At 69.3% G+C, this 54,452-nt stretch carries 55 protein-coding genes, 5 tRNA genes and 2 pseudogenes (1 of these 62 running past the window's edge); 20 read left to right on the forward strand and 42 right to left on the reverse strand.

Annotation, left to right across the window (positions count from 1 at the left end):
* Positions 1-202 precede the first annotated feature (202 nt).
* From ACYVD1_RS10030 to ACYVD1_RS10090, 13 genes and pseudogenes are all read right to left on the reverse strand, one after another.
* Positions 203-1,927: a serine/threonine-protein kinase gene (locus ACYVD1_RS10030; protein ID WP_460770571.1), complete on the reverse strand. Its 1,725-nt coding sequence runs from the start codon at positions 1,925-1,927 to the stop codon at positions 203-205.
* A 268-nt stretch (positions 1,928-2,195) separates the two neighbouring features.
* Positions 2,196-3,296 carry a cytochrome P450 family protein gene (locus ACYVD1_RS10035; protein ID WP_460770574.1) on the reverse strand — a complete coding sequence of 367 codons (1,101 nt, stop codon included), beginning with the start codon at positions 3,294-3,296 and terminating at the stop codon, positions 2,196-2,198.
* Entirely contained in the window at positions 3,293-4,579 is a 1,287-nt protein-coding gene (locus tag ACYVD1_RS10040) for a cytochrome P450 family protein (protein WP_460770778.1), read from the reverse strand. Before ACYVD1_RS10040 ends, ACYVD1_RS10035 begins: the two co-directional genes overlap by 4 nt.
* Positions 4,580-4,852: 273 nt before the next feature.
* Positions 4,853-7,177, reverse strand: a complete 2,325-nt coding sequence (locus ACYVD1_RS10045) for a heavy metal translocating P-type ATPase (RefSeq protein WP_460770577.1) — start codon at positions 7,175-7,177, stop codon at positions 4,853-4,855.
* Between the two features lie 18 nt (positions 7,178-7,195).
* Complete coding sequence (locus ACYVD1_RS10050) at positions 7,196-7,381, reverse strand: hypothetical protein (RefSeq protein WP_460770579.1); 186 nt, start codon at positions 7,379-7,381, stop codon at positions 7,196-7,198.
* Position 7,382: 1 nt separating this feature from the next.
* The gene (locus ACYVD1_RS10055) at positions 7,383-7,592 is read right to left on the reverse strand and encodes a heavy-metal-associated domain-containing protein (protein ID WP_460770581.1); all 210 of its coding nucleotides are present in this window, start codon (positions 7,590-7,592) and stop codon (positions 7,383-7,385) included.
* Between the two features lie 354 nt (positions 7,593-7,946).
* Entirely contained in the window at positions 7,947-8,546 is a 600-nt protein-coding gene (locus tag ACYVD1_RS10060; RefSeq protein WP_460770583.1) for a GNAT family N-acetyltransferase, read from the reverse strand.
* A 254-nt stretch (positions 8,547-8,800) separates the two neighbouring features.
* Positions 8,801-10,297 (reverse strand): alanine/glycine:cation symporter family protein, encoded by a 1,497-nt coding sequence (locus ACYVD1_RS10065; RefSeq protein WP_460770585.1) that lies wholly within the window; start codon positions 10,295-10,297, stop codon positions 8,801-8,803.
* A 148-nt stretch (positions 10,298-10,445) separates the two neighbouring features.
* On the reverse strand, positions 10,446-10,733 hold the full coding sequence (locus tag ACYVD1_RS10070; protein WP_460770587.1) for a GNAT family N-acetyltransferase: 288 nt from the start codon (positions 10,731-10,733) through the stop codon (positions 10,446-10,448).
* Positions 10,734-10,859: 126 nt separating this feature from the next.
* On the reverse strand, positions 10,860-11,798 hold the full coding sequence (locus ACYVD1_RS10075) for a DUF5996 family protein (protein ID WP_460770589.1): 939 nt from the start codon (positions 11,796-11,798) through the stop codon (positions 10,860-10,862).
* Positions 11,799-11,921: 123 nt separating this feature from the next.
* Positions 11,922-12,692 (reverse strand): annotated as a pseudogene (gene narI, locus ACYVD1_RS10080) (respiratory nitrate reductase subunit gamma).
* Positions 12,693-12,706: 14 nt separating this feature from the next.
* Positions 12,707-13,429: a nitrate reductase molybdenum cofactor assembly chaperone gene (gene narJ / locus ACYVD1_RS10085; RefSeq protein ID WP_460770591.1), complete on the reverse strand. Its 723-nt coding sequence runs from the start codon at positions 13,427-13,429 to the stop codon at positions 12,707-12,709.
* Positions 13,430-13,451: 22 nt separating this feature from the next.
* Complete coding sequence (locus ACYVD1_RS10090; protein WP_460770593.1) at positions 13,452-14,723, reverse strand: molybdopterin-dependent oxidoreductase; 1,272 nt, start codon at positions 14,721-14,723, stop codon at positions 13,452-13,454.
* A gap of 163 nt (positions 14,724-14,886) precedes the next feature.
* Between ACYVD1_RS10090 and ACYVD1_RS10095 the strand changes: the two are divergent.
* A pseudogene (locus tag ACYVD1_RS10095) lies at positions 14,887-15,120 on the forward strand (MFS transporter); the annotation flags it as partial.
* Positions 15,121-15,182: 62 nt separating this feature from the next.
* Here ACYVD1_RS10095 and ACYVD1_RS10100 read toward each other — a convergent pair.
* The 3 genes from ACYVD1_RS10100 to ACYVD1_RS10110 all read right to left on the reverse strand — a co-directional run bounded on the left by ACYVD1_RS10100 (position 15,183) and on the right by ACYVD1_RS10110 (position 17,004).
* Positions 15,183-16,043: a CPBP family intramembrane glutamic endopeptidase gene (locus tag ACYVD1_RS10100; RefSeq protein ID WP_460770595.1), complete on the reverse strand. Its 861-nt coding sequence runs from the start codon at positions 16,041-16,043 to the stop codon at positions 15,183-15,185.
* An 89-nt stretch (positions 16,044-16,132) separates the two neighbouring features.
* On the reverse strand, positions 16,133-16,861 hold the full coding sequence (locus ACYVD1_RS10105; protein ID WP_460770597.1) for an rRNA methyltransferase: 729 nt from the start codon (positions 16,859-16,861) through the stop codon (positions 16,133-16,135).
* 68 nt (positions 16,862-16,929) lie between these two features.
* Positions 16,930-17,004, reverse strand: a tRNA-Asp gene (locus ACYVD1_RS10110).
* 98 nt (positions 17,005-17,102) lie between these two features.
* Here ACYVD1_RS10110 and ACYVD1_RS10115 point away from each other — a divergent pair.
* The 3 genes from ACYVD1_RS10115 (at position 17,103) to ACYVD1_RS10125 (ending at position 18,839) form a co-directional block, all read left to right on the forward strand.
* Positions 17,103-17,510 (forward strand): RNA-binding S4 domain-containing protein, encoded by a 408-nt coding sequence (locus tag ACYVD1_RS10115; RefSeq protein ID WP_460770599.1) that lies wholly within the window; start codon positions 17,103-17,105, stop codon positions 17,508-17,510.
* 9 nt (positions 17,511-17,519) lie between these two features.
* Positions 17,520-18,176 carry a phosphotransferase gene (locus ACYVD1_RS10120; protein ID WP_460770601.1) on the forward strand — a complete coding sequence of 219 codons (657 nt, stop codon included), beginning with the start codon at positions 17,520-17,522 and terminating at the stop codon, positions 18,174-18,176.
* A 168-nt stretch (positions 18,177-18,344) separates the two neighbouring features.
* Positions 18,345-18,839 carry a hypothetical protein gene (locus tag ACYVD1_RS10125; RefSeq protein ID WP_460770603.1) on the forward strand — a complete coding sequence of 165 codons (495 nt, stop codon included), beginning with the start codon at positions 18,345-18,347 and terminating at the stop codon, positions 18,837-18,839.
* Here the strand turns inward: ACYVD1_RS10125 and ACYVD1_RS10130 are convergent.
* Positions 18,836-19,621 carry an alpha/beta fold hydrolase gene (locus ACYVD1_RS10130; protein ID WP_460770606.1) on the reverse strand — a complete coding sequence of 262 codons (786 nt, stop codon included), beginning with the start codon at positions 19,619-19,621 and terminating at the stop codon, positions 18,836-18,838. The genes ACYVD1_RS10125 and ACYVD1_RS10130 overlap by 4 nt on opposite strands.
* Before the next feature lie 158 nt (positions 19,622-19,779).
* On the opposite strand from ACYVD1_RS10130, the gene ACYVD1_RS10135 reads away from it, so the two are divergent.
* The gene (locus ACYVD1_RS10135) at positions 19,780-20,709 is read left to right on the forward strand and encodes a PP2C family protein-serine/threonine phosphatase (RefSeq protein WP_460770608.1); all 930 of its coding nucleotides are present in this window, start codon (positions 19,780-19,782) and stop codon (positions 20,707-20,709) included.
* Between the two features lie 135 nt (positions 20,710-20,844).
* On the opposite strand, the gene ACYVD1_RS10140 is transcribed toward ACYVD1_RS10135, so the two are convergent.
* The 4 genes from ACYVD1_RS10140 to ACYVD1_RS10155 form a co-directional block, all read right to left on the reverse strand.
* A tRNA-Phe gene (locus ACYVD1_RS10140) sits at positions 20,845-20,918 on the reverse strand.
* A 28-nt stretch (positions 20,919-20,946) separates the two neighbouring features.
* Positions 20,947-21,021, reverse strand: a tRNA-Asp gene (locus ACYVD1_RS10145).
* Positions 21,022-21,111: 90 nt separating this feature from the next.
* A tRNA-Glu gene (locus tag ACYVD1_RS10150) sits at positions 21,112-21,184 on the reverse strand.
* A gap of 96 nt (positions 21,185-21,280) precedes the next feature.
* Entirely contained in the window at positions 21,281-22,813 is a 1,533-nt protein-coding gene (locus ACYVD1_RS10155) for a metallophosphoesterase family protein (RefSeq protein WP_460770780.1), read from the reverse strand.
* Between the two features lie 96 nt (positions 22,814-22,909).
* Between ACYVD1_RS10155 and ACYVD1_RS10160 the strand changes: the two genes are divergently transcribed.
* Complete coding sequence (locus ACYVD1_RS10160) at positions 22,910-23,260, forward strand: metallopeptidase family protein (RefSeq protein ID WP_460770610.1); 351 nt, start codon at positions 22,910-22,912, stop codon at positions 23,258-23,260.
* A 355-nt stretch (positions 23,261-23,615) separates the two neighbouring features.
* On the forward strand, positions 23,616-24,932 hold the full coding sequence (locus ACYVD1_RS10165) for an MFS transporter (protein WP_460770613.1): 1,317 nt from the start codon (positions 23,616-23,618) through the stop codon (positions 24,930-24,932).
* 143 nt (positions 24,933-25,075) lie between these two features.
* Here the strand turns inward: ACYVD1_RS10165 and ACYVD1_RS10170 are convergent, their stop codons facing one another.
* From ACYVD1_RS10170 to ACYVD1_RS10180, 3 genes are all read right to left on the reverse strand, one after another.
* Complete coding sequence (locus ACYVD1_RS10170) at positions 25,076-25,336, reverse strand: PspC domain-containing protein (protein ID WP_460770616.1); 261 nt, start codon at positions 25,334-25,336, stop codon at positions 25,076-25,078.
* 300 nt (positions 25,337-25,636) lie between these two features.
* Positions 25,637-26,248, reverse strand: coding sequence for a TetR/AcrR family transcriptional regulator (locus tag ACYVD1_RS10175; RefSeq protein ID WP_460770619.1), 612 nt, complete (start codon positions 26,246-26,248; stop codon positions 25,637-25,639).
* 133 nt (positions 26,249-26,381) lie between these two features.
* The gene (locus ACYVD1_RS10180; RefSeq protein ID WP_460770621.1) at positions 26,382-26,765 is read right to left on the reverse strand and encodes a PPOX class F420-dependent oxidoreductase; all 384 of its coding nucleotides are present in this window, start codon (positions 26,763-26,765) and stop codon (positions 26,382-26,384) included.
* Between the two features lie 250 nt (positions 26,766-27,015).
* On the opposite strand from ACYVD1_RS10180, the gene ACYVD1_RS10185 reads away from it, so the two are divergent.
* Positions 27,016-27,088 (forward strand) — tRNA-Lys (locus ACYVD1_RS10185).
* Between the two features lie 327 nt (positions 27,089-27,415).
* On the opposite strand, the gene ACYVD1_RS10190 is transcribed toward ACYVD1_RS10185, so the two are convergent.
* Positions 27,416-27,565, reverse strand: coding sequence for a hypothetical protein (locus ACYVD1_RS10190; protein WP_460747845.1), 150 nt, complete (start codon positions 27,563-27,565; stop codon positions 27,416-27,418).
* A gap of 219 nt (positions 27,566-27,784) precedes the next feature.
* On the opposite strand from ACYVD1_RS10190, the gene ACYVD1_RS10195 reads away from it, so the two are divergent.
* A complete protein-coding gene (locus ACYVD1_RS10195) occupies positions 27,785-29,188 on the forward strand; it encodes a peptidoglycan recognition protein family protein (protein ID WP_460747846.1) in 1,404 nt (467 codons plus the stop codon).
* A gap of 369 nt (positions 29,189-29,557) precedes the next feature.
* Here ACYVD1_RS10195 and ACYVD1_RS10200 read toward each other — a convergent pair whose 3' ends face one another.
* Both ACYVD1_RS10200 and ACYVD1_RS10205 read right to left on the reverse strand, forming a co-directional pair.
* Positions 29,558-29,746, reverse strand: coding sequence for a DUF397 domain-containing protein (locus ACYVD1_RS10200; RefSeq protein WP_460747847.1), 189 nt, complete (start codon positions 29,744-29,746; stop codon positions 29,558-29,560).
* A gap of 11 nt (positions 29,747-29,757) precedes the next feature.
* On the reverse strand, positions 29,758-30,600 hold the full coding sequence (locus tag ACYVD1_RS10205; protein WP_460747848.1) for a helix-turn-helix domain-containing protein: 843 nt from the start codon (positions 30,598-30,600) through the stop codon (positions 29,758-29,760).
* A 168-nt stretch (positions 30,601-30,768) separates the two neighbouring features.
* Between ACYVD1_RS10205 and ACYVD1_RS10210 the strand changes: the two genes are divergently transcribed.
* The 4 genes from ACYVD1_RS10210 (at position 30,769) to ACYVD1_RS10225 (ending at position 32,635) form a co-directional block, all read left to right on the forward strand.
* The gene (locus tag ACYVD1_RS10210) at positions 30,769-31,026 is read left to right on the forward strand and encodes a hypothetical protein (RefSeq protein WP_460747849.1); all 258 of its coding nucleotides are present in this window, start codon (positions 30,769-30,771) and stop codon (positions 31,024-31,026) included.
* On the forward strand, positions 31,026-31,544 hold the full coding sequence (locus ACYVD1_RS10215; RefSeq protein WP_460770624.1) for a hypothetical protein: 519 nt from the start codon (positions 31,026-31,028) through the stop codon (positions 31,542-31,544). The genes ACYVD1_RS10210 and ACYVD1_RS10215 overlap by 1 nt, the downstream gene beginning before the upstream one ends.
* A gap of 129 nt (positions 31,545-31,673) precedes the next feature.
* Positions 31,674-32,195, forward strand: a complete 522-nt coding sequence (locus ACYVD1_RS10220; RefSeq protein WP_460770628.1) for an ATP-binding protein — start codon at positions 31,674-31,676, stop codon at positions 32,193-32,195.
* On the forward strand, positions 32,192-32,635 hold the full coding sequence (locus ACYVD1_RS10225; RefSeq protein WP_460770631.1) for a hypothetical protein: 444 nt from the start codon (positions 32,192-32,194) through the stop codon (positions 32,633-32,635). The genes ACYVD1_RS10220 and ACYVD1_RS10225 overlap by 4 nt, the downstream gene beginning before the upstream one ends.
* A gap of 133 nt (positions 32,636-32,768) precedes the next feature.
* Here ACYVD1_RS10225 and ACYVD1_RS10230 read toward each other — a convergent pair whose 3' ends face one another.
* From ACYVD1_RS10230 to ACYVD1_RS10245, 4 genes are all read right to left on the reverse strand, one after another.
* Positions 32,769-33,410 carry a response regulator gene (locus ACYVD1_RS10230; protein WP_460747853.1) on the reverse strand — a complete coding sequence of 214 codons (642 nt, stop codon included), beginning with the start codon at positions 33,408-33,410 and terminating at the stop codon, positions 32,769-32,771.
* Positions 33,403-34,782, reverse strand: a complete 1,380-nt coding sequence (locus ACYVD1_RS10235; protein WP_460770633.1) for a sensor histidine kinase — start codon at positions 34,780-34,782, stop codon at positions 33,403-33,405. The genes ACYVD1_RS10230 and ACYVD1_RS10235 overlap by 8 nt, the downstream gene beginning before the upstream one ends.
* A gap of 2 nt (positions 34,783-34,784) precedes the next feature.
* The gene (locus ACYVD1_RS10240; protein WP_460770635.1) at positions 34,785-35,486 is read right to left on the reverse strand and encodes an ABC transporter permease; all 702 of its coding nucleotides are present in this window, start codon (positions 35,484-35,486) and stop codon (positions 34,785-34,787) included.
* Between the two features lie 89 nt (positions 35,487-35,575).
* Positions 35,576-36,493: an ABC transporter ATP-binding protein gene (locus ACYVD1_RS10245; protein WP_460770637.1), complete on the reverse strand. Its 918-nt coding sequence runs from the start codon at positions 36,491-36,493 to the stop codon at positions 35,576-35,578.
* A gap of 204 nt (positions 36,494-36,697) precedes the next feature.
* On the opposite strand from ACYVD1_RS10245, the gene ACYVD1_RS10250 reads away from it, so the two are divergent.
* Positions 36,698-37,690, forward strand: a complete 993-nt coding sequence (locus ACYVD1_RS10250) for a D-2-hydroxyacid dehydrogenase family protein (protein ID WP_460770639.1) — start codon at positions 36,698-36,700, stop codon at positions 37,688-37,690.
* A gap of 53 nt (positions 37,691-37,743) precedes the next feature.
* Here the strand turns inward: ACYVD1_RS10250 and ACYVD1_RS10255 are convergent, their stop codons facing one another.
* Both ACYVD1_RS10255 and ACYVD1_RS10260 read right to left on the reverse strand, forming a co-directional pair.
* Positions 37,744-38,460, reverse strand: a complete 717-nt coding sequence (locus tag ACYVD1_RS10255; RefSeq protein WP_460770642.1) for an ABC transporter permease — start codon at positions 38,458-38,460, stop codon at positions 37,744-37,746.
* Between the two features lie 52 nt (positions 38,461-38,512).
* Complete coding sequence (locus ACYVD1_RS10260; RefSeq protein ID WP_460770646.1) at positions 38,513-39,397, reverse strand: ABC transporter ATP-binding protein; 885 nt, start codon at positions 39,395-39,397, stop codon at positions 38,513-38,515.
* A gap of 164 nt (positions 39,398-39,561) precedes the next feature.
* On the opposite strand from ACYVD1_RS10260, the gene ACYVD1_RS10265 reads away from it, so the two are divergent.
* Both ACYVD1_RS10265 and ACYVD1_RS10270 read left to right on the forward strand, forming a co-directional pair.
* Positions 39,562-40,719, forward strand: a complete 1,158-nt coding sequence (locus tag ACYVD1_RS10265; RefSeq protein WP_460770648.1) for a sensor histidine kinase — start codon at positions 39,562-39,564, stop codon at positions 40,717-40,719.
* Positions 40,716-41,318 (forward strand): response regulator transcription factor, encoded by a 603-nt coding sequence (locus ACYVD1_RS10270; protein WP_460770651.1) that lies wholly within the window; start codon positions 40,716-40,718, stop codon positions 41,316-41,318. The genes ACYVD1_RS10265 and ACYVD1_RS10270 overlap by 4 nt, the downstream gene beginning before the upstream one ends.
* Positions 41,319-41,358: 40 nt before the next feature.
* On the opposite strand, the gene ACYVD1_RS10275 is transcribed toward ACYVD1_RS10270, so the two are convergent.
* Positions 41,359-42,186 (reverse strand): class I SAM-dependent methyltransferase, encoded by an 828-nt coding sequence (locus ACYVD1_RS10275; RefSeq protein ID WP_460770654.1) that lies wholly within the window; start codon positions 42,184-42,186, stop codon positions 41,359-41,361.
* Between the two features lie 83 nt (positions 42,187-42,269).
* Entirely contained in the window at positions 42,270-43,463 is a 1,194-nt protein-coding gene (locus tag ACYVD1_RS10280) for an AlbA family DNA-binding domain-containing protein (RefSeq protein ID WP_460770656.1), read from the reverse strand.
* A gap of 110 nt (positions 43,464-43,573) precedes the next feature.
* Between ACYVD1_RS10280 and ACYVD1_RS10285 the strand changes: the two genes are divergently transcribed.
* A complete protein-coding gene (locus ACYVD1_RS10285) occupies positions 43,574-44,701 on the forward strand; it encodes a CdaR family transcriptional regulator (protein ID WP_460770658.1) in 1,128 nt (375 codons plus the stop codon).
* A 64-nt stretch (positions 44,702-44,765) separates the two neighbouring features.
* Positions 44,766-45,947 carry a glycerate kinase gene (locus ACYVD1_RS10290; protein WP_460770660.1) on the forward strand — a complete coding sequence of 394 codons (1,182 nt, stop codon included), beginning with the start codon at positions 44,766-44,768 and terminating at the stop codon, positions 45,945-45,947.
* A gap of 34 nt (positions 45,948-45,981) precedes the next feature.
* On the opposite strand, the gene ACYVD1_RS10295 is transcribed toward ACYVD1_RS10290, so the two are convergent.
* From ACYVD1_RS10295 to ACYVD1_RS10305, 3 genes are all read right to left on the reverse strand, one after another.
* On the reverse strand, positions 45,982-46,980 hold the full coding sequence (locus ACYVD1_RS10295) for a permease prefix domain 1-containing protein (RefSeq protein WP_460770663.1): 999 nt from the start codon (positions 46,978-46,980) through the stop codon (positions 45,982-45,984).
* Positions 46,973-47,317, reverse strand: coding sequence for a PadR family transcriptional regulator (locus ACYVD1_RS10300; protein ID WP_460747873.1), 345 nt, complete (start codon positions 47,315-47,317; stop codon positions 46,973-46,975). The genes ACYVD1_RS10295 and ACYVD1_RS10300 overlap by 8 nt, the downstream gene beginning before the upstream one ends.
* 117 nt (positions 47,318-47,434) lie before the next feature.
* Positions 47,435-48,430, reverse strand: coding sequence for a phosphotriesterase family protein (locus ACYVD1_RS10305; RefSeq protein WP_460770665.1), 996 nt, complete (start codon positions 48,428-48,430; stop codon positions 47,435-47,437).
* Positions 48,431-48,603: 173 nt separating this feature from the next.
* On the opposite strand from ACYVD1_RS10305, the gene ACYVD1_RS10310 reads away from it, so the two are divergent.
* Both ACYVD1_RS10310 and ACYVD1_RS10315 read left to right on the forward strand, forming a co-directional pair.
* Positions 48,604-49,827 (forward strand): DUF418 domain-containing protein, encoded by a 1,224-nt coding sequence (locus ACYVD1_RS10310; protein ID WP_460770667.1) that lies wholly within the window; start codon positions 48,604-48,606, stop codon positions 49,825-49,827.
* 71 nt (positions 49,828-49,898) lie between these two features.
* Positions 49,899-50,654, forward strand: coding sequence for a TetR/AcrR family transcriptional regulator (locus tag ACYVD1_RS10315; RefSeq protein WP_460770669.1), 756 nt, complete (start codon positions 49,899-49,901; stop codon positions 50,652-50,654).
* A gap of 748 nt (positions 50,655-51,402) precedes the next feature.
* Here ACYVD1_RS10315 and ACYVD1_RS10320 read toward each other — a convergent pair.
* The 4 genes from ACYVD1_RS10320 to ACYVD1_RS10335 form a co-directional block, all read right to left on the reverse strand.
* Complete coding sequence (locus ACYVD1_RS10320; protein WP_460770671.1) at positions 51,403-52,740, reverse strand: HNH endonuclease signature motif containing protein; 1,338 nt, start codon at positions 52,738-52,740, stop codon at positions 51,403-51,405.
* A 769-nt stretch (positions 52,741-53,509) separates the two neighbouring features.
* The gene (locus ACYVD1_RS10325) at positions 53,510-54,022 is read right to left on the reverse strand and encodes an SRPBCC family protein (RefSeq protein WP_460770673.1); all 513 of its coding nucleotides are present in this window, start codon (positions 54,020-54,022) and stop codon (positions 53,510-53,512) included.
* On the reverse strand, positions 54,019-54,315 hold the full coding sequence (locus ACYVD1_RS10330) for an ArsR/SmtB family transcription factor (RefSeq protein ID WP_460770675.1): 297 nt from the start codon (positions 54,313-54,315) through the stop codon (positions 54,019-54,021). The genes ACYVD1_RS10325 and ACYVD1_RS10330 overlap by 4 nt, the downstream gene beginning before the upstream one ends.
* A gap of 94 nt (positions 54,316-54,409) precedes the next feature.
* Positions 54,410-54,452 carry the 3' end of a TetR/AcrR family transcriptional regulator gene (locus ACYVD1_RS10335; protein WP_460770677.1) on the reverse strand. Its footprint extends 560 nt past the window's final position, so only the last 43 of its 603 coding nucleotides appear in the window; its start codon lies beyond the right edge, outside the window — the gene reads right to left on this strand; the stop codon is at positions 54,410-54,412.

Raw genomic sequence — 54,452 nt, forward strand, 5'->3', positions numbered from 1 at the left:
CTGGCACAAGGCCGAAGAAGGAGTTCCCCTGCTGTGCGCTGCCTCGCAAGCTCGGCAGCATCGCACAGCGGGGGCCCGCCCGGGTTCGGCTGTCGACTGAGAGATGCGCAGTGACAGTGCCGCTGGGCGACGCGCAGCAGAGTATGTGTCCGCCGAGCATGCCCTAGCCCCGCCCTGTCCTCGGCGAGCCCGGTCCGGCGCCTCAGTCCGCGGGCTCGAAGGACTCGGCGATCCGGTCCAGCAGGGCGTGGTTGACGCCCTGGGGCTCACCGCTCACCAGGAACAGCGCGTACCCGATGTCCTCGGTGTGGAAGCCGCGGTTGATCGCGTGCATCTCGCCGTCGTTGCCGTCGAAGGTGAACTCCCAGTCCGCCGCGCTGACGTAGTCGTCGGCCCAGCCGGAGTCCACGTCCTCGATCCCGATCAGCGAGTAGCCGCCGAAGTTCTGGCTGCCGACGGGCTCGAAGTCGCGCCAGTCGTCCCCGGCGTCCGCGTTCGGGTTGTCGGTCCGGTCGACCAGCAGGTAGCCGCCGTCGGGGTTGCGGAAGTAGACCATGTCACCCTCGGGGTCGACCTCCCACTCCTCGGGGACGTCCAAGGAGTAGCCGCTGTCGTCCTCGTAGAGGTCGAGGAAGTCCCACTCGTCGTCCTCTTCCTCCTCCGGCTCCTCGTCGGCTTCGTCCGCCGCGGCCTCGTCCTCGTCGGCGGTGTCGTCGGCCGTCTGTTCCTCGCTCGAACCGGCTAGGCCGGTGTCGGGGTCGTCGCCCGGGCGGTTCATGCTGACGAACAGGGTGGTGGCCGCGGCCCCCACCAGCAGGACCAGCGCCGCGGCGGCGACCACGAGCGTCCGCTTCCCGGCTCGGGACCCGCGGGTGTGCCGCGCCCCCTCCGAGGACGGCGGCGCGCCGGGGACGGCCCCGGCCGGCTCCGCGGGTGTGTCCTCGGCCGGGTCGGGCTCGGCACCGCTGACCGCCCGGGCCACCGTCCCCTCGGAACTGACGGCGTTCCAATCCGGTGCGTCTTCGGTCCCGGTCGGCTCCGGCGCGGGTTCCGTGGCTGGGAGCGCGGGCGACACCGCGGTGGTGCCCGCCGAACCAGCGGAGTCGCGGATCCCGATCAGGAGGCTGCGCACCTCTTCGGTCGTGGGCCGGTCCTCGGGGCGCTTCTCGGTCAGTGCCTCCAGGACGGGACGGAGCGGGCCCGCTTTGGGGGTCTCCGGCAGGTCCTGGGTGACGATGGCGGTCAGGGTGGCCATCGGTGTGGGCCGGTCGAAGGGAAGCGTGCCTTCTACTGCTTGATAGAGGGTGATACCGAGCGCCCACATGTCCGAGGCGGCCGTGGCCGAGCGGCCGTGGGCGACCTCCGGCGCGAGGTAGCTCGGCGAGCCGATGAGCAGCCCGGTGCTGGTCAGGTGCGTGGAACCGTCCAGGTGGGCGATGCCGAAGTCGGTGAGGACGGCCCGGTCGTTCCCGGCGATGAGCACGTTGCCCGGCTTGATGTCGCGGTGCACGATACCGTGCTTGTGCGCCTCGCCCAGCGCGGCGGCCATCTGCTCGCCGATGTGAGCGGCCCGCCGCACGGGGACCGCACCGTGGTCGCGCACGAGGTCGCCCAAGGAGGGCCCCTGCACGAGCTCCATCACGATCCACGGACGGCCGTCCTCCTCGGCCACGTCGAACACGGTGATGATGGCCGGGTGGCTGAGCTGGGCGGCGCTGCGGGCTTCGCGGAGCATGCGGGTGCGCAGTACCTCGACCTCGTGTGGCGGGAGGTTGGGCGGAGTGGTCAACTCCTTGACCGCGACCGGCCGGTCCAGCAGGGTGTCCGTTCCCTTCCAGACGCGACCCATACCGCCCGCACCGATGACCTCGTCCAGGCGGTACCGGTTGGCCAGGATGCGGCCGGGGTCGGCTTCCGAACTGTTCATGTGTGTGCGCAATCCTCTGAGGGGAGGGGCCTTCACGGTAGAAGGGCATGACGGGAGGCGGGGCAGGGCAGGGGGGATCGGGGGCCACCTTGAGTCTAGAAGCCGGGACGCCTCTTCGCTGCTTCCCCGGAGGTGTCAACTGTGTCCCCACCAGGCCACAGACCTGCCCAAAACACCCCTGAAATGCGAGGACCCCGTCAAGGAGCACCGACGTACCCCTTGACGGGACCGGAAAATCCGGGCGTGTCCCGGCTGCGGCCCTCCCGGCTCAGCCGTCGAGCCGTACCGGCAGGGCCTCGACGCCCGCGGCGATGATGGAGGGCGACTGGGTCAGCTCGGCCTCGGCCACCGCGACGTCGAGCTTGGGGAAGCGCTCGAACAGGCGCGGCAGCACCTCGTTGACCTCCATGCGGGCCAGACTCGCCCCCAGGCAGTAGTGCCGACCGTGCGAGAAGGCCAGGTGCGAGGTGTCCTCACGGGTGATGTCGAAGTCCCCAGCCGTCGATCCGTACTGTTCGGGGTCCCGACCGGCCGAAGCGTAGCCGAGCATCAGTGCCTCGCCCTTGGGGATGCGCACCCCGCCCAACTCCATCTCCTCGGTGGTGTAGCGCATCGGTACGTACTCCCCGGGCGGGGTGAGGCGCAGCACCTCCTCGATGGCCTTGGACCACTCGACCCGGCCCTCGACGATCAGGTCCAACTGGTCCCGGTGGGTGGTGAGGACCCGCACGGCGTTGCCGATGAGGTTCATCGTGGTCTCGTAGCCGGCGCTGATGAACAGCACCAGGTTCCAGATGAGCTCGTCCTCGGTGAGCTGGTCCTCCTCGTCACGGGCGGCGATGAGGGCGGTGGTCAGGTCGTCGCCCGGCTCTGCGCGCTTGGTCGCCACCAGCTCGGTGAGGACGACCCACATGTCGGAGAAGATCGTCATCGCCTCTTCGGGCGTGACGCTCTGGTCGAAGAAGACGCCGACGAGCCGGTGCAGCTTGGGCCGCATCTCCTCGTCCAGGCCGAACAGGTCGCTGATCACCGTGAGCGGCAGCGGCTGCGCGACCAGTTCCTTGAGGTCGACGACCCCGTCCTCGCTCTGCTCGGCCGCCCGCTCCATGTCGTCGAGCAGGGAGTCGACGACGCCCACGATCGCCGGCCGCAGCTTCTCTACCCTGCGCGGGGTGAACGCCTTCGAGACCAGCTTGCGCAACCGGGTGTGGTCCTCGCCGTCCTTGGACAGCATGTTCTCGTTGATGATCCAGGAGATCAGCGGCCAGTCCGAAGGAACCTCACCCTCGTTGAACGCCCTCCAGTACTGCTTGCTCTTCTGGACCCGGGGGTCGGCCAGCGCGTCGCTGACCGCCTTGTGCGAGGTCACGACCCACGCATCAACCTGACCAGGAAGTTCGACAGGGACGACAGGGGCGATGTCCCTGAGGTGGTCTGCTTGTGCGCTGATGTTTCCGGGGGCGAGTCGGACGCGGTCCAAGTTGTTCCTTCCACTGGCGTGGGGTTCGGCGGGGGTTGGGGGTCGAACTGCACGGGAAGTTCGACCGGGATCCAGGACAGCGCCGACAGGTGCCAGCGCAGGTTCTCCGGCGGCACTGCCAGGCGCAGTCCGGGAAGTCGGTCGAGGAGGGTGCGCAGCGCGATGATGGTGATCGTCGTGGCCTCCTCCCGCGCCGGGCAGCGGTGGACGCCGGCGCCCCAGGCCACGTGGGCCCGGTTGCTCGACTCCGCCATCTGCTCCGCGTTCTCCTCGACGAAGAAGCGGTTGGCGGCGGCGAAGCCCAGCAGGATCGGTTCGCCCGCCTCGATGGTGCGGCCGCCGCCGAGCGGCACGTCCACCCTCGGGTAGATGACGGGGTAGTTGGTGATCGGGGGGTCCCGCCACAGGACCCGGTCGACGGTGTCGGCCAGGGCGGTCTGGGAAGGTGTCCTGCCGCTCGCGATGTTGGGATCGGTGAGGACCGCCCGCACCCCCGCGTTGATGAGGTTGGCGGTGGGCTCGTTGGCGGCGGCCACCACCAGGAGGAGCTGCATGATCACCTCCTCGTCGCTGAACGCCGCGCGGTGCTGGATCAGCCGGGTGGTGACGTCGTCGCCGGGCTCGCGGTGCTTGGCGGTGACCACCTCGGACAGGGCGCGCTCAGCCTCGGCGTTCGACTTCTCCGCGTCGATACCGAGCCAGAGGTTGCGCATGGCCTCGACGAAGCGCACGCCCTGGTCCCGTTCGAAGCCGAACAGTTCGTTCATGACGAGCAGCGGCAGCATCCGGGCATACTCGTTCAGGGCGTCGGCCTGCCCCCTCGCGCAGAACTCGTCGACGAGTCCGTGCGCGTACCGCTCGGTGATCTCGACCAGCCGCTCCGCCCCGATCGCGCCAAGGCTGTCGGTGAGCGCCCGGCGGTAGCGCTGGTGCTCGGCGCCGTCGACGAAGAGGGCGCTCGAGCGGGGGGCCATCATCGGCAGCACGGCAGCGTCAGCGTCGATCCTGCCCTCGCGGAAGTCCTTCCACAGGCGGGCGTCGTGCCCGAACGTGGTGGTGTCCCGGCTCCAGGAGATCAGGGTGGTGTAGTCGGTGACCAGCCACCCGTGCACACCGGGTTCCAACTCGACCGGGACCACCGGGCCGTGTTCGGCACGCATCTGGGCGTACACGGCGTAGGGGTCGGGGTGCGGCTCTTCTTGGTAAAGCTTGGCGCGGGGACATCCAGTCGTCACGGGGACCTCGGCTGTGCGGGGGTTGGGGCTGTGGCGCTGCGGGACCGCCATTTCAGGCTGATGCGGACAGAAGGAAAACCGATCGGGTCTGCGCGGAAACCCCACACGGGTGAGGTACCGCGCAAACCCTAGCGGCTTCGTCGGCCGGAGACGAGGTCCGAGTCCCCTCCGAGAGCGGACATTCAGTCCGTTATCTGGCGTTTTATTGTTTTATTTCCTTGACCGCACGCTGTCGGCCGTGTGCGGGACGTCCCGAGCGGCAGGAGCCCCGGTCAGCGGGCGGAAACGGCGCAGCCGCTGGCTGTTGCTCACCACGAACACGCTGGACAGGGCCATCGCGGCCCCCGCGAGCATCGGGTTGAGCAGCCCCGCCGCCGCCAGGGGCAGCGCGGCGGTGTTATAGGCGAAGGCCCAGAACAGGTTGCCCTTGATGGTGCCGAGAGTGCGCCTTGACAGTCGCACGGCATCGGCGGCCGCCCGCAGGTCGCCCCGGACCAAGGTCAGGTCGCTGGCCTCGATGGCCACGTCGGTGCCGGTACCCATGGACAGCCCGAGGTCGGCCTGGGCCAGCGCTGCGGCGTCGTTGACCCCGTCGCCGACCATCGCCACCGCGCGGCCCTCGTCCTGGAGCCGGGTGATCACGTCGACCTTCTCCTTGGGCAGGACTTCGGCGATGACCTCCTCGATCCCCACCTCGTCGGCGACAGCCCTGGCCACCGCCCGGTTGTCTCCGGTCAGCAGGATCGGAGTGAGGCCCAGGCCCCTGAACTGGCGGACCGCCTCGGCACTGGTGGGCTTGACCGCGTCGGCCACGTCCAGCACCCCTCTGGCCCGGCCGTCCCAGCCCACCGCGACCGCGGTGCGCCCTTCGGATTCGGCCGCCTCCAGTGCCAGGAGCAGGTCCTCGGGCAGCTCCTGGGACCACTCCGCCAGGAGCGCGGCACGGCCCGCCAGGACGGCGCGGCCCTCCACGATTCCCTGGACACCCCGTCCCTCGATGTTGGCGAAGTCCTCCGGGGTGGGCAGGTCGCCGCCCCGGACCATCGCTCCCGTGGCGATCGCCCGCGCGACGGGGTGTTCGGAAGCGCTCTCCAGTGCGCCCGCCAAGCGGAGTACCTCGTCCTCACTCTCCCCCTCGGCGGCGGTCACACCGGTCAGGGTCATCTTCCCGGTGGTCACCGTGCCGGTCTTGTCCAGCACGACGGTGTCCACGCGGCGGGTGCTCTCCAACACCTCGGGGCCCTTGATGAGGATGCCGAGCTGCGCGCCGCGACCGGTGCCCATCATGAGCGCCATCGGGGTGGCCAGACCCAAGGCGCAGGGGCAGGCGATGATCAGCACCGCCACGGCGGCGGTGAAGGCCGCACCCACCGGGTCTCCGGTCCCGAGCCAGAAGCCGAGCGATCCGGCGGCGAGCAGGATGGCGCCCGGGACGAACACCCCGGAGACCCGGTCGGCGAGCCGCTGAACGGCTGCCTTGCCGTTCTGCGCTTCCTCCACCAAACGCGCCATCTGCGCGAGCTGGGTGTCGGAGCCGACCCGGGAGGCCCGCACAACCAAGCGGCCGCCCGCGTTGACGGTCGCGCCGGCCACGGCCGAACCCGGCGCGACCTCGACCGGGACGGACTCGCCGGTGAGCATACTCATGTCGACGGCAGAGGTGCCCTCCTCGACGGTGCCGTCCGTGGCGATCTTCTCGCCGGGCCGGACCACGAAGCGGTCCCCGACCTCCAGCCGGTCCACGGGGACGAGCTCCTCACGGGCCGAGGCGCCCTCGCCCCGCAGGACGGTGACCTCTTTGGCCCCCATCTCCAGCAGGGCCCGAAGGGCGGATCCTGCGTTGCGCTTGGAGCGTGCCTCGAAGTACTTGCCCAGGAGAATGAAGGAGGTCACGCCGGCCGCGACCTCCAAGTAGATATTGGCCGCGCCGTCGGTGCGGGCGATGGTGAACTCGAAGGGGTGCGTCATGCCCGGGATCCCGGCGGTACCGAGGAACAGGGCGTAGAGGGACCACAGGAACGCCGCCGACACACCCAAGGAGACGAGGGTGTCCATGGTGGCGGTACCGAGCCTGAGGTTCTTCAGCGCGGCGATGTGGAAGGGCAGCGCGCCCCACACCACGACCGGCGCGGCCAGGGCGAGGGAGGCCCACTGCCAGTAGGTGAACTGCAGGACCGGGGCCATCGCCATCGCGATGACGGGGACGGAGAGCACCATCGACACGAGAGCGCGGTTCCACAGGGCCCGCGTCGGGTCGTCCGGGTCGGCACCTGCTTCCTCGGCGGCCGGTTCGGATTCGGGGACGGTGGCGCTGTAGCCCGCCTTCTCGACCTGGGCGACCAGGTCCTCGACCGGGAGCGTCCGCCCTTCGAAGGAGACCCGGGCCTTCTCGGTAGCGAAGTTGACCGAGGCGCTGACGCCCTCCATCTTGTTGAGGCGCTTCTCCACCCGGTTCGCACAGGCCGCGCAGGTCATCCCGCCGATAGCGAGTTCGACCTGCCCCGCTTCGGCGGGCGCCGTCTTGCTGCTACTCATCTGTCGCTCCTGGCCGCGCTAGTGTTCTGCGCCGTTGTCGCCGTCGTGGTCCTGTTCGCTGTCCACGGGTTGCTCCACGCTCTCCGAGTGCCCTTCCGGGGGCTCCGACAGGACGGGGCCGACCATGGAGCCGACCCCGAACGCCGCGGCGAACACGACCACGAGACCGGCCGCGTAGAGCCCGAGTTTCGTGGCCACTCCCATGTCAGCCAGCCACCTCGTACCCGGCCTCGTCGATCGCTGCGCGCACGGCCGAGTCGTCGACCTGGCCCTCGCCGATCACCGTGACCTGCTTTCCTTCGAGGTCGACTTTGACGTCAGTGACACCGGCGACCCCGCCGACCTCCTCGGTGACCGAGTTGACGCAGTGCCCGCAGCTCATGCCCTCGACGGTGTAGACGATGGTGCTAGCCATTGCTGCCTCCTGATGCGATCTGCCGCGCTGCTTCGCGCGCTGACGTTCCAACACGGGCCAATATACCCCCCAGGGGTATCTACTTGTCAAACGCCCACGACGCACCGTCGGGCGCGCGTTCGCCAGACTACCCCAGGGGGGTACCAAGCACAGGTAAAGCCCCTGTCACCACAGGACAGGGACTGGAGGGCGGGGCCAGGGGAAGGGACTGGGGAAAGGGCAAGGGCCGAAGGAACGGACCGGGGGGGGCCGGGGAGCTGACAGGGAGGCGGGGAACGGACTGAAGGCGGACCAGGGGGCGAATCAGCACCGAAGAGGGTTAGCGGATATACCCTCCCCCCGTTTACGGGAGCCCTACTCTTCCTTCAGTTCGAGCCGGGCCACCACGCGCTCGCTCAGGTGGTGCCCCGCGAGGGTGAACCCGGCGCGGCGGAACATCTCCACCGTCCCCGTGTACACCTCGGCACTGGGGGCGCGCCCCCCGACCGTGTCGACCGGATAGGCCTCCAAAACCCGCGCCCCGCCGGCCCGCGCGAAATCGATCGCTCCGTCCAGCAGGCGACTGCCCAGCCCTCGACGGCGCCTCCGCGGCGGCAGCCAGAAGCACACCAGCGACCACACACCGGGCTCGTGGGGGTCGACCGGGCGCAGGGTCCGCGAACGGGACAGGCGGATGAAGTCCTCGCGCGGCGCCACCGACACCCAACCGCAAGGGCCGTCCTCGTCATAGGCGAGCAGGCCGGGCACCCGGCCGTCCAGCGTCAGTCGGCGCAGTTCTTGCTTGTTGTCCTGACCACGGGTGGCGCGATCGCACGAGACGCTCGCCGTGTGGTCCTTTGCCCTTCGGCGGAAGAACGTGCACCAGCAGTGCCCGTACGCTCCGGTCGGTCCGAACAGGTTCTCCAGGTCATCCCACCGCTCGGCGGTGGCGGGCTCGATTGAGACGATGGACATCGGACTCCCTCGCGAGACACAACACTGACCGCCACAACTGTGACCCAGCACACTAGCGATGATCCGCTGTGACCGAAAGAACACAGATGCCGGAAAACGCCTACTGTTAGGGATTTGTGTGCCTTTTCGCGGAAACCGAGTTGCTCCGCGAGGCCCCGGGCCCTCTGAGGGACCCCAGTGCCACGGAGACGGGGGAAACAGCGCGGGGCGTGCCCGGCCCCACCCGGACACGCCCCGTTTCACGCTCTCCTCTGTCAGGGGGAAGCCTGCCCCTTGCCGGACTCGGCCTTCTCCTCAGGGTCCCAGCACTCCACACCGCGCAGGTCGGGCAACCGGTCACGGCTGAACACCGGGTCCAGACCCTGCCTGCGCTGATCCGTGTAGTCCTTGAGCAGACGACAGGCGATCACCGTCAACGGGGCGATCGCGATCAGGTTGATCAGCGCCATCATGCCCATCGTGGTGTCGGCCAGGGTCCAGATCAGGTCGATCGTCCCCAGCGAACCCAGGAAGGTGGCGGTCAGGAAGACCACCTTGTATCCGAACAGCACGTTGCGGTTCTCGGTCAGGTACTCGAGGTTGGACTCGCCGTAGTAGTAGTTGCCGAGCACCGAAGTGAACGCCACCAAGGCGATGATGAAGGTCATCAGGTGCAGGGCCCAGGGGCCGAGCATGGCCATGAGGGCCATCTGGGTCAGGTCGCCCTCGATCTGGCCGTCCATGGCGCCCTGGTAGCCGAGCAGGATGATGAACGCGGTGACCGAGCAGACGATCAGAGTGTCGACGTAGACGCCCAGGGTCTGTACAAGGCCCTGCTTGACCGGGTGCGTGACCGAGGCGCTGCCCGCGGCGACCGGAGCGGAACCCAGGCCCGCCTCGTTGGAGAACATACCCCGGCGCACGCCCTGGATGATCACGACACCCAGCGTCGCGGCGGCGAACTCACCGAGACCGAAGGCGTTCTCCAGGATCAGCACGAACATGCCCGGGACGAGCTCCCAGTTCAGCGCCATGAGGACCAGGCCGATGACGATGTACAGGCCCGCGAAGAACGGGATGAGCGCCTGCGCCGTCTGCGCGATCCGGCGGACCCCGCCGAAGATCACCAGCGCGGTGAGGACCACCAGCAGGCCGCCGATGGCCGCGGAGAACATCATGGTCTGCTCAGTGCCCAGCTCGCTGGCGGAGTTCCCGACCGCGTTGGTGATGGTGTTGCTCTGCACCGCGTTGAACACCATCGGGAAGGTCAGGATCAGGATGACCGCGAACAGCACCGCCGCCCAGCGCTGCCCCAGACCGCGTTCGATGTAGTAGGCGGGACCGCCGCGGAAGCCCGCGGGATGGCGGACCTTGTACAGCTGCGCGAGCGTGGACTCCACGAAGCTGGCCCCGCAGACGACGAGAGCCATCAACCACATCCAGAAGACGGCGCCGGGACCGCCCAGGGAGATGGCGATGGACACACCGACGATGTTGCCGGTACCGATCCGGGCGGCCGCCGAGATCATGAAGGCCTGGATGGAACTGACGGCCTTCTTGCCGTCAGGGGCGATCTCGGGCTTGCTTTTCAAGACCCGGAACATCTCCGGAAACATGCGGAACTGCACGAGCCCCGTCCTGATGGTGATGTAGAGGCTCACCCCCACCAGGAGGGGGATCAGGACCCAGGCCCAGAAGATGTCGTCGTTGAAGGCGCCGATTGCGTCGGTGACGCTGGCGTCGAGTGTGGCTGCTTCCTCAGCAAGTATCACGAGGGCTGGGCTCCTTTGCTCCAATGAAGACAACCGCCATCCCATGCCCACATAGTGGGACGAAACACCCCAACGGCACCCTCTGCGGCCGGATGGTGATGCTTCCGTGACTGAACCCTCACTCACCCTGGCGGGGCAGTTGCCTGCGTCAACCCTCGTGGACGAGGTCCGCGTAGTCCGGGTTGCGCTCGAGGAAGGCCCGGGCGAACGGGCAGATCGGCATGATTCTCAGTCCTTGCTCCCGAACCTGGTCCAGCGACTCCCGCATCAGCGCGCTGGCCACACCCTTGCCTTCGAACTCCGGCTCCACCTCCACGTGCGGGAGGGCGAGTACCCCCTCGGCGACCAAGTGGTAGGCCGAGAATCCGACCACCCTGCCGTCCGCGCTTACCTCGTACCTAGACCGCTCCGGCACGTCAACGACGGACAGATCCATGCCACTACTCCCGCTTCGTGCGTCTTCCGCGCACGAGGTGCGCGCGTGGTGGGCCCCACAGGATGTCACGTTCCCACATGGGCCCACCCCGCACACATCGGGACGAGTGCACAGAACCGGGCGGGCTCAGTGCCCCGCCAGATAGGGGTCGGTCACCCCGCCGGGGCAGGCCAGACCGTCGATGTCCCAGCCGAGCCTGCCCGCGCCCGCCCGGTAGGCGCTCTCCAGGAACTCGAGGACCACCGCGTGCGGGTCCGGGTGCTTGCGGACCTCCGCGTAGCGCAGCAGTGCCAGGTGGCCGTGGCCGCTGGACACCCACTCCGCCGCGGCGGGGGTGAGCGGCTGGCCGGTCAGTCCGTCGGGCTCGGGGGCGGCGTAGGCGTAGAAGCAGGGCTCGGGAACGTTGTCGTCGCCGAACCAGAACCCGAAGCTGACCACCTCGCGCGAATAGGCCTCGCGTACCAGGCCGCCCGCTTCCCGGGGCTGGTCGACCGGGTGCGGTGAGAACCGGGTGACGGCGATGTCGAACGTGTGCCAGAAGTGGTGCACCGGGCTGGTCTTGCCGGAGAACCCCGCCGCGAACTCCTCCAGCACCAGGTTCACCTGGCTCAGGACCTGCCAGTACCTGGTGGCGTGTTCCGGCACATAGGTGGCGTGTTCGTGGTCCTCCACAAAGGGCCGGGTGGCGTCCGGCAGGTCGAAGGGGTGCGCGATCGCGATGCTGCCGTCCACCCCCAGGCTGTCCAGGGCCGACTGGAACTGGAGGTAGAACGAGGAGACGCTGTGCCCCTGGAGCGGGAAGGAGGCGGTGTGTCCCTCCAGGTTCGAGGCGACCAGCTCGTGGCGGACGAAGTCGAAGTCCACCGTGAAGACCGGGTTGCCGTCCGCGAGCCCCATCGGGCGGGACGTGATCCCGCTGCCGGTCAGGTGGAAGGGCACGTTCCACCAGTGGTTGCGGCGGGGGCTGTGCTCCAGCCGGACCTTGCCGACGATCTGCTCGAAACGGTGGATGGTCTGCTTGGTGTCGTACCACTCATCGAGCGGGAACGCTGGGAACAGCTCCATGGTTGACGGGTCTCCTCATGAGTATCTCGAAGCGGCGGTCAGCGGCGGCGGGACCGGGCCGACCGGGCCCGGATGCGGGTCCGGGTCCGGCTTCGGAACCGGATCCGGGTCCGGGTTCGGCGGTCACCAGCCCCGGCGCGTGGCCCGCTCGGACTGCCCCGCGGCGGCCGGGTGCGGATCACGCGTGCGGTAGACGATGCAGGGGCGGAACAGGTATCCGATCGGCGCGCTGAAGGCGTGCACGAGCCGGGTGAACGGCAACAGCGCGAACAGGGCAAGCCCCATGAGCGCGTGCAGTTTGTAAGGAGCGGAGGCGGCGGTCATCGCCGCGATGTCCGGCTGGAGTATCCAGATCGACCGGAACCACGGCGAAACCGTCTCCCGGTAGTCCTGAGTGTCCCCGCCCGCGACCTCCACACCCGCGAAGTAGACGGTCATTCCCAGGCCGTTCAGGTGGCCAGCACCAGAACCAGGTACATCGCCTTGTCGTTGCGGGTGGTGGCGCTGAAGACCGGACCGACCGTGCGTCGGCGCCAGACGAGCAGGGTGATCCCGGCGAGCGTGCACACCCCGGCCACCAGGCCCATCGACAGCGCGACCACGTGGTAAACCGTGTCGGAGATTCCCAGTGCCCGTGTCCACGTATCGGGAACGAGCAGCCCCACCACGTGGCCGACGATCACCACCAGCAGGCCGAAGTGGAACAGCGGGCTGCCGATCCGCAGTATTCGGGACTCGTAGAGCTCTGAGGAACGGGTGGTCCAGCCGAACCGGTCGTAGCGGTACCGCCACACCAACCCGCCCACCACGAGCACCAGCACCGCGTAAGGCAGCACGCCCCCAGAGCAACAGGTCGGCGAGGCCGTAGCCGCCCGTGACCGCTTCCCTTCCCAACGCCGCCTCCCCGCTCAACGCTGCCTCTCCGTGATGTCGGTCAGCGGCAGCGGGGCCCGGGGGCGCACACCGTAGGGCTCCATGCCCACGTCCTCGGCGGGCGGCCCCTCAGCGGCCAGGCGGCGCATCCGCTCCTCGTCCGCGCGCCGTGGCGCCGGAAGGGTGTGCCGGACCGCGTCGACCACCCGCGCGTAGGGCGTGCCGTGTTCCCCCAAGGACTGGGAGAGCAGTTCGAGACCCGGTCGGAAGTTCACGAGCAGCTCCTGACCAGAGTCAGCGTCACCCCGCGCGGCGAACTCCAGCATGACGGCGAGGTGGTCGGGCAGCTCGCGGGCGGACACCCGCCACCCCGCTTCGGCGTAGACCCGTTTGACCTCGGACAGCGCGTGGCCGCGGCGCCGGGTGTCGCCGTCGGTGTAGTAGGTCATGTGCAGCGCCCTGCGGCGGCGCAGGTCGAACACCTCCACGTAGTGCTCGGCCAACTCCAGTTCTGGCGTGGTGGCGGCGTGCTCACAGAACTCGAGCAAGTCGACGCGGGGCTGGCCCTTGGGCAGTTCCGCCGCGGCTCGCGCCGCCAGCGGAAGCCGTTCGAAGAAATCGGTGTCCGGGTAACCGAGCAGGACCGATGCCGCCTGGTGGGTCACGGCCTTCGCGTGCGCCCTGCGCGCGGCCCGCCCGGCCCCCAGCCAGCCCGTTCCGCCGACCGAGCCCTTTTCCCTACCGTTGGTGGTGCTCATGTTGGACCTCCCTAGGGAGTGTTCAGTGGATGCTGCCCCTTGCTTCGCCGTTGTCGGTACCGCCGTCCGCCCGGGGCGGGAAGAGCCCCCGCGGACGTCCGTTGCCGTCCCAGTTCAGAAGGTTGACTCGGCCGTCCGTGGCCGCCGCGCCGCCGACGGTGCCGTCACCGGTCTGGCGCTCACGGAGGGCGTGGAAGGTCTCCGCGGAGGCCGCGACGGGCCGCCCGGAGGCCTCACCGAGCGGGACGTCGCCCATGCCGCCCGTGCCGGGACCGCCGTCGAAGTCCAGGCTGCAGCCGACCTCCTCGATCACACCCCGGTCGGACTCGTCCACCCCGAAGGCCGTGGGCACGACGTACCGCTCGTCGTACTTGGCCAGGGCGAGCAGCCGGTACATGTCTTCGATCTCGGTGCCGGTCATGCCGACCGCGGACGCGATGGACTCGTCCCGTTCCTGTCCGAGGTTGACCCGGCGCATGTAGGAGCGCATCGCGGCGAGCCTGCGCAGGACCAGCTCCACCGGTGCGGTGTCCCCCGAGCTGAACAGCTCGGCCAGGTACTCGATCGGGATCCGCAGGGTGTCGATGGCGCCGAAGAGGTTGTCCGCCGACTCACCGTCGTGTCCGGTCCGCGTCAGCGTGTCCACCACCGGGGACAGCGGGGGGACGTACCAGACCATCGACATCGCGGGGATCGGCGAGAACCCGGCGATCCGGTCGGGTCCGTACTTCTTGATCGTCAGCACGTGCGCGGCGGCCGCGATCTCCAACGCCTCATCCCACGTGCTCCGGACGAGCCCGCCCTTACCCCGCGCCCGCTGGTAGCGGCTGCGCTTCCCGGGATCCGTGGTGATCTCCTCCCAGGCCAGCACCGGATCGCCCAGGCGTTCCCGCGCCTCCCGGTACATATCCACGAGGACCCCGCGCGCGTGCGGATATCGCACCCGCGTCGGAGAATAGGTGTACCAAGAGAAAGCGGCGCCACGCGGGCAGCCCCGGGGTTCGTACTCGGGCCGGTCCGGGACGACCGAAGGATAATCGGTCGCCTGGGTTTCCCAAGCAATGATCCCGTCTTTGACATAGACATCCCAAGAACAGGAACCAGTGCAGTTCACGCCGTGCGTGGAACGGACCACCCGGTCGTGGCTCCAGCGGTCCCGGTAGAACACGCCACCCTGACGCCCACCGTGCCTCACCTGCGCACGGTCACCGCCCAAGGGCTCAGAACGGGTCAGGTAGTTCCCCAACCCGAGCAGGTATTCTCCGGCTCCCCCGCTTTTGCCCTGCGCCGCCATAAGGAAGACACCCCGTTTGCCCGAACATTGCCCGAGATGAAAGCAGGGCCGCCCACCAGCGGCCACATTCCGTTAATGAATATGCCTTGTCCGGCAGGGAAGTCATATCTCCCACACCGCATTGGGTGACAATCTCCGCAGATCGAGAGATGAAGGATCCGCAATGCGCACGGAGGCTGGGGAGCGGACGGCCCGCTCCGGAACCGCGGGCGGGAACCCCGCCCTCGCGACGGCGACGTTCGCGCCGACCTTCTGGGCCTGGAACCTGATCGGTCCGTTGTCGCGGACCTACCGCGAGAACCTGGACCCGACGCCGACGCAGACGTCGGTCCTGGTGGCCTTCCCCGTGTTGGCGGGTTCCCTCGGACGCATCCCCGTGGGCACCCTCACCGACCGCTCCAGTGCACATCGGGCTTCGTCCTGCTGGCCCTGGCCGTGCTGATCGTGGCTCTGTACACCTCACGCGCCTTCCTGGACGTGGGCTGAGCCGCGCGCGGAGCGCATACCCAGGAGGCCGCGGGTGGCCAGGACGGCGACCACCGCCACCAGGACCCACACCCCGGCCTTGACCGCGTCGAAGAACAGGAAGCCGGGCGGTTCGAAGGAGAACGCGTCTTGGTAGGGCCAGCCAAGGGTGTTCTCCATGGTGTGCAGCAGGGACACCAGCAGGATGCTCCCGCCGGTCCGGTTGAACAGCCACGTGTAGAAGAAGGTCGCGGCGGTCACGCTGACCAGGAACACGGCGTTGTCGGCGAGCCAGCCCGGTGATCCGATCGCCAGCGGCAGGTGCCAGGTGGACCACAGGAGCCCCACGAGCGCGCTCGCGACGAGCGGCCCCCAGCGCTCCTGGAGGCTGGGCAGGGCCAGGCCCCGCCAGCCGAACTCCTCCCCCAAACCCGCGAGCACGAAGACCGCCGCGATGTTGACCGCCGCATTGGTCCAGGCCCCGGTCGAGGGCGCGGCGGCCTGCCCCGGGAAGAGGGCCGCGGCGATCGCGTAGGCGGCGCCCATGAAGCACAGGGGAAGCCCCAGGAGTACCAGAGCGTAGACCCACCAAGGCGCTCGCCACAGCAGGAGCCGCCGCCCGAGGGCCCGCACCCCGGTACCGCCCCGCGCCGCGTAGGCGACGAGGAAAGCGCTCACGCTCGGCCCCACCAGGATCAGGGGCACCATCCTGGTCAGGGCGTCACCCGCTCCGGCGGTGAGGAACAGGTAGGGCCAGCTCAGCCCCAGAAGGAACAGGTAGAAGACGGCGACCTCGTGCCGCCGAACCCAGGCCGAGAAAGTCCCGAACGGTCCCGTGTACGCCGTTGCGTCCATCGCACCTCCCGAGCGACCACCTCCCCCGCCCGGAAGCTCCCCACCCGCGGAGGAACGGGATGGTTGTCCACAACCTGTGGAGGAAACGCTCAGACCGAGGTGAGGTCCCTGGCGCGGACCAGGGCGGCAGACCGGTTGCCGACCTTCACCCGCTCCAGCGCCCGCACGCCCTCCGGAAGTGCGACCCGGCGGGTCCGCGCGGTCACGACGGCCACGGCGTGCGGGGGCAGGACCCGGCCCATCGAGGCGAGCAGCCCTCGGACCGGGGCCTCGTCCGGGACGGCGCCTTCCCACTGGGTCATCTCGCCGTAGGGCACGTCCGTGATCACCAGATCCGCGTCGACCGGCTCGGTCAGCCCGAACACGTCGGCCACACCCGTGGCGTGGGGGAGGTCCCCGCCCATCGCGGCCAGACCGGCGGCCAGGTCGCGCGCCCCCTCGGCCCGCTCCACGAACGCCACCCTCCCGAAGTCCCGGGCCGAACGGCGCAGTTCCCGCTCCCGCTCGGCCATGCCCTCCGCGGTGAGTAGTTCCAGGTTGCGGGCCGCGATGGCCACGGCGTCGTCGTCCACGTCCGTGGCCCGCACGTGTGTCAGCCGGTCGCGGTGCAGGAGGCCCAGGACGGTCACCAGGTACCCGCTGCCGCAGCAGGGGTCCCAAAGGCGCACCCGGTCGCCTTCGGCGTGCACCATGGCGCGCTGGAGGAGTTCGCTCGCAAGTCTCACGGGGAACCCCGGATACCCGGGCGCGGAACGCAACACCTGACCACTCGCCAACGCCGAGTGGTCCGTACGCTCTGTGGCGTACCGGTAGCTCACAACCGTCCCTCTCGTTTCCCCGTCAACGCCGAAGGCCCGGTGTCTGGGACACCGGGCCTTCGATGATGCGGTCCTGACGGGATTTGAACCCGCGGCCTCCACCTTGACAGGGTGGCGAGCACTCCTAACTGCTCCACAGGACCTCGTTGCGTCTACAACTGTAGCGCGACTTTGGAGCGCTTCGTACCGCCGTCGGCCTAGAGTGGCTCAGAACGCACCCGAAAGCTCGAGAGGACCTCGCGTGAGCGACTCGTCCGCCCAACTTCCCGCCGGCCCGGACTCCACGCGGGTCGACCGCTGGCTGTGGGCGGTCCGCCTCGTCAAGACCCGCGCCGACTCCGCCCAGGCCTGCCGCGGCGGGCATGTCCGCGTCAACGACCGCCCGGCCAAACCGGCCACGACGGTCAAGGTCGGCGACGAGGTCCGGCTCCGCCTGCACGGCACCACCCGGATCGTTGATGTGAGCCACATCATTCTGAAGAGGGTCGGTGCCCCGGTCGCGGTCCGCTGCTACAAAGACCGCACGCCCGCCCCGCCACCGGAGGCCGCCGCCCCGGTGATCCGCCGGGACCGGGGCGCGGGACGGCCCACCAAGAAGGACCGCCGCAAGCTCGACCAGCTCCGCTCGGAGTTTCCTCCCCCCATCTGAGGAGCCACCGTGACCTCCTGGGTCCCCCTCGCCTCCGGGCGCGACGCCGACGTGTTCGCCCTCGACGCCCACAGGGTGCTGCGCCGCTACCGGCACCCCGTGGACAGCGGGCCCGAGGCCGCTGCCATGACTCACGTGGGAACCCACGGCTTCCCCGTACCCGGGGTACTCCGGGCCGAGGGCGCCGAGATGGAGATGGACCGACTGTACGGCCCCACAATGCTCGACGCGTGCCTGAACGGCGACGTGACAGCGGAAGGGGCGGCCAAGACCCTCGCGGCCCTCCAGGGGCGGCTACACGCGCTCCCGCCCCGCTCGGACCGGGGGCCGGTGCTGCACATGGACCTGCACCCCGGAAACGTGGTGCTCACCTCCGGCAGCCCGGTCGTGATCGACTGGACCAACGCCCTCGACGGGGATCCGGACCTGGACCTGGCGGTGAGCGCGCTGCTCCTCGCCATGGTCGCGGACAGCGGCCCGTCGGACCTGGCCGCGGTGGCCGCCGCCGCTCTGCCCCACTACGTGAGGCACGCCCAGGGCGACCCGGCCCGCCTGGTCGACGACGCGGTCGCCCTGCGCCTACGGGACCCCAACCTCAGCCACGATGAGCTCTCCAACCTCCCCAAGAGCGCCGACCTCGTCCGCCGGATCCAACGGGACCGCTGATCCTGGCCCAGGACCTCGCGCGGGCCCCTCTAGTGCGACCACCACCGGCGCGGAGGTGGTGGGTCCCGCGCGAACCAGCGTCCGCGCACACCTGAAAACGGCGGGCCCGCCCCGCGACAATCGCCGCAGAACCACCACGGGGACGGCGAGCACGACGGGGGCCGAATCATGGCAAGGACGGCGCGGGGCGGCACAACGGGCGTTACTACGGGGGCGAACGGCCTCCCCAAGGCGGTCAGCGCGGCCACCGCGCTGTGGATCGGCGCCGTGGCCGCGGGCGCGGCCGAGGCCGCGATACACGCGTGGGGCCTGCAGAACGACGGCATGTCCTGGAGCGGCCTGCTTCCGGGCTTGGGCCTGCGCGCGCTCGTCTACGCCGTGGTCCTGACCGTGGTGGCGCTCTTCCACCAGGGGCACCGGTGGGCCCGCTGGGCGCTGGCCCTCGGGCCCGGCGCCGTGGGCACGTTCAGCCTCGTCGTGGAGTCGGCCGGTTGGCTTCTGGGCGGCGGGGCGGCCGACGGAATCCCGGCGCTGACCGGGGAGTTCGTGTCGATCGCGGCACTGCGCGCCCTGCACCTGCTCGCCGTGATCTCCGGGGTGGTGCTGATGTTCCGCCCCTCGGCCAACGCCTACTTCGGGGGCCGGCCCCGGCCGCGTTACTAGAGGGGGTTGGCGGCGAGGAATTCCAGGACCGCCTCGGTGGCCTTCGGGGCCGCCTCGTGCGGATAGCCGTGGCGAGCTCCCTTCAGGACCAGCAACTCGGCGCCGGACACGCGTCCGGCGAGCAGTTCGGCGTTGCCGACCGGGGTGAGCTCGTCGTCCTCGCCGTGCACGACCAGCGTCGGTGCCTGGATCCGGGGCAGCAGATCCCAGCCGTCGTGCTTCAGGCTGGCCTCGTAGTGGCGGCGCTGCGCGCGCAGCGGGTTGCGGGGCAGGATCCGGGTGACGGTCTCGGGGTGCGCGTCCGCCCACTCCGGTGTGTAGAAGAGGTACGCGATCAGGTCGCGCCCCTCCTCGGTGCTGGCTTTGCGCAGCGCGACCGACGCGTGGTGGGGGCGTTCGACCTCGTTGCTCCCGCCGGGCGCGGTCGCGCCCAGGACCAGGGCGCCGACCCGTTCCGGGGCGATCGCGGCGAGCGTCTGGGCGATCTTGCCGCCCATGGAGAAGCCGTAGACGTGTGCCCGCTCGACGCCGAGGTCGTCCAGGACCGCGAGGGCGTCCCGGGCGAGCAGTTCCATGCTGTACGGCCGGTCGAGGGGTACGTCACTGCCGCCGGTACCACGGGTGTCCATCCGCACGACCCGGTAGCGTGCGGCGAAGTCCTCGTACACTCCGTCCCACATCTCGTGGTCGAGTGACTGCCCGTGGATGAGCAGCAGGGGTTCTCCCGCACCGTGGACGTCGTACCAAAGGCGGGTGCCGTCTGCGGCGGTCGCGTGGTTCACATGAGCGGACACTACCGGACGAAGCGCTCTTTCCACCCGGTTAACCGGGAACCTGTTCGTGACGCAACCGGGCGAACCAAACACCCGGTTGCGAGCATCTCCCAGGTCCCATCCTCTGTGGATAGAGGTCCCACACGAACGCGGCTGAAGGAGTGCGTATGAGTTCCCCCGTCATCGCCACCGACACCGACCAGGGACCCCGGCCCAGCCAGCAGGACGCATTCTCCTACCTCCTCGAACCAGAGTCCGGGGGGTGGCGCGCCGCACTGGCCGACGGTTTCGGGGAGCACCCGGCCACCGCCGAGACCGCGCAGCTCGCCGCGGACACCGCCGTCGAGGCCCACGGGGAAGCCGCGGACGCCGTGCTCGCGGCCACTTTGGCGATCGGCCGGGCCCACCCCGGAGCGGACTGTGTGATGGCCCACGCACGCCAGGACGCCCCGGACGACCCCATAGACATCGCCTGGGTCGGCGACTGCCGCGTCTGGACCTGGAGCCCGAGCGCGGGCCTGCGCCAGCACACCCGGGACCACACCTACGGTCAGGAGCTGCGCGACCTGTGGGTCGCTGAGGACCTTGCCCAGATCGGCGACCACGCGGTGACGACGTCCGTCGCGACGGCCGTCGTCGACGACATCGGGACCGCCACCGCGCCCGCCGCCGACCTGACCCTGTTCACCTGCGACGGCATCCACGACTACGTGGACGAACGCCTGCTGGCCGAACTCGTCACCGACCACGCACACGACCCCGACACCCTGGTCCACGTCCTGGTGGACGCCGCCCGCGAGGCCGAGAGCACCGACAACGCCACCGCACTGGTGATCGGATCGAGCCGGAAAGCCGCCGCGCCCCCGCACCTGACCCGCCAGGAACGCCTCCTGAACGGCCTGGAAAGCTTCGGCGGCGCCGGGTTCGAGGACGACCTTCCCGAGGACGCGGAACGACTCATGCGCACACTGGCCGATGACCGCGCCGCCGGGATCGCCTGCGACCGCTTCCTGCTGCGCGACGGCACCACCTACTGGTGCACGAAGGACTCCGACCACACGGACCACCATGTGAGCTGGCACGGCGTCACGTGGTGACCCCTTCCCCGTGACCAGGGGCGGCCCGTCCTCTTCGGGAGGCCCACGGCCGGCCACCGGCAACCACCGGCGCACGAAAAGGCCCCGCCACCTGTCTTCGCAGGTGGCGGGGCCTTTTTGCATGTCTGTGTGTTGTGGCTAGGGGCGGGGTCGAACCGCCGACCTTCCGCTTTTCAGGCGGACGCTCGTACCAACTGAGCTACCTAGCCGCGGCGCCGATTGCCTCGGCGACGCTTGCGGTCCTGACGGGATTTGAACCCGCGGCCTCCACCTTGACAGGGTGGCGAGCACTCCTAACTGCTCCACAGGACCTTGTTCAGTTGTCACACTCGGCCGGGCTGGCCTCGTGTGTCGCTGCGGTACTCATTCTGCCAGATGTCCGACAGTGCTCTGACCGCTTCGTACCCCCAACGGGATTCGAACCCGCGCTACCGCCTTGAAAGGGCGGCGTCCTGGGCCGCTAGACGATGGGGGCCCGTGTAGACAGCACAAGCATAGGGGAGATTCCCATTAACACCAAAGTGAATACCTCAGGCGGGCGAAACCTCCGCTACCTGCGGGGACTCGGAAGCTACGACGGGCCGTCCTCCTCGGTGGGTTCGTCCTCGGGATCCTCGGTCGGATCACCCACCGGACGCTCCGGATCCCCCTCGATATGCCGCTCGACCTGCGCGGACGTGAGGCCGACGCCACCGAGGTCCACGTCGTCGCGGGCCTGGAGGCGGCCGGTTTCGGCATCGAAGTACAGAACCGAAGCCTGGTACGGCGTCGGCCGACCGTCTCCGTGATCCAGCCCACCCAAACCGGCCCCGCCGGTGGACCCCTGGACGAGGAACCGGGTTCCCAGCTCGGTCAGCTCGGTGGAGCGCAAGTGTTCGTTGCCGACCAGGACGAGCGGCACCACTCCGTCGAACGGCCATCCCTGGGTGCGCGAGTGCAGGATCGCGACGTCCACGTCGGACCCGCCCTCAGCCACTGCGTCCGCCTGTTCCTCACCCAGGGAGGCCACGCCTGCGGCGTCGGGGTTGTCCAGGGTCGCGTCCGGGGTGAACCGGGGGTCTCCCGCTCCGTAGAAGGTGAGACCGCCGACCTCCTCTGTGTCCCCGTCCAGGACGACCGCGTTTTCCTGGGACTCCACCGCGCGCTGCGTTCCCATGGAGTCATGCTCCCCGCGCACCCACACGTAGGGCACGTCCAGGTTGCCGATCTCGTCCGCGAAGACGTCCTCCGCTGCGCTGCCGCGGTCGGTCAGGTCACCGGAGTCCACGACCACGTCCACCCCGTACTGCTCCTGGAGTGTGCTGATGATGCTCCAAGACGCCGGGTTGAGCTGGATGTCCGACACGTGCAGCACGGTGACGACCGACTCGTCGTCCTCGTACACCGGCATCGCGGACGTGGCCTCGTAGATCATCGTCACGTTGCCGACCAGCCCGGCGAGCTGCTCCTGGTATTCGCTGAACTGGCTGAACACGTCGTCGGCGCTGCCCACCACCTGGGGGGCTCCCGCGATGAGGCCCGTGTAGCGCGGCTCGGCGATGGCGCTCGGGTTGAAGGTCAGGGCGGCCAGCCCGCCGGAGGCCGTCAGGACGGCCAGCGAGGTGGACGCGCTGGCCAGGGCGCGCCACGCGTTGCGGAACAGCAGGAGGCCCATCAGAGCGGCACCTAGCGTCGCCGCGAGCGCGGAGCGCAGGACAACGGCCCTCACTCCGTCCGTGAGGTCGGCGCCGATCCCCGCGGCCATCCGGTCGATCGCGTCGGGGTTGGCGAACATCTCCTCCGCGGCGGAGAGCCGGATGTCGCTGATGGTCGCCTCGAGCTTCAGGGGACCCGTGTGCGTGTCGAAGGCCAGCTGGCCCAGCGGGGCGACGTTGACGACCGTCTCACCGTTCCACTGCGGGCTCACGGAGAAGGTGACGTCTGCCGGGCCGATCGGCGTGACCACCTGACCGGCGAGCGCCAGCCCCAGCCAACCCCCGGCCAGACCCGCGACGACGACACAGCTCCAACGCCAGACCCGCCCGGCACTCCATCGTTTGAGGGCTCTCTTGGACCGGTCAGCGGCCCCACGGAAGTCGTAAGCGCGGATCTTTCCCCAAGACAACACACCCCCATCATGCCGCCGCCGGGGACTCCTCCCAATATTTTCTCCCGCCCAGAGTGTTATGTCTCTTCCTCGCCGCTCCGAGGAGGCAGCACAATGGCAGGCGTGGTTGAACTGATGCGCAGGGACTTCGAGGAACTGGTGGCCGACGCCCTGGACCAGATCCCGCCAGAGCTGGCCCAGCTCATGGACAACGTGGTGATCACCGTCGAGGACGAGTCCCCGGAGGGCTTGCTCGGGCTGTACGAGGGGATCCCGCTGACCGAGCGGGGCGACTCCTATTTCGGGGTGCTCCCGGACCAGATCTTCATCTACCGACGCAACATCTGCGCGATCTGCGAGACCCCGGACCAGGTCGTCCAGGAGGTTCTCATCACCGTCGTGCACGAGATCGCGCACCACTTCGGTATCGACGACAGCCGACTCACCGAACTGGGCTGGGGCTGACCCCCAATGACGGCCTCCCGGGTGGCGTCCTCCGCGAATAGCCATCCGCTGATCCCATAAATTTCACCCGCCTGGATCAGGGTTCCACATTCGCGACACCGGGTTGAAAACACGGCGGCCACGCAACGGGACCCGGCGCCCCAGGCGGCCGGAGAACTCTCCATCCACCAGGGAAAACAATCCGAACACCGGACCCCGCAAGCACCATCGAATAGACTCGGACATCATTACCCGCAGCAACGAATCAGACACGAATCTACCCAACCGGCTTGCCAGCCAAGCACTCTTCCGGAACCGTTGGTCATTGGGACACGACACACCGTGATTTCAACCGTGTAACAGTAGGGAGAGTCCGGTGGGAAATCCGAACCTCGACCGATTTCCTGACAACGGAGACCACGAATCCTCGACAGCACAGGACGACGAATGGCGTAGCAGCTACCGCGACGTCATGGCGATCGGCGAGTTCCGCTCCATGTGGCTGGCCCACGCCCTGACCATGTTCGGTACCAATCTGCTGAACATCACGTCCAGTGTTCTGGTCTACCAATTGACGGATTCGGCCTTCGCTGCCGGAATCACGCTGGCCGTGATGTTCCTGCCCCCGATCCTCGCCGGTCCCCTGTTCTCCGGGCTCGCCGACATCCTGCCCAGACGCCGGGTCATGGTGGTCTGCGACATGATCAGAGCCGTTCTCATCGTCGCCGTCGGAATCCCCGGGCTGCCGATCTGGCTGATCTGGGCGCTGCTGTTCCTGTCGATCCTGCCGTCGCTCCCGTTCGCGGCCGCCAGGGCGGCACTGCTGAGCCAGATCATCCAGGGCGAGCGCTACGTGGCCAGCACGGCGATCATCCAGCTGACTTCGCAGGTCGGAATGCTCCTCGGACTGATCGCGGGCGGTGTGATCGTCTCTCTGATCGGCCCCAGCATCACCCTGATGTCGACGGGGCTGCTCTTCGTCCTGTCCGCGCTGATCCTGCGGTTCGGAGTCACGGCCCGTCCCGCTCCGCTCAGGGAGCAGGACGACGAGAAGCACCCGGGCCTGTGGGCTGTGACCCGGGACGGCGCCAAGCTCGTGTTCAGCGACCCCAAGCTGCGTGTACTCGCCCTGCTCGCCTGGCTCGCGGGCCTGTACTCGGTGCCCTACGGCCTGGCCAATCCCATGGCGGCCGAGGCTGGGGCCGGGCCGACCGCGGCCGGATTCATCATGGCCGGACAGGCGATCGGCGCATTCGTCGGCGGCTTCGTTCTCACCCGGCTGGTCGCGCCCCCGACCAGGACCCGGCTGCTCGGGCCGCTCGCGATCCTCACCTGTGTTCCGCTGCTGCTCTGGGTATTTCCGATACCGCTGTGGCTGATGATCGGTGCGCTCGCCCTGTGCGGGGCTTTCGGTTCCTACCAGTTCGTGGCCAACGCGGCCTTCGTCCTCTGTGTGCCGAAGGAGGGCCGCGGTCTGGCCTTCGGACTGGTTGCCTCGGGCCTGCAGGCCGCCCAAGGCATCGGCATCCTGCTGTCCAGCTTCTTCGTGGAGATCACGAGCACCAGCACCGTCATCGTCGGTGCGGGCCTGCTCGCCCTGCTCTCCGCGGTGGCTCTCGCCGTCCCCTGGTCCCGGATGTCCGGTGACGTCGCCGCCCGGATGGCGCAGACAGAGTCGGAGACGGCCTCCTAGGAACGCTCCGCGGCCGTGGTGCCGCGGTCAGCGCTCCGCGGCACACTCCGCGGGCGGTTCGCAGGCCTCATCGGCCTCGCGTTCCTCCCGCGGGGCGCACAGCTCACGGCGCCGCCACTCAGGGTGTGCTCGCAGAGTCCACATCAGTTCTCACTCGGCTTTCCTTGGAAGTTGCGGATGATCTGTTCCATCAGCGAACGGCGCTCACTCGCCGCAGGCATCAGCAGCCAGGCCAGGATGTAGACGAGGATGCCGCTGAAGCCCAACAGCGTGAAGACCGCGAAGAGAACACGGATCAGGGTGGAGTCCAGGCCGGTGTAGTCGGCGATGCCCCCGCAGACACCGGTCAGGAAACGGTCGGATTCACTGCGCTGGAGCCGCTTGCTCTTGAAGTTCTCGCTCATATCTCCACCATGCCCGTTGCCGACGACGATTCCCATCGGGGAGAGCCCTGGGCGACCCCTGACATCCACCCCGAACCAGGAACGGGCTGCCGGGTTGCGCGGGCCCTTGCCCGCTTTCGACGGATGGGGAGCATGTGTCGTTCCTGAGGCGTGGGGCACATCCGGTCGCCCTGGACAACGGATGAGGACCGTGCCTCGCGCGATGCGGGAGGTACGGGGGTTGAGAGGGATGTCGGGGTTGGGGGCGGTTGAGCGGGGTTGGGGCACCAGGGATCGGGGCGGCGGGGCTGTCGGCGGAGTTCAGCCGGCGATCTTCGGCGCGAACGCTTCACCCAGCATCCGAAACGACGTCCGCAGCCGCTCCCGCACCTCCCCGGCCCCCGCGTCGCCCCCGTAGGGGACGCGCTTCATCGCGTGGCGCATGGCGGACATCGCGGCCGCCGCCGCCAGCAGGGAACGCTCGTCGTCGGCGGGCGCCCCGGCGCGTTCGGCGATCGCCCCGGCCATGCCCTGCTCCACGGTGTGGAACCGGTGGAGCAGACCGGGCAACAGCTGGGGCTCGCGGTCCATCAGCTGTTTGCGCTGCGCCATGTCGGCACGCTGCGTGGCGAGGTCGTCGGAGGTGATCAGGGTGGCGACGAGCAGGGTGACGAGGTCTTCGGTGAACTCGCCGGTGGGACCGCCCTCGACGAACGTCTCGCGCGCCAGCTCGTCCGGGGCCGTCGGCACGTCGCCAAGCAGCGCGTCCTCCTTGGTCGCGAAGTAGTTGAAGAAGGTGCGGGGGGAGACGTCGGCGTCGGCCGCGATCTCTTCCACCGTCACGTTCTCCAAGCCGCGCTCCAGCGTGAGCCGCACCGCGGCCTCCTGGAGTGCACGGCGCGTGGCCCGCTTCTTGCGCTCCCGTAGCCCCATGGATCCTCCCAGCACACGACTAATAATTGCATGCCGTGCAAATTTTCTCACTGTTTCGTTCCCCAGGAGAAGGGCCCGGCCCCAACCGGGACCGGGCCCTCCGTGCTCCGGGGCTGCCGTCTAGCGGCCCGCGTCAGCGGCCACTGACGTGGGTCGGGCGGACCCACACGACCACACGCTTTTCCTCGGGGCTGCCCCACGGATAGGGCTCGCCGATGTACTTCTGCGCCATCGCGTCGATGAACTCGTTCTCCGGGTCGTCCTCCACCCGGTCCACCACCCCGCGGACCTCCACGTACATATAGGGGTCGTCGGGGTCCGTGGCCGAGACCGAGATCCGCCCGTCCCGCTCCAGGTTGCGGAGCTTCTGCCGGGTGGTGGTCTGACTGAACCTGAGGTATTCGCCGTCCCAGTCGACCCAGACCGGGCTGCTCTGCGGCTCCCCCTTGGGGCCGATGGTGGCCACATGCCCGAACGAGGGCTTGCGGAGAACGTCCTGCTGGCGTTCGGTGATCATCTCACTCCTTGCGGTCGGCTCGTCCGAGTACACCAACACCGCGCCCCCACACCAAAGTGACGCGCTCGGCACGCCCTGAGGCGGCGGCCACCTGCGGAGCGCCAACCCCTGCTCACGCCCTTGCGCCTCTCACGATAGAACCCCTACAGCCGCGGGCCTCCCGGTCTTCTCACCCGTCCACCCGCGGTTGCTCTGCGACCGCCTTACCACTGCGGTAGAGTTGTCCCGGCGACGGGCCCAGTGCCCTCGTGGGGCCTTAGCTCAACTGGCAGAGCAGCGGACTTTTAATCCGCGGGTTCGGGGTTCGATCCCCCGGGGCCCTACCGAAGAAACCCCAGGTCAGAGCGTATTGATAGCCGCTCGGGCCTGGGGTTTTCGTGTGCGGTCCACCTCGGAAGAGCTCCATACGGGCTCCCCGGTGCAAGGTCGAGCGCTCCCACCTCGAGAGGACCTCGATCCACGAGCTCAGCACCGAGCCCGAACCCCTACCGGACACCCTCCCGGGCGCCCCAGGGCGGCAGGTATCCGACACGGCCTGACCTGTTCCGACTTCACCGGCTTCTGCCCCTCCCCGGGCTGGACCTCTTATTCCCAGGCGTGAATATTCCTGGGAATCTTGACCCCCACCCGACTGCCGTCCCGGGAGCTGGTCAACCTTCGAAGTCGTGCCGCCACTTGATCCGGTCCACCACACTCATGGGGTCGATGAACGCGGCTTCCCCGTCCTCCCGTTCCAGAGTGATCACGAGTTCCTCGGGGTAGATCGCCTCGGAGAATTCGCAGGTGAGGTCCATGGTCAATCCGAGAGTTCCTACCTGTGGCTCCAGTCCCGCAGGGTAATCGCCTCCTCGGGCCATCTCCCGTGTCAAAACCAAGTGACGTTCGTCCTCGTTTTCGCAATAGACATCCGGGTACTGTCCCTCTACATGGGAATCAGAGTTGTTGACGGTTCCGAGTGTGAATTCGAAGGCGTGCGCTTGCCCCTCTTGCGCGTCCCTCATCCGCACTGACGTCACAGTGTGGGAGATCGCTTCCCCCGGCCCCATCGAGTCTGTCCGGTAGTCGAAGAAATCACCGAACCGCAGCGCATCAGCCCCGGAGTCTTTTTGCTCAACCCCGGGCTCAGAGGGGAAGGCGTAGATCGCAATACCACCCACCAGCAGAAACGAGAGGACGCCGACGGCGAAGCCGAAAACAAAACACCTGATGAGGAACCATCCCTTCAGCTAGTTACCCGAAAATGGCAATATCAGGTTGCTCGATCCCTTGGAGGACGTCGCATTATGAACCTATCCGCACAGGCTGATGAGATCACCGGCGAGGACGTCGTCACCCGGCAAGACTGGGACGCAGACCCAGACGGAGACCCGAGCAGCAACGGACCCATCGATAGCTCACCGGGCATCGCGATCCACTACACAGCCTCGGTCTGGCCCCTGCCCATCTTGCACAGCAACTGCGACGAGTACGTACGCGGGATCCAGGAAGATCACCTGAACGACCTCTATGACGACATCGCGTACAACTACCTCGTCTGTCGGCACGGCTACATTTACATCGGCCGCGGTTACGAGTACCAGTCGGGTGCGAACGGTACCGACTTCGGCAACGCCACCTACTACGCTATCTGCGGCTTGGTCGGTATCTTCGACGGGGCCGTGCTCATCCCCGGCACGACACCACCTCTCATTCCTGCGGTGCGTCGTGTCATCGCCCACCTGGAAGGTTTGGGTGCTAACGCCGACGACATCATCGGCCACGGGGATATCCCGGACATGGAGGAAGAAACCCTGTGTCCAGGCAGTCTGCGCCTCTACGTCGAGGACGGGTCCTTCCAGCCGGACGGTACCACCACCGAGTCCGGCCCGGCACCGGATGCACACATCAGAGTCGCACAAGCAGCGGAGCCTCCCGAGTGGCCCGGTGTGGAGTTCACGAACCCACCCCCGACCGAACACGACTCAGTCCAGGTGTGGCAGGAACAGATGGTCACGCGCGGGTGGAGGCTCGATGCCGACGGTGTTTACGGCAACCGGAGCCAGCTCGCTTGCCGTTTGTTTCAAGCAGAGAAGGCGTTGGACGTGGACGGGATCGTGGGTGAGCAGACGTGGAACGCTGCTTGGACCGAACCCGTAACCGAACCAGTGGACTGGACATGGCCCGGACTCTACTTCCGGCACCAGCCAGCGAGCCTGCATCCCGACATCTCGCGCTCTTACCCGACCGTGACCACTCACACCAGTGTGTCCGTCTGGCAGAGCCAGATGGCTTACCGAGGGTGGAACATCGGCGCGGTCGATGGTGCCTACGGGGCTCAGTCTCAGGCAGTGTGCCTGGCGTTCCAGGAAGAGATGGAGCTCACGGTCGATGGGATCGTCGGCCCTGAAACTTGGTCTGCCTCCTGGGATGCTCCGATCGGCTGAACGAACTCAGCTCTTGTTCAACTTCGGCAGGATCTTTTCCTACCGAGGTTCACCGTTCCCAAGACATCAGAGCCGGCCGTCCCTCACCCCCGCTTGTGGCTACAACGACGCAGCTGGCCCCACCCGTAGACGGCTCGAACCAGTCCCGCCCTCCAATGCCGGAGGCCGTAGCGGTCCGATTCGGTACCGCCTCCGAAGTGCGATGGCGAGGGCAGGTGGGGAGGAAAACGTCCCGAACCCCCGACCACCCGCGGTCAGCGAAGCCTGCTGCCGTTCCGAATGGCCAGGTGTGCCGTGTCTACTGGATAAATACAGTGGCCCCCGACCAGCACGAATGCCAACGGTCGGGGCCCTCGTCCCTCGTCTGCCCTACCGGTCGGTGCATGCGGCGTGGATCAGCGCCGCCCACTCCTGGCCGGGGAAGGACAGGTGACCGGCCTCCCGGTGCTGGGTGTCGCGTACAGCCGCACCGTCCAGGAGATCGGCGACCTCGACGCAGTTGTCGCCGGAACCGCTGTAGGACGACTTCCGGAAGTGCAGGTCGATGGATGAATGCATGGTCGTCCTTGCTAGATGAGAGATTCCAGGTACCGGACCGTAGCCTCAGGTGACTCCGCCGAGCTACAGATATGGCCGAAGATGCCGACGTAGTGCTGGATCGCCTCGGGCTGTTCCAGGTACAGGTCCTCGGTCGCGGTCTCTATGTACACCAGGGGTAGGTCGGCTGGGTCTGGGAAGTCCAAGATGAGGAAAGCCCCGTCCGTCGCGGCGTGAGAGCCCACCTCGTCTCGGAGCACCTGAATGTCGATGTTCGGCCGCTCGGCAATAGCGATGAGGTGCCGGACCTGGTCCTCCATCACCTCAGGCCCGCCGATTCTCTTGCGTAGCGCGGCCTCGTCGATCACCGCCCACACGCGTGGTGCAGCCTCCGCAGCGAGGATCTCCTGCCGTTTCATGCGACCCGCGACCTTGCGCTCAATGTCGTCATCGCTCAGCACTCGGCCACCACGCAGTACCGCAGCAGCGTATTCGGGGGTCTGGAGTAGCCCAGGGATCAGCAAGGCTTCATAGGTGCGGATCATCGAGGCACCAGTTTCGAAGTCAGCCAGGCCGCCTCTGAGGACGTCCTTGAAGTCGATCCACCAGCCTCGCAAGCGGGATTCACTCGCCAGAGACACGATGGCATCTCGCATCTCGTCGGGCAGCTTGTAGACCTCGGCGAGGTCCTTCATATCGCGGACGCTCGGAAGCTTCCACTCGTTGCGCTCCATGCGCGAGAGCTTGCCGCTGGACCAGCCCAACTGCTTGTTCACGCTTTCGATCTTGAGGTTGCGATCCTCACGCATGCGTCGGAGCAGAGCGGACAGTCGGCGCCTTCTGGCGCTGGGACTGTACCGGCTGTCGGCCACCATGTGTCACCTCCTGGCCTGCCTGATCATAGGCCAGGCAACGGGAATCAGACATATCACCCAGATGCGAATCACATCTTGTGAAAAGCATTGCACGTATCGCATCATGGTTATTCGCATTCGTCTATGCCGCCCTCATCCAGCGGCATTCGAGTTCCAGGAGCCCGCGCCATGCCGCGATACCTGAACCTGTCCGAGCTGGCGCACGTGCGTTGGTTGGCTTCCGAAGCGATGTGCCGCCGTCGCCCCCGCAGGGCAGGACGAGTCCGCGCCTTTGCCGCCAACCCCCGCAGCCACTCCGAAGCGCGGCCCGCCCGCTCTCCGCGCCCGCCGCTCATCCCCGCACCCCGCCGACCGCTGGACACCGCACCCCTGGAGGTCCTCCACGCGGTCCTGGCCGGATTGCAGCGCCTGGGGGTGGCCGCCTGATGCACGACATCCACACCAGGGACCTGCACACCGTCATCGACGAAGCCCTGCAGCCACCCGCGCACCTGTCCCCGTCCCAACTGGCCGGGTGGCACTCCCACACCCTGCGCGGCCGCCTGCCCCTGATCCGGGAAGCGCTGCGCATCGCCCACGAGCAGAACGACGCCGAACTGGCCACGTTGCTGATCGACCAGGCCATCGCCGATCACCCCGACCCGCCCAGCACGGCCCGGACGGTCGGCGGTGACGGGGGCCGCCTTCCGCTGCCCTCGCAGGCGAGCCCGCCCGCCGAGGGCGAGCTGCCCATCCCCGAGCACGTCCTGTGCCCGCTGCTCCACAAGCAGTGGACCCTGACCATCGAGGGCCCACCGCCCCACGAGACCTACGTGGCCCGCCGCCCGATCGGCTGGACAGGCGAAGGCGACCCCTTCGAGTTGATCACCGCGCCCACCCGCCGCGAACTCCTTCGCTTGCTCGGTCACCGCCTCCTGGGGACCGGCAATCCGCCCGCGCCCTAGAACCCTGTCCCCGAGGCCCGGCGGGCACGCGGCTCATCAGCACTCAAGAAAAAAGCTCTGGCGGGTGCACCAACACCCCCAGAGCAGGCCGACAACCAACACCCATTTCAACGAAAGCGAGCTGCCGACATGACCATTGTGCCAAACATCCTCACCCCCACACACGGCTACGCCGGACGCCGCTGGCCCTCCCGCCTCTACCCGGGCGACCTGGCCCAGACCAGCGGGGTGCGCGCGGACCTGGCCACCGACCTGCACCACCTGGCCGGACTGCCCACAGAGACCAGCGAGACCGCCGAGAACATGGTGCTCTGTGCCAGCGAGATGTTCGCCAACGCCTGCGCGCATTCGCGTTCGGGGCAGGACGTCGAGGGGCGGGTGATCCGCACCCTGCACATGCCCACCGCCACCACGGTTCAGGTCGCGATCATCGATGACGGGATGCGCACCGACCGTGCCGAGTTCCAGGCCCCGGAAACCCCGCAGCACACGGTCGAGGAGTGGCAGCAGGCCGAACGCGGCCGGGGGCTGCTGCTCATCGGCCACCTCGCCGCCCGGTGGGGCACCCGCTCGGTACTGGACTTCCCCTTCTGCGGAGGCCTGGGCACCGTCACCTGGGCCGAGTTCACCCTCCCGGAGGTCTCCCGGTGACCGCCCCGCACCAGGTGGGTCCCGGGGTGCGCCAGCGGCTGGCCGCGCCCCGGGGCCGGCGCTTCTCCCGCCCCGGAAGCAACCGCCAGTCGGCCGCCCCGCCCGAGTCCCACCAGGAGCGGCAGGAACGGCTGCTGCGCCAGATGGAAGGCAACCCCCACCTCGCCTACACGCTCCAGCACCACGCCGTCCCGCACTGGGCCGAGGTCACCCGCCAACGCCGCGAACGGGCCGGACAGAAGGCCCGGCAGGCACAGCGGGCCCGGGAAGCTACCGTGCCCTCCCCCACTCAACTGACCACCCCAACCCGGGGACGCCACCGGGCGCCGCGCCGGTGGTGGGCCTGGCCCGCCGTGGCCGTCGGCGCCACCCTGCTCTTCGCCCACACCCAGGCCGAATCCCTCGGCGAAGCGGCCTTCCAGGCCGGGTTCCCGCTCTGACCAGCGCCAATGACCACGCGCCTGTCCTCGAGGGTGCTGGCCGACCACTGGTCCGGCTCCGTCCGCCACCGATCGGCTTCTCCTTTCCCCCGCAGAACACCTGAGCCGGGCGGGCGGTCTGCCGGAACCGCGCTCACCCGCCGCCCGGGTCCAGCAGGCCGCGCCGGAAACCCGCCGCGACCGCGGCGGCACGGTCGTTGACGCCGAGCTTGGCGTAGACGTGCAGGACGTGCGTCTTGATCGTGGCTTCGCTGATGAACAGGCGGGCGGCCGCCTCCCGGTTGGTGGACCCGTCGGCGATGAGCCGGAGGATCTCCAGCTCCCGGTCGCTCAGCGGCACGGCGGGTTCCCGGACCCGGCCGACCAGGCGGGTCGCCACCAGCGGGGAGAGCACGGTCTCTCCGCGCGCGGCCAGGCGGACGGCGCGGACCAGCTCGTCGGGAAGCGCGTCCTTGAGGAGGTAGCCGGTGGCTCCGGCCTCGATGGCGGGGCTGACGTCGCTGTCGCTCGCGTAGGTGGTGAGGACCAGGACCCGGGTCGGCAGGCCCAGCCGGGTGAGCTCCCGGATGGCCTCGACGCCGTTCATCCCGGGCATGCGCAGGTCCATCAGCACCACGTCGGGTTCCAAGGCGCGCGCGAGCTCGACGGCACGGGCACCGTCAGCGGCCTCCCCGACCACCTCGAACCCCGGTTCGCCGTCGAACATGCCGCGGATGCCGTCGCGGACGACGGGGTGGTCGTCGGTCACCAGGACACGGATACGGGCTTCACTCACCGGGGGTCTCCCTCGGAACGGCCGGAACGGTGGCGGAGACGGCCGCCCAGGCACCGGGTTCGGACTCGATCTCCAGGGTGCCCGCCAGCCGGGCCAACCGCTGCCGCATCGATGTCAGGCCGAACCCGCCGCCCGTGTCCTCTCCCCCGGCCGAGTCGGCTCCACAGCCCGTGCCTTCTCCCCCGTCAGGGTCCTCTGTCCCGGACTTGTCCCCGAGGTTCGGGCCGGGCGCGAAGCCCACACCGTCATCGCGTACGTCCAGGGCGACCAGGTCCTCCATGTACGACAGCGTCACCCCGACCCTGGTGGCCCCGGCGTGCCTGGCGACGTTGGCCAGGGACTCCTGGGCGGTGCGGAGCAGGGCCGCCTCGACCTCGTCGTGCAGGGGGCGTTCCGGCCCGGTCGCGGTGAAGTCGGCGCGCACCCCGTTGAGCCGGGACCATTCGGCGGTGAGGTCGGACAGCGCGTCGAGCAGCGGAGTGCTCTCCAGGTGCCCCGGGCCCAAGGCGTGCACGGACCTGCGTGCCTCCGCCAGGTTGTCGCGGGCCAAGCGGGTGGCGTTGGCGACCCGGAGCCGCCACTCGACACCGGCGCCGGTCCCAGATCCGGCCCCGACCTCGGCTGTACGGTCGGCCCCGGTCGCCGCCCCGGCCTCGGCCCGTTCGGCCGCCTGGAGCTGGGTGATGATGCCGACCAGCCCCTGCGCCAGGGTGTCGTGGATCTCCCGGGCCATGCGCTCCCGCTCGTCGTGCACCCCGGCCTCCCGGGCCTGGAGCAGCAACTGGGCCTGGAGGCCTTCGTTCTCTCGGATGGACTCCCGCAGGCGCTCCACCACCCGGCTGCGCTCATCGCTGCGTTCGGCGGTGACCTCTCCGACCTGGCTGAACACCGTGACCATGACGGCCACCGCGGCGACGAAGACCAGATGGACGCCGACCGAGGAGGGTGTGGGCTCGGGGAGCCCGCCCATGAAGGCGGTGACGGAGACCGCGGCGGTGGCCGTCACTCCCGCCGGCTTCCACCAGCCGCGGAGGAACTGTGTGGAGTACACGTAGCCGACGAACCCGAAGAAGCCCGCGAACCAGATGCTCCGGGTGCTGAGCACGGCGATCATCACGATCAGCACGGCGACGAAGGCGGCCATCAGCCCCGGGCGGGAGGTCCACTCCGGGTTCAGGCCGGTCATCGTCCAGACAAGGGCCGCCGCGAGAACCGCGAGACCGAGCGTCTCCAGGTGCCAAGCCAGGGGAAGGTCGTGGGTGACCAGGGTCAGGGCGGAGGAGGCCGCCAGGAGCACGTAGGGCACGGAGGCCGTGAGCCGACGCAGCCGCCGCTCCCGCAGGTCGAGGTCGGGTGCGGACACCGTCTCCATACTCACTCCCAGCGGAAGAACCTGGCCGCGGCGAAGCTGAGGACCAGGGCGTAGACGGCCATGGTGACCAGGGCCAACGGCGCGGGGACCACGCCGCTCCAGACGTCTTGGAGGCTCTGCCGCAGGGCCCCCAACGGGGTGTACCCGCTGGCGGGCGCCAGGATAGCGGGCATGTGCTCGACGGGCTGCATGAGGCCGCCCAGGTAGGCCAGCGGGAAGAAGAGCAGCACGCCGATGCCGTTGGCGGACCGCCCGTTGGTGCAGAGCGAGGCGATGAGCAGGCCGATGGAGAACATCGCGGCGGTTCCGAGCACGAAGACCGCCAGGAACCACACGGCGCTGGGCGCGTGGGCGCCGAAGAACCCGATCCCGACCACGAGCAGCAGCGAGACCGCGAACACGGCGAGTGCCAGCTGGAGCAGGATCTGCACGGTGAGCAGGTTGCTCGGGCGCACCGGCGTCACCGAGAGCCTGCGCAGGATGCCCCGCTCCCGGTAGGTGGCCAGGGTCGTGGGGAGCAGGTAGAGGCCGACCATGGCGATCCCGTACGACACGGCCATCGGCATGATGAAGGTGTCCCCCTCCGTGATCGCGCTCCCGAAGACCACGAGGATGAAGAGGGGGATGAGTAGGGCGAACACGGATCCGGGTTCACGCACCAGCAGCTTGGTCTCGACGGTGGTGAGCTTGGCGAGGGTGGTCACGGCGGTCCTTCCGTTGGGTTCGGGCTCGGCGGGGCCTGGGACTGGTGGGAACGGCCTCAATCGGCTTGGATCTGGCCTGCGGGGAACAGTCAGGCCTGGAGTGAGCGGCCGGTAAGGGCGACGAAGGCGTCGTCCAGGGTGCGCTTGTCGATGCGCAGGTCGGTGACGAGGACACGCTCGCGGGCCAGTGCCGAGGTGACGTCGGTGGCGAAGTCGCCCCACCCGGTCACGACGACCCGGCCCTCGGCGCTGGACACCGAGGTCACTCCGTCGAGGCCCCTCAGCAGTCCTGCGGGTTCGGGGACGCTCGCGTCCATGAGCTGGAAGCTCATCCGGTACTCGGTGTCCACGCCGTCGATCAGCCCCTGAGGGCTGTCCAGGGCGACGAGGCGGCCCCGGTCGAGGACCGCGACCCGGTCGCACAGCTCCTCGACCTCGTCCATGAAGTGGCTGACCAGGACCACGGTCACGCCCTCGGCACGGACGTGCTTGACCAGCTCCCAAGTGGCCCGGCGGGCCTGGGGGTCGAGCCCGCTGGTGAGTTCGTCCAGGAAGGCGACCCTCGGGTCACCGGCCATGGCCAGGGCGATGAACAGGCGCTGCTGCTGCCCGCCGGAAAGCTTCCCGAAATACGTGTTCCGCTTGTCCGCGAGGCCCCACTGTTCCAACAGCTCACGCCAGTCGCGGGGCTTGGCGTAGAACGAGGCGTAGAGGTCGAGCACCTCCCACACCTTGATGTTCTCGGGCAGTCGGGTGTCCTGGAGCTGGACGCCGATGTGCTCGCGCAGCTCCGCGCCCTGCCGGATCGGATCGGACCCGAGCACCCGCACCTGACCGGAGTCGGGGCGCCGCAGGCCTTCCACGCACTCGACGGCGGTGGTCTTCCCCGCCCCGTTGGGGCCGAGGATCCCGAAGATCTCCCCTTCGTCCACAGAGAAGGAGAAGCCGTCCAGTACCACTTGGCCTTCGTACCTCTTGCTGAGCTCTGTCGCTTCGATGATCGCCATGCCCACAAGCCTGGCCAACGGCGCCCCGACGCGGATCGCCTGTCCGGCCCCGGTCTCACACGGATACGACTGAGCCCCGGCATCCACCGAACGGTGGATGCGCCGCCCCTCCGGCGAGACCCGGGGCGGGGACGCCCGCCCCTGTGGCGCTGTGGTATAGCCGTAGTCCGGCCAACGGATTCCACTGACTGAAGGGGCACTGCGATGAGCGTTCGAGTGGCGATATTGGACGACTACCAAGGGGTCGCCGCCTCGCTGGCACCCTGGGCGGACTCCGGGCTGGGCATCGAGCTCGCGGTCTACCGGGAACCGGTGCGGGACGACGACCAGCTCGTGGACTGGCTGAAGGGTTGCCAGGCGGTGGTGCTGATGCGCGAACGGACCCCGTTGAAGCGTTCGGTGGTGGACCGGCTTCCGGACCTGCGCCTCGTGGTCACGACCGGTATGGCCAACAGCGCGATCGAACCGGACCTCGGGGTGACCGTGTGCGGGACGGCTTCCTCCTCAGTGCCGCCGGCCGAGCTCACCTGGGCCCTCATCACCGCACTGCGCCGGAACCTGGTCGTCGAGGACCGGGCGGTGCGGGAGGGGCGCTGGCAGAGCACGCTCGGTGAGGAGCTCGAGGGTTCGACTCTCGGTCTGGTGGGGTTGGGGAAGATCGGCAGCCGAGTCGCCGCGGTCGGCCGTGCCTTCGGCATGCGGGTGCTGGCGTGGAGCCAGAACCTCGACACTGACAGGGCAGCGGGGATGGGTGTCGAGGCAGTCGCCAAGGACGTGCTGCTCTCCACCTCCGACGTGGTCTCGCTGCACCTGCGGCTCAGCGACCGGTCCCGGCACACGATCGGCGCACCGGAGCTCGCGGCGATGAAACCCGGCGCCGTGCTGGTCAACACGGCGCGCGCCGGGCTGGTCGACACCGGGGCGCTGTGCGCAGCACTCCAGGAGGGGAGTCTGGGCGGCGCTGGCCTGGACGTCTTCGACACCGAACCGCCGCGGCCGGACGACCCCCTGGTGACCGCGCCGCGCACGGTGCTCACCCCGCACCTGGGGTACGTGTCCAGGCAGAACTACCGCACCTACTTCACCCAGGCGCTGGAGGACATCGACGGTTTCTTCACCGGTGCGCCGGTGCGGGTGATCGCGGAGGGCACCCGGCCGCCCACCTCCTCGGGGCGGCCTTCCGGCGCGCAGGGCTGACCGGCTCCCGGGGATGACGGTTGGCGGCGGGCGTCCTGCTGGCCGGTGCGGTGCTACCGGCGCGGCTCCCATCGGAAGATCCGGACGGCGAGTGCGACGGCGACGACGACCCAGGCCAGCGTGGGTGCCAGGAGGAACAGGGAGTCCGCGACCGAAGTACCGCCGTTCCAGGCGTTGGCGACCAGTTCGGTGGCCGAGCCGCCGGGTAGCAGCCGCTTCAGCAGGGTGAGCTCCTCGGTGCCGGTGAACCCCACCCAGCCCGACAGGGCCAAGGTGCCGACCATGACGGGCAGCGTGGTCACCTGGGCGTGTTCGGGCGAGTTGGTGAGCCCGGCCGTGGCCAGGCCCAGGCCGAGCATCATCGTCACCGTCGAGAGAACCGCCGCCGCGAGGAGGAGGACATGAGTCGGTTCACCCGCGACCACGGCCAGTACGGCGAGGACCGCGGCCACCTGGACCAGCGTGATGGCGGTGACCGGGAGCAGCAGGCCGGTGAGGATGCCGGTGTCACCCGCCGCGGTGGATCGCAGCCGCTTGAGGAAGAGGGTCTGCCGCCGCGAGGCGAGCGTGGTCACCGTGGTCGTGTAGAGCCCTAGGGTCACCACGAGGAACACCAGTACCGCCGCGATGGCGCCGAGGTCCAGCCCCGGGACGGTGTCGTGCAGGTAGATGTAGAAGGCGCTGAACGCCGCGGGAAGAACGAGCATGGTGACCAGAACCAGCCGGTTCCGGAAGATCTGGATCAGCTCACTGTGAGCGATCGCGAGCATGGCGCGGGTCCGTTTCTTGGAGAGTCAGGCTTCTTGGCGGGTGCGGCTGGTGCTAGTCGCTGCCGATGGCGCGGAAGACGTCGTCGAGCCGGGTCGGACCGGCCCGCAGGTCCCGCAGTTCCACCGCGTGGTCCTGGGCCCAGCCGAGCAGGGTGTGCAGGTCCCTCTGCAATCCGAGGGTCTCGACGAGGAGCGTGCCGCCGCCCTCGTCCACGGCCTGGAGCGGCGGTGTCGGCGCGGTGGACGGGAGGGTGAAGCGGATCGTGGCCGGCAGGCTCCGTGTCAGTTCGGAGACGGTCCCCTCCCGGTGGAGAGAGCCCTTGTGCATCAGCCCGATGCGGTCGGCGCGCTGCTGCGCCTCCTCCAGGTAGTGCGTGGTGAGCACGACGGTGGACCCGTCCTCGCGCAGCCGGTCGACGGCGTCCCAGAGATCGTCCCGGGACTGGATGTCCAGGCCGGTGGTGGGCTCGTCAAGGAAGATCAGCTCCGGAGTGCCGTACACGGCGGTGGCGAAGTCCAGGCGCCGCTTCTCACCGCCGGAGAGCTGGGACACCTTGGTTCCGGACTTGCCGGTCAGGTCGACGACGCCGAGTACGCGCTCGACGCTGTCCGCCCGCCGAGTGAGCGTTCCGATCAGCCGGACCGACTCGCGCACCGTCAGGTCCGGCGAGAAGCCGCTCTCCTGCAGCATGATGCCGGTCCTGGGCCGCACGGACCGGCGGTCGCGCGGGTTCTCGCCGAAGACCCGCACGGTGCCCGATGTGGCGGCGCGGTGGCCTTCGACGGTCTCCAAGGCCGAGGTCTTACCCGCCCCGTTCGTGCCGAGCAGTGCGTAGAACTCCCCGCGCCGTACGTGGAAGGACAGGTCCTTCACGGCGTGGAAGTCTCCGTACTCGAGGTTCAGTCGTTCGACGTCGATCACTGGTGTAGAGGACATGCCGTCTATTCCAGCCGTCGGCCCACCCGATCGGCAGTGGAGCCGCGTCACCACTCCGCCATGACGTTTTTCCAGGTGAGGTCATGACGTGGTGTCACTGGTGGCCGAGTGAAGCCGGAAGAATACTGGGACGGGTTCCACTGACCGACCCTGGAAAGGCCCACATGACGTCCGATCGCACCGAAGCGACGCAGGGGCACCTCCGCACGGTCAGCCGCAACATCGTGTTGGCGTCACTCTCCGCCGTGGGGGCGCTGCTGGTTTCGGGCAACGCCGAGACCTGGGGGGAGGCGACCGTGCTCGGGCTGGGCGTGGTGGCGGCCATCGTGGCGGTCGCCGCGTGGAAGTCGGCACGCCACTCCCGCACGACGCTTCTCTGCCTGGCCGTCGCGGCCGCCGTGTGGATCTTCGGGGTTCTGGTCGTGGACAGCCCTTCCGCGTCCTTCGGCCTCTCCGTCGCCGGCACCATCCTCGTCTTCCAGCTGCCGCGCCACCGCCGGGTCGCGGCGCTGGTCCTGGTCGCCTTCATCGCCTCGGTGGTCGCGTTGCGCCTGGTGATGTCAACCGAAGAGGCCGGTCTCGTTCTGCTCGAGTACGCAGTCGGCGCCACGAGCGTCGCCGTCGTGGGGGTCGTCCTGACCTCCCTCAACTACGTGGTCTCCGGCCTCATCGAGGAGCTGGCGGAGTCACGGGAACGCGAGGCGGAGATGGCAGTGGTCCGGGAACGCGTGCGTTTCGCCAGTGATCTGCACGACATCCAAGGGCACACGCTCCACGTGGTGAAGCTGAAAGTCGCGCTGGCCCGAAAACTCGTGCACAGCGACATCGACCAGGTGGAGCGGGAATTGGGCGAGGTGCACACCCTGGTCGGCGACACCATCGCCCAGACCAAGGAGCTCGCCTACGCACAGCGCCGCCTCAACCTGCCCGCGGAGTTGGAGAATGCCAAGAACCTCTTCGAAGCCGCGGGGATCCGCGTCCACGTCGACCGCGGGGCCGACGTCGATACGCGCGGGGGCGAGCTGCTCGGCCAGGTCCTCCGGGAGACGACGACCAACATCCTGCGGCACGCACAGGCTGAACAGGTGTGGGTCACCCTCACGGAAGCGGGCATCACCATCGTCAACGACGGTGTGCGGGACGGGGCGCCGCCCAAGCTCAGCGGCCTCGCCACCCTCAGGGAACGGGTGGCCGACGGCGGCGGCGAACTCTCGGCGGAACAGAAGGACGGGCGGTTTCGGACGGCCGCGCGTTTTCCACGGCAGCACTCCGGAACCGGCCTGCCCGCCAAAGAAGGAACACACGAAAAGGACGACCGATGACCACCGTGGTACTCGCCGACGACGAGGCCCTCCTCCGCAAGGCCCTGGCATCGCTGCTCCCGCTCGAGGGGGAGGTCAGCGTACTCGCCGAAGCCGACGACGGCGCGGCGGCAGTGGCGGCCACGCTCCGGCACCGGCCCGACGTGCTCGTCATCGACCTGGAGATGCCCGGGGTGGACGGGCTCGGCGCCGTCGCCGCGATCCGCCGCGAGCGACCGGATCAGGTCATCCTCATGCTGACCCGGCACGCCAGGCCCGGCGTGCTCCGCAAGGCGCTGCGGCTCGGGGTCCAGGGCTTCGTCAGCAAGTCGGCGGATCCGGCGGACATCGCCTCGGTCATCAGGACCCTGCACGAAGGCAGGCGGTGGGTCGACCCGGACGTGTCCGCGCTCGCCGTCATCGACGACTGCCCGCTCACCGACCGGGAGATCGACGTGCTGAGGGCGACCGGTGAAGGGTACTCAGCCGCCGAGATCGCCGCCCGGCTCCACCTGGCGGAGGGGACGGTGCGCAACTACCTCTCGAACGCGATGCAGAAGACCCAGACGCGGACCCGGCACGAGGCGGCGCGGTACGCGCGCGAACACGACTGGCTCTGACGCCCCCGCCGTGGACGACGGCGGGGTTCCGCGCCCCGGGTCAGGGCTTGCGTGCTCGCAGCGAGTACATCAGCGGGATGCTGGGGCGGGAGGCCGGGAAGCGGTAGAAGCCCTCGGCGGTACGTTCGAGGTCCCCGAACCGGGGGAAGAGCGTGGCGTCGTGCTCGTGGAGGAACTCGATCCGCAGCCCGGCGGAGGCGAGGGACGTGATCACGTCCCCGATGGGGTGCTGCCACTCCACGCTGCGGTTGTGGACGGTCCTGGCCTCCAGGTCCGCGTACGTGCCGGGGGTCTCGTCCACCCGAGCGTCCTTCGCGAAGTAGTCCCGCACGACCCGGGTGCCCGTCTCGTCGTCGAGGACGTCGGTGAGCGGGTGGAACTCCGCGAGGTAGAGGAAGCCGCCGGGGGCGACGAGCGACGCCGCGGTCCGTGCCCAGCGGTGGATGTCGGGGAGCCAGCACAGCGCACCGACACCCGTGTAGACGATGTCGTAGCTCTCCTCCGGCACGGCGGCGGCCGCGTCGTACACGTCGGCCTCGACGAAGCCCGCCTGTCCGTCCGGGAGACCGATCTCGGCGGCGAGGCCGCGGGCCATCTCCACGGCGGGTCCGGAGAAGTCCAGCCCGACCACGCGCTTCGCGCCGTGCCGCGCCCACGACAGCGTGTCCAGCCCGATGTGGCACTGCAGGTGGAGCAGCGACTTCCCGGTGACGTCGCCGACCTCGGCGCGCTCGAATGCCCGCAGCGCGTCCGCCCCGGCCCGGAAACCGTCCAGGTCGTAGAAGTCGCTCGCGATGTGCAGGGGGACCCTCTCGTCCCAGTGCGAACGGTTGGCCGCCCGCCAGTCAGCCGGGCCAGTTGTCTCCATGGCGGAGAAGCTATCAGTGCTCCCCGGTGGCGGAGCCGCGTGGCCCGGTGACCGACCGCTCCGCGACTGGCGGCCGACCGGCTCTACTCGGGGTCCGAGAGCAGGTCGGAGTGGGCCGAGGCGTTGCCCAGCGACCGGAGGAGTTCGCCGACGAGGCGGTCGGTCGCACTGCCCGGCTTCTCCAGCTCCAGCTGGGGCACCCGGGTGACCTGTTCGTAGCGTTCCGCGTCGTACTCCACATCCGGGGAGTACAGGGGCCCTCCGGCCCACGCGGACACCCCGTGCATATTGGTGACCGCCACGCCCACGTCCCAGCTGCCGCCGTACCCGGCGTCCTCGGAGAGGTTGCCGAGCAGGTCGAGGAAGGCCCGGACCCGGAAGGCCAGCGCGCCGTCGAAGAACAGGTGCTGGCCGTTCCTGCGGTCACCGGCCCGCCCGCAGTACAAGGAGACCTCGCCGCGCTCCCGGACGACGAACCGCAGCTCGTCCTGCTCACCGCCCTCCGACGAGGGCTGGCTCCCGATACCGACCCCGCCCGCCGTGCGGAACCCGGAACGGAGCTCCTGGAAGGTCGGTGACACGTCGGCCTCCCCGCCGCCGCGCTCCCGGGTCTGGCCGGAGATCCCGTCCCGGACGAGGTCGAAGAGCAGGGGCTGGGAGTTCTCCGAGGCGGTCCACGCCTTGAACATGCCGGGTACCTGGCGCGAGGGCAGGGCGACCACGTGCAGGTGCGCCAGCTCCCCTTCCGGGAACGGGTCCTTGCGCACCTGTTCGTGCAGCGCGGTGCGCACGACGTCGAGGGAGGCGTCCCTGGCCCGGATGAGCCGTTCCACCTCGGCGTCGGACAGGCGCCGCTTCTCCTTGTCGCCGCGCCCGTAGTACGCGCCCCCGGCCATGTGCGGGGCCAGCGGTGAGGCGGGCACCTCGATGAGCAGGTAGCCGTGGCCCGGCCGCTCGCTCTCGAGCCAGTCCACCGAGACCTGGAGCGGCGGGTCGCAGGACGAGGCGGCGATCCGGGCGGGGGTCTCCAGGATCTGGTCGACCCACTCGACCGGGGCGAGCTCGAACCGGCCCTCGGCCTTGATCTCGCTGACACCGACCACGATCAGACCGCCGTCGATGGCGAAGGAGGCCATGTCCTTCGCCTGGTCCTTGGACCCCCGGAGCTGCTGCTTCGCCTCGCGCTTCGGGGTCTCGGTGAACGCGCCTTCGTTCAGAGCGGCTTCGAGTTCGGCTTCGCTGGACGGGCGCCATGTCGGAGGGAGGACTCGATCCATGTCGACATCATGCCCGCTCTTACCGACAAGCTCCCAACACTTTTGTCTCCTGTGGACAACTCTGGTCCGGTGGACAGGAGGACCCAGGCACGGGTCACTACTCTGTCGGTATGCCCGACGACCGGCCCAGGACCCCTCTGAGCAGTGAACTCGCCCAGCGCGTGGTCGACCTCATCGCCCCGACGATCAGCCACAACATCAACGTGATGGACGAGCACGGCACCATCATCGCCTGCCTCGACCCCGCCCGGGTGGGCAGCCTGCACCGAGGGGCGCAGCGGGTGATCGCCGAGCGCCGAAGCGTGCTCGTGACCGCCCCCGGCCCCGGCACCGCCGACCGGCCCGGCGCGAACGAGCCGCTGATGCTCGACGGGGAGCTGCGCGGGGTCGTCGGGGTCACCGGCGACCCCCGTGAGGTGGAGTCGCTGGCCAGGGTCGTCGCCCTCACCGTCCAGCTCCTCATCACCCAGGAGCACGCGCAGGACGCGGCCGGTCGTCGGCACACCGAGGCACGGGACCTGGTCGCGGCGCTGAGTTCGGGTACGACCCGCCCGGACGACGCACGGTCCCGCCTGACCGCGGCCGGGCTGCCGCCACCGTGGTCCCTGGCGCTGTGGACGGCGGGCGCACCCCGCCAGGACGCCGGAGCGGCCCCTCCCCCGCTGGCCGAGACGGCCGCGGCACGGATCAACGGCGACCCCGGGCGGCGGGCCGCCGTACTCCACGGTGCACTCTGGCTCATCGCCTCGGGCAAGGCCCCGTCGGCCGACTCGTTGGGGCTGCCCGCCGAGAGCCGCCACACCAGCACCCCGGTGACCGACGACGTCGGTGTCCTGCTCGCCTACGCCGAGGAGTCGCGGGCGCTCTGCCACTACGCCGGCCTGCTCCCGCCGCTCGACTCGGCGGAACCGTGGTCGCGGGAGACCGCCGTCGCCGTGGCGCACCTGCCCCACCGCACGCTCACGCGCCTGGCCGGCCGGGTCTCCTCCTTCAGCGAGGCACAACGGCGGACCGTCTCCGCCGTGGCCGCCACCGGCTCGATGCAGGCCGCGGCCGACACCGTGTTCGTCCACCGGAACACCCTCCTCCAGCGGGTCGACCGGATCAGGGCCGACACCGGCCTGGACATCCGCCGCCCCGACCACCTGGCCTCGCTCCGCATGGCGCTCTACGCCCTCGCCGCCCTGGGTCCCGAACCGGTCACCACACTGGGCACTTCGCACATACCCCAGAGCTGAAACCGCAGGAAGTCTGGGCGCTCCACCGTCGATTCGCACCCGCGAGACTCCTAGGATCTCGGACATGTCCAACGAGTTTCACGCGCATGACGAGTCCGCCGCCGTCCGGGTCGCGGTGGTCCCGGACTCGTTCAAGGGGAGTGCGTCCGCCGTAGAGGTCGCGGAGGCCATGGCGGACGGGGCCCGAGAAGCGTTCAGCGGCCGCGGCACCCCCGTGTCCGTCCGCACCCTGCCCTTCGCGGACGGGGGCGAGGGCACCCTCGACGCGCTGCTCGGCTCCTGGGGCACCACCGCGCTCTCGGTGGACACCACCGACGCCCTCGGCCGACCGACAAGCGCCCGGTTCGGGGTCTCCCCCGACGGCAGAACCGGCGTGGTCGAGGCCGCCGAGGCCAACGGCCTGCCCGACGTCGCCGACGTGCCGCTCCAGCCGCGCGCCGCGACCAGCCGAGGGGTCGGACGCGTCGTGCGGGAACTGCTGGACACGGGGGTCGAGGAGATCCTCCTGTGCATCGGGGGGTCGGCCTCCACGGACGGCGGAACCGGCATGCTGAGCGCGCTCGGGGCGCGCTTCCTCGACTCCGGCGGGGCCGAGCTCCCCGACGGGGGCGGGGACCTCAACGACCTGGCCGCCCTCGACACCACCGCGCTCGACCCGCGCGCCCGCGCCGTTCGGTGGCGCGTCGCCTGCGACGTCACCAACCCGCTGGTGGGTGACACGGGCGCGGCCGCGGTCTTCGGCCCCCAGAAAGGCGCGACCCCCGAGGACGTGCGCGTCCTCGACACCGGACTGGCCCGGCTCGCCGACGTCCTGGCCGAGACGACCGGGGACGACGTCCGTAACCTTCCCGGGGCGGGCGCGGCGGGCGGCATTCCGGCGACGCTGACCACCCTCCTCGGTGCGCAGCTCGTCCCGGGCTCGCGCTTGGTCGCCGAGGTCCTCGACGCCGAAGAGCTGCTCTCCTGGGCCGACCTGGTCCTCACCGGTGAGGGGCGCTTCGACAGCCAGTCCCTCGGCGGCAAGGTCGTCGACGCCGTGCGCCGGTTCACCCCCGCGCACGTGCCCGTCGTGGTGATCGCTGGCAGCGTGTCCGTCACCCAGGAGGAGCTCCGCCGCTCCGGGATCACCGCGGCGTTCTCGATCGCCCAGGGCCCTCGGACCCTGGAACAGATGCGGGAGGAGGCGGCGTCCGACATCACGTGGACGGCGTTCAACTGCTGCCGGCTCCTCCACGTCCACCCGTGACCCGTCTCGCGCGGGTCCGTCCGGTTCGCCGGAGTCAGGGCCGGGTGCTGGCCCGGCGGGTGGCGGCCTGACGGGTGTTCCGCAGGCAGTCGACGATCTCCCAGACGGCGATGAGGAGCACCGCGGCCGCGATGAGGGAGGTCGGGACCGTCCAGTCGGCGGCAACACCGAACACCGCACCGAACCGCTCTGGGAGATCGGGGACGATCAGCTGGTCCTGGAGCAGCAGCCACACGGCCACGAGCGCCCACGTGGCGTTGGCGAGCACGTAGCCCACCGCGAGCGGCGGGGTCCACCGGCCGGCCCGCCAGACCGCGACGGCCAGGGCGATCTCGGCGACAAGCGCGCCGATCAACAGTGCCACCCAGGTCAGGGCGAGGTCGGGGTTGAGTATCTGGACCTGCATGGTCGGGTCCGTGACACCGGCGAACTGCCAGATCAGGAGGGCGATCACCAGGGCGACGAAGAGCACGTAGGCGATGGTCCCCGGCAGGCGGACCTGGCGCCACGGGGTCCCGGCGGGCAGCTGGTCGGTGCGCCACGGGGCCAACGGCTCGCCGCGTGCGTGGGCGGGGCGCGCCCGGTCGATGAGCGCGAAGGCGAGGGTCACCCAGAAGCAGACGTGCACCGTGACCGCGATGACGGCGCCCACCATCTCGAGGGCGATGTCGCCGAAGCCCTCGGCGCCGACCGCGAACCGGTCCACGAACACCAGGGCCAGGGCGAGCGGCACCAGGACGGCCAGGAGCACCTTCAGCAGTCGGACGTAACCGGGGTACACGGCCGGGCCGATCAGGTACCCGGGCACCTCTCCGTACTCGCGGGCGAGGGCGTCCGGGTCACCGAGTTCGGTGAGTGCCTCCTCCTCGGCCCGGTCGGGGTCGGCCCCGGCCCCGACCTTGGCTTCGATCGTGTCGTGGATGGATCCGCGCAGTTCACGCGCCACGTCCGGGCCGGTTTCCGGCCCCAGGTGACGTGTGACGGCCCAGACGTAGCGGTCGGTCAGAGCGGGTTCGGCGGCCCGGTCACCCATGGGTATCCCCTTCCGTGAGGGCACGGATCGCGCCGTCGAGCGCGTCCCACTCCCCCGTCAGTCTGTCGAGCAGTTCCTCACCGTCGGGGCTGACCAGGTAGAACTTGCGCGGCCGCGCCTCTTCGGTGTTCCACTCGCTGGTCAGCAGGCCCTGCTTCTCCAGGCGCCGCAGGAGTGGGTAGAGCGTGTTGCCGTCCACCGAGAACCCGGCCTTTTCCAGGGTCTCGAGCAGCGCGTAGCCGTAGCGCGGACGTCCCAGGGTGGCCAGGCAGGCCAGCACCACAGTGCCGCGCCGCAGTTCCTGGAGGTGTCCGGCCAGACGCTCGTCTTCCTTCATGAGTCGCACGATAGTGTGCCTCACACACTAACGTCAATGACACACCTCTTATCGGGCACGACAGACGCGCGCGCTGCGGCCCGTCCGGGCCGCAGCGCGCGGGGGATCGACTGAGGGTCAGGCGGCGGGGAGGGCACCCTCGAAGAAGGCCCTCGGAGTGTCCACGAGCATCGCCCGGACCTGCTCCTCCGTCACACCGCGCTCGCGGACGTGCGGCAGGACCTCCTCACCCAGGTGCAGGTAGTTCCACTGGGGCAGGAACGCCATCACGTTCGGATCGATCCAGTCGTTGTAGCAGGCCGCGTCCTGGGAGAGCACCATCCGCTCCGCGTAGCCGCGGCGGCACATCTCGACGAGCGTGTCCGCGCGGGCCTCGAAGGTCGTGTCGAAGTTGAGGCCGAAGCGGTCCATGCCCAGGACGAACCCGGCGTCGGCGAGGTCGGCGAGATGGTCGTAGTCGGTGGTGTCACCGCTGTGGCCGAGGACGATCCGGCCCGGGGCCACACCCTCCTCGTCGCACATCACCCGCTGCACCAGCGGGCCCGTCTTGGCGCCCGGGTGGGTGTGCACGGTGACGGGGACGCCGGTCTCGTGGTGGGCGCGGGCGACGGCGCGCATCACCCGCTCGACGCCCGGGGTCAGCCCTTCCTCGTCGATCGCGCACTTGAGCATGCCCGCACGGATCCCGGTCCCGGCGATCCCCTCGGTGATGTCGGCGACGAACATGTCCACCATGGGGTCGGGGACCTCCGTGCCTAGAGCCTCGTTGAGGGCCGGACCCCGGTATCTGAAGTAGCGCGGGACGCTGTCGTAGGTGTAGATCCCGGTCGCCGCCACGATGTTGAGCTCGGGTACCTGGTCGGCGATCCGCCGGATGCGCGGAATGTACCGGCCGAGCCCGATGACCGTGGGATCGACGACCGTCCGGACCCCCTGCCCGGCGAGTGCGCGCAGGCGTGCGACCGCGTCCGCCACCCGCTCGTCCTCGTCGCCCCATTCCCCAGGGAAGTCCTGCTGGATGTCCGGGGTGAGGACGAAGACGTGTTCGTGCATGTAGGTCCGACCGAGGTCTGCGCTGTCGACCTCGCCTCGAACGGTGCTGACAGTGGCCATCTGAGCGACTCCTCCGCTACGGCGTGTTCGGCGGGCGGACGCTACCACGCGTGTGATCTGAGGCACACAAAGGGGTCGGAGGGACAGCCTGCGGACGGGATGCCCCCTTGAAGGACCCCGGCACCTCACCTACAATTCTGAACAGTGTTCAAAGATAGGTTGGAGGTCCGCACATGCAGGGCGAACGACTGTTGGCACCCGACTTCGCCAGGGGAGGGATGCTGCTGCTGATCCTGCTGTCCAACACGGCCTTCTTCCTGTACGCCGGGGATTACACGGGCTCCATGGACTACCCGGATCCGACCTCGGCCGCCGACAGCGTCACGCAGTTCCTCATGCTCGCCCTACTGGACGTACGCGTGTACCCGCTCTTCGCCTTCCTCGTCGGCTACGGGATCGTCCAGACCCTCAGCCGACGGATGGCCGGCGGCGCCAGCCAGGAGGAGGCCGCGGCGACCATCCGCAGCCGCAACCGGTGGCTGTTCGTCTTCGGTTTCGTGCACGCCGCCCTACTGCTGGGCACCGAGGTCCTGGCCGCCTACGGGCTCATCGGCCTGTTCCTGTGCGCCTTGTTCCTGTACGGAAGCGAGCGACGGCTGCGGAGGGGCATCCTCACCGGAGTCGGCCTACTCGCCCTAGGCTTCGTCATCGCCGCCGCGGCGCTGGTCGCGATCCTCGTGATCGCCCCGGCCGGGGCTCCCCCAGTGGCGGTGGAGGGCGACCGCAGCTGGGCCAGCGGATCCGGAGAGGACAACTATCTCGCCTCCGTTGTGATGCGCCTGGTCAGCTGGTTCGCCCTGCTCTTCGTCAACGGTCTCGGACTGGTCCTCCCCGTCGCCATCCTGATCGGCATGTGGGCCGCGAGGCACCGGATCATCGAGGAGTCCGGGCGGCACCGGAAGCTCGTACTCGGCGTCGCCGTCGGCGGGACAGCCCTGGGGCTGGCCGGCGCACTCCCCAAGGCGCTCAAGCACGTGGGCGCGTTCGACCCGGCCCCGTACTACGGGCTCACCGACATGGCGATGAGCGTGATGGCCTGGACCACCGGCCTCGTCGGCGGACTGGGGTACGCGGCGCTGTTCGTGCTCGCCGCCGAGCGCCTGACCCGCCGGGCGCGCCCGCCGGTGGTGATCACCTCGGTGGCCGCCCTGGGCAAGCGCTCCCTGAGCGGCTACATCAGCCACTCGATCGTCATGGCCCCGGTGCTCTCCCTGTGGGGTCTGGGGCTCGGCGGTCACTTGACCAGCGCCACCATGGCCCTGTTCGCCGTGGGCCTCTGGCTGGTCACCGTCGTGGTCGCCGCCCTCATGGAGCGGCGCGGCGTACGCGGCCCCTTCGAAGTGCTCCTGCGGCGGCTCAGCTCGCGGCGCCCCCGCCGGGTCCACTCGGGGCTGTAGACGGACAGCCGGGCCTGTGGGCCGACAGCCCGTACAAGAGCGGCGGTCCAGGGGGACGTTAGTTTGGAGCAATGCCAACCACACCCGAGCCAGCGGCCGAGAACCCGCCCGGCGGAGGGTCCCGCGGCCGACGGCGCGCACCGGGGCCCCGGCGGCGCCTGTCCCGGGAGCTGATCGTCGAGACCGCCGTCGAGATGATCAAGGCCGAAGGGCTGAGCGCCCTGTCCATGCGCAAGCTCGCGGACCGGCTCGGGGTCGCCCCCGGCACCCTGTACACCTACGTCGACAACCGCACCGCTCTGGAGACCCTGGTCCTGGAGACGGTGATCGCCCAGGACGGCCTCCCGCACGAACTGCCCGGCACGTGGTGGCAGAAGCTGGAGGCCTGGGCGCGATCCGACTGGGCGGGCTTCCGGGAGAACCCGTGGGTGCTGGAGCTGAGGCAGTCCCAGCACGACTTCGGCCCGGCCTCGGTCAGGTGGTTGGACTCCGCGCTGCGGATCTTCGAAGGCACCGGCCTGCCCGAGCAGGTCAAGCTGGACATGATCGACACCCTGGACTCCTACGTGCGCGGGGCGGCCACCCTCGACGTCCAGTCGGCCGAACGCTCCTCCGCCCCCGCGGGCGACCTGGCCGACGAGTCCATGGCGGCCTACCTGGCCGCTCCCGCTCTCCGGAAGGCCGTGGAATCCGGTGCGGCGCCGTTCAGTGCGAGCCGGTTCGATTTCGGGCTGCGCTGCCTGCTCTCGGGTTTCCGGGCGATGGTCGAAGAGCAGAAGCCCGAGGAGCAGGAAGCCGAGGGGAACGAGGAGAGCCAGGAGTCCTGAACCGCGGCCCCGGTGGCCTTTCCGGCCGCAGAGCCTGCTGACAAAGGGTGTTGGGCTCCCATGCTCTTGCTCCCATGCTCTTGGAGTGTGTCCCTTACCGCGCGGGTGCAGGTTTCCGCGCGGGGGTGATGGTGGTTCCGGGTTTCCCCGTTTCCTGCCGCTTGATGGTGGCCGTCTCCGCTGCGCGCCTCAAGGTCGTCGCCATCGAGCGCTTCGCGCGTCAGTGGCGCTCCACCTTGACCCGCTTCGCTGCGACGGCGGGTGGGCGGCTATCAGGAAACGGGGGACGTGTGGTCGGGGAGGCGATGGGCCCCTTCGGGGCCCGAAGGGCCCTACGGCACAAGCACGGCCTGGCGGCCGTCACTGGCCACTCCGCCGGAGCGTTGACGCCTGGCGGTGTCGCGGCCGGTCATGCTCTGCTGCGAACCCCTCGGCCTGGGGGCCGATGCCTGCCCCTGCGCCGGAGCGGAACGGTTGGGGGTGTCGCGGCTGGTCATGGTGTGTGGCGAACCCCGGTCGGCGAGTGGGGGCTGGTGTCTGGGGGCGGCCGGTGCCGGGGCGTGGGTGAGGCCCCCTGTTGGAGGCAAAAACAGGGGTGAGTGTGCTTCTAGGGCGAGGTCTCACCCCCCGGCACCCGGGGTGGCGAGGGTTCGGGGCCGGGACCGGCACCCCGAAGGCGGGGTGGGGTCTGGGCACGCGGGGATAGCGGCCCGGCGCAAGCGGGTGGAGGCTTGTAGGGGGTGGACGATTACAGGGTTGGTGCTGGGGCTGGGTCCCCATCCGGGTCCGGGTCCGTGGCCCCACCTCGGTTTCCGGTGCGGCCTCGGTTGCGGCCCGACCACATCCGGCGGTCCTGGCGCACCGCCCACCGGTGCTTGACCTGGTTATGGGTCGCGCACAGCGGCTGAATATTTGCGGCACTGGTGGTGCCGCCCTGCCAGAACTCCACGATGTGATCAGCCTGCGTCCACGGCAGGGGGACATCGCACCCGTACTGCCAGGCGCAGCTGGTGTGGCCGTGGAAAGCCGCCGCCCGGATCTTGGGCGGAGCCAACCGGCACGAGCGGCCCACGTCCAGGACCTGGCCGCTCTTCTGCTCCACCACCAGACGGCGCACCCAGCTCTGACCGATCAACTCACGCACCACCGAGATCGGCACGACCTGCCCGGTGTCGGTGGTGGCCGGACCGGAGTCTTCGGCTTCCTCGTTGCCGGCCAGGGACGTGGCGGGCACGGTGATGTTGATCAGCGCCGTGGCGGTGGTGGGGGTCTCGCATCCCTGGTGGGACTGGGCGAACCCCAGGGCGGCCATGAGGGCGTCGTAGGTGCGCTCGTACTTGGACAGCCCGTCCTCGGGGAGGAAGGGCACCTGGTGGTTGTCCAACGCGACCTGGACCTTCAGGGCATCAGCGGGTGAGCCCCACATCTGGAGGAGGAAGGTGCGGTCGAAGGTGGTGACCAATTGGGCACCCCGAGCCGCGTGGGCGGCCTCGTGGTCCTTCTCCACCCGGTTGGGGTTGAGCCCCAGGCACAGCTGGTGGGCGAAGCGAGTGATCTGACCCACCGACATGTTCGGGCGCGACTCCTTGAAGTCCAGGATCCCGCACTCCATTTGCGCGCGGAACAGCTCCGCATCGGGGTGGTCACCCTTCACCCTTTTCTCCACCCCCGCCTCGCAGCCCTTGATGACGGCGGCGGCCTCACCCACCGACAGAACCCCGGAGTGCAACGCCTCCAGGGTGGGGGCCATTTCCTGGCGGAACTGGGCCCGCCCGATCAGGGCCAGGTCGTTGGCCTGGGCGGTGGGAATGCCGAAGGCGTGGCGCAGCCAGTCGTGCAGGCTCTTCTGCCCGCCCTGCTCCAACAGCTGCCCGGTGGCCTCCAGCTGCGCCAACCGGGCGGCCATGGACACTTTGATCTGGTCGAGGTGTTCCCACACCCGGGTGGCCTGGTCCAGCACCTCACCCGCCGCCCCCAGGGGCACATCCCGGTTAAAGAAGGAGGTGGTCTCGTCCCGAGCAGCGACCACCGCGGCGTCCACCGGGGTGTGCCCGGTGGGGGTGGGTGCTTCAGGAGAGATCGCCATTCTTCTATTGTAAGCGAAAAGCCCAGAGAAAGGAAGTGTTGCCTTCGGTGACTTCGGAACTGATTTCGCTCGACAGGCCGAACGTTGCCCTTTTCGGGTGCCCTTTTCCCGCCCGGGATGGCCTTTATTTCCCCACTCGCCTTGATGTTTGTCCGCACCTGGAATTCCTGGTCACTAATAGGGGATGATCTTGCCTCTGTCTCCACTCTCGACGGTCGAGGGTGGAGACAGGAGCAAGATCATCGGGGAAAGGCACCCGAAAGGGGTTCGCCGCACACATTGACCGGCCACGACACCAGCAACCGTTCAGCGCCAGCGGAGTGGCCCACCGGCCGAAGGCCGGGGCAGTTCGCAGCAGAGCATGACCGGCCGCGACACCCGACCCGTCAACCCTCCGGCGCAGGGACAGGCATCGGCCCCCAGGCCGACCGGGGTTACCCGGCCGAAGGCCGGGACCGCGCAGACCTCAACCACCCGTCCCCCTTTCCCGATAGCCGCCAACCCGCCGTCGCAGCGAAGCGGGTCAAGGTGGAGCGCCGTTGACGCGCGAAGCGCTCGATGGCGACGACCTTGAGGCGCGCAGCGGAGACGGCCACAATCGCGCGGCGGGAAAGGAGGACACCCCAGCCGGAAAAGCAACCCCCGCCCACGAGCACCCACACTGAACCCATACCCGCGCGGAAACCCGCCCCCGCGCGGAAACCCGCCCCCGCGCGGTAAAGAGCACACCCCAGGGCAGGGGAGCCCAGCACCCTTAGTCAGCAGGCACTCAGTCCTCTGCGGTGCCGGAGGCCGCGTAGAGCTCCGCGACCTCAGCTGCGGCGTGCCAAGCGTCGTCGGTGGGCTTGCCGTCGGCCGCGAGCGCCAGGGCGTCGAGCATCACGTGCCAGCCGGTGGCGAAGTCGGCGGCGGGCTCGGGGAGGAGCTCGGTGTGCACGAGCGTGAGCCGGGTTCCCCCGGGCACACCTTCCAGGGTCCAGCGGACGGCCGAGTCCGGCACGCCCTCCCAGCACCAGCTGTGCACGAGAACGCCCTGCTCCCCCGGCGGCCGGACCTCACTGACCACGCCGGTGGCGGCACCCTCTTCGCCGAAGTCGAAGCTGACCGCGCCGCCGACCCTGGGTTCGATCGCGCATCCGGGGAGCCACCGCTCCAGCTTCTCGGGCTCGGTGATCCACGCCCACACGCGCTCCGGGCGGTGCGCGAGAAGGCGTTCGAAGCGGATGCGGAAGGCCCCGTCCGGGCCGATACCGAGGGTGCCGCGAGAGTTCGGGTTCGTCATGACTCGCCTTCTTCCATGGCCTGTTCCAGGGCGTCGAGCGCCTTGTTCCACCGGCCGCGCTGGTCCTCGAGCCAGTCGCCCACCTCGTCCAGCGCGGATGTGTTGACCGAGTAGAGCCGCTGACGCCCCTCGTTGCGCACCCGCAGCACTCCGGCCTCGACGAGGACCCTCAGGTGCTGCGACACGGCGGGACGGCTGATGTCGAACCCGGCCGAGACCTCACCCGCGGAGCGCTCCCCCGAGGCCAGCATCTCGACCACGCGCCGACGGTTCGGCTCCCCGATCGCTTCCATGACATCCACGGAAACATGTAAGCAGCAACTTACGCATTTGGTCAAGGGGGCCACGCGGCGGCCCCTTGCAATGCAGGGGAGTCCGAGCCGGGCCTCAGGCCTCGGTGGCCGCCGCATCCGTCGGCACGACGGCCTCC

Source organism: Nocardiopsis nanhaiensis, from assembly GCF_054778635.1.

What these genes read in the sequence shown, in the direction of transcription:
- ACYVD1_RS10235 (WP_460770633.1), bottom strand. Translation starts at nt 34,782, where the DNA reads ATGGAGACGGTGTCCGCACCCGACCTCGACCTGCGGGAGCGGCGGCTG.
- ACYVD1_RS10300 (WP_460747873.1), bottom strand. Translation starts at nt 47,317, where the DNA reads ATGAAGGAAGACGAGCGTCTGGCCGGACACCTCCAGGAACTGCGGCGC.
- ACYVD1_RS10305 (WP_460770665.1), bottom strand. Translation starts at nt 48,430, where the DNA reads ATGGCCACTGTCAGCACCGTTCGAGGCGAGGTCGACAGCGCAGACCTC.
- ACYVD1_RS10060 (WP_460770583.1), bottom strand. Translation starts at nt 8,546, where the DNA reads ATGTCCATCGTCTCAATCGAGCCCGCCACCGCCGAGCGGTGGGATGAC.
- ACYVD1_RS10050 (WP_460770579.1), bottom strand. Translation starts at nt 7,381, where the DNA reads ATGGGAGTGGCCACGAAACTCGGGCTCTACGCGGCCGGTCTCGTGGTC.
- ACYVD1_RS10045 (WP_460770577.1), bottom strand. Translation starts at nt 7,177, where the DNA reads ATGAGTAGCAGCAAGACGGCGCCCGCCGAAGCGGGGCAGGTCGAACTC.
- ACYVD1_RS10090 (WP_460770593.1), bottom strand. Translation starts at nt 14,723, where the DNA reads ATGGCGGCGCAGGGCAAAAGCGGGGGAGCCGGAGAATACCTGCTCGGG.
- ACYVD1_RS10175 (WP_460770619.1), bottom strand. Translation starts at nt 26,248, where the DNA reads ATGGGGCTACGGGAGCGCAAGAAGCGGGCCACGCGCCGTGCACTCCAG.
- ACYVD1_RS10285 (WP_460770658.1), top strand. Translation starts at nt 43,574, where the DNA reads ATGCCCGACGACCGGCCCAGGACCCCTCTGAGCAGTGAACTCGCCCAG.
- ACYVD1_RS10055 (WP_460770581.1), bottom strand. Translation starts at nt 7,592, where the DNA reads ATGGCTAGCACCATCGTCTACACCGTCGAGGGCATGAGCTGCGGGCAC.
- ACYVD1_RS10170 (WP_460770616.1), bottom strand. Translation starts at nt 25,336, where the DNA reads ATGAGCGAGAACTTCAAGAGCAAGCGGCTCCAGCGCAGTGAATCCGAC.
- ACYVD1_RS10075 (WP_460770589.1), bottom strand. Translation starts at nt 11,798, where the DNA reads ATGGAGCTGTTCCCAGCGTTCCCGCTCGATGAGTGGTACGACACCAAG.
- narJ (WP_460770591.1), bottom strand. Translation starts at nt 13,429, where the DNA reads ATGAGCACCACCAACGGTAGGGAAAAGGGCTCGGTCGGCGGAACGGGC.
- ACYVD1_RS10320 (WP_460770671.1), bottom strand. Translation starts at nt 52,740, where the DNA reads ATGGCGATCTCTCCTGAAGCACCCACCCCCACCGGGCACACCCCGGTG.
- ACYVD1_RS10325 (WP_460770673.1), bottom strand. Translation starts at nt 54,022, where the DNA reads ATGACGAACCCGAACTCTCGCGGCACCCTCGGTATCGGCCCGGACGGG.
- ACYVD1_RS10220 (WP_460770628.1), top strand. Translation starts at nt 31,674, where the DNA reads ATGACCATTGTGCCAAACATCCTCACCCCCACACACGGCTACGCCGGA.
- ACYVD1_RS10290 (WP_460770660.1), top strand. Translation starts at nt 44,766, where the DNA reads ATGTCCAACGAGTTTCACGCGCATGACGAGTCCGCCGCCGTCCGGGTC.
- ACYVD1_RS10315 (WP_460770669.1), top strand. Translation starts at nt 49,899, where the DNA reads ATGCCAACCACACCCGAGCCAGCGGCCGAGAACCCGCCCGGCGGAGGG.
- ACYVD1_RS10125 (WP_460770603.1), top strand. Translation starts at nt 18,345, where the DNA reads ATGGCAAGGACGGCGCGGGGCGGCACAACGGGCGTTACTACGGGGGCG.
- ACYVD1_RS10255 (WP_460770642.1), bottom strand. Translation starts at nt 38,460, where the DNA reads ATGCTCGCGATCGCTCACAGTGAGCTGATCCAGATCTTCCGGAACCGG.
- ACYVD1_RS10070 (WP_460770587.1), bottom strand. Translation starts at nt 10,733, where the DNA reads ATGGATCTGTCCGTCGTTGACGTGCCGGAGCGGTCTAGGTACGAGGTA.
- ACYVD1_RS10245 (WP_460770637.1), bottom strand. Translation starts at nt 36,493, where the DNA reads ATGGCGATCATCGAAGCGACAGAGCTCAGCAAGAGGTACGAAGGCCAA.
- ACYVD1_RS10260 (WP_460770646.1), bottom strand. Translation starts at nt 39,397, where the DNA reads ATGTCCTCTACACCAGTGATCGACGTCGAACGACTGAACCTCGAGTAC.
- ACYVD1_RS10135 (WP_460770608.1), top strand. Translation starts at nt 19,780, where the DNA reads ATGAGTTCCCCCGTCATCGCCACCGACACCGACCAGGGACCCCGGCCC.
- ACYVD1_RS10030 (WP_460770571.1), bottom strand. Translation starts at nt 1,927, where the DNA reads ATGAACAGTTCGGAAGCCGACCCCGGCCGCATCCTGGCCAACCGGTAC.
- ACYVD1_RS10295 (WP_460770663.1), bottom strand. Translation starts at nt 46,980, where the DNA reads ATGGGTGACCGGGCCGCCGAACCCGCTCTGACCGACCGCTACGTCTGG.
- ACYVD1_RS10310 (WP_460770667.1), top strand. Translation starts at nt 48,604, where the DNA reads ATGCAGGGCGAACGACTGTTGGCACCCGACTTCGCCAGGGGAGGGATG.
- ACYVD1_RS10100 (WP_460770595.1), bottom strand. Translation starts at nt 16,043, where the DNA reads ATGGACGCAACGGCGTACACGGGACCGTTCGGGACTTTCTCGGCCTGG.
- ACYVD1_RS10270 (WP_460770651.1), top strand. Translation starts at nt 40,716, where the DNA reads ATGACCACCGTGGTACTCGCCGACGACGAGGCCCTCCTCCGCAAGGCC.
- ACYVD1_RS10200 (WP_460747847.1), bottom strand. Translation starts at nt 29,746, where the DNA reads ATGCATTCATCCATCGACCTGCACTTCCGGAAGTCGTCCTACAGCGGT.
- ACYVD1_RS10215 (WP_460770624.1), top strand. Translation starts at nt 31,026, where the DNA reads ATGCACGACATCCACACCAGGGACCTGCACACCGTCATCGACGAAGCC.
- ACYVD1_RS10330 (WP_460770675.1), bottom strand. Translation starts at nt 54,315, where the DNA reads ATGGAAGCGATCGGGGAGCCGAACCGTCGGCGCGTGGTCGAGATGCTG.
- ACYVD1_RS10280 (WP_460770656.1), bottom strand. Translation starts at nt 43,463, where the DNA reads ATGGATCGAGTCCTCCCTCCGACATGGCGCCCGTCCAGCGAAGCCGAA.
- ACYVD1_RS10180 (WP_460770621.1), bottom strand. Translation starts at nt 26,765, where the DNA reads ATGATCACCGAACGCCAGCAGGACGTTCTCCGCAAGCCCTCGTTCGGG.
- ACYVD1_RS10265 (WP_460770648.1), top strand. Translation starts at nt 39,562, where the DNA reads ATGACGTCCGATCGCACCGAAGCGACGCAGGGGCACCTCCGCACGGTC.
- ACYVD1_RS10275 (WP_460770654.1), bottom strand. Translation starts at nt 42,186, where the DNA reads ATGGAGACAACTGGCCCGGCTGACTGGCGGGCGGCCAACCGTTCGCAC.
- ACYVD1_RS10205 (WP_460747848.1), bottom strand. Translation starts at nt 30,600, where the DNA reads ATGGTGGCCGACAGCCGGTACAGTCCCAGCGCCAGAAGGCGCCGACTG.
- ACYVD1_RS10160 (WP_460770610.1), top strand. Translation starts at nt 22,910, where the DNA reads ATGGCAGGCGTGGTTGAACTGATGCGCAGGGACTTCGAGGAACTGGTG.
- ACYVD1_RS10250 (WP_460770639.1), top strand. Translation starts at nt 36,698, where the DNA reads ATGAGCGTTCGAGTGGCGATATTGGACGACTACCAAGGGGTCGCCGCC.
- ACYVD1_RS10210 (WP_460747849.1), top strand. Translation starts at nt 30,769, where the DNA reads ATGCCGCGATACCTGAACCTGTCCGAGCTGGCGCACGTGCGTTGGTTG.